This is a genomic window from Acetobacter thailandicus (assembly GCF_011516655.1).
In the GTDB taxonomy this organism is placed as follows: domain Bacteria; phylum Pseudomonadota; class Alphaproteobacteria; order Acetobacterales; family Acetobacteraceae; genus Acetobacter; species Acetobacter thailandicus.
Genome location: NZ_WOSV01000001.1, coordinates 228,803 through 286,473 on the forward strand (window position 1 = coordinate 228,803; position 57,671 = coordinate 286,473).

The 57,671-nt window shown below is 50.3% G+C and carries 49 protein-coding genes, 2 tRNA genes and 1 pseudogene (2 of these 52 running past the window's edge); 22 read left to right on the forward strand and 30 right to left on the reverse strand.

Going from position 1 to position 57,671, the window contains the following annotated elements:
* On the forward strand, positions 1-1,026 hold the 3' portion of the coding sequence (gene lnt, locus GOB58_RS01085) for an apolipoprotein N-acyltransferase (RefSeq protein WP_173559094.1). It extends 606 nt beyond the left edge of the window; the window shows 1,026 of its 1,632 coding nt (coding positions 607-1,632); its start codon lies off the left edge, out of view; its stop codon occupies positions 1,024-1,026.
* Between the two features lie 78 nt (positions 1,027-1,104).
* Positions 1,105-1,593 (forward strand): helix-turn-helix domain-containing protein, encoded by a 489-nt coding sequence (locus GOB58_RS01090; RefSeq protein ID WP_086554274.1) that lies wholly within the window; start codon positions 1,105-1,107, stop codon positions 1,591-1,593.
* A gap of 65 nt (positions 1,594-1,658) precedes the next feature.
* Here the strand turns inward: GOB58_RS01090 and GOB58_RS01095 are convergent, their stop codons facing one another.
* Positions 1,659-2,459, reverse strand: coding sequence for a DUF2076 domain-containing protein (locus GOB58_RS01095; protein ID WP_173559095.1), 801 nt, complete (start codon positions 2,457-2,459; stop codon positions 1,659-1,661).
* A 276-nt stretch (positions 2,460-2,735) separates the two neighbouring features.
* Here GOB58_RS01095 and GOB58_RS01100 point away from each other — a divergent pair, with 276 nt between their 5' ends.
* Together GOB58_RS01100 and glyS are read left to right on the forward strand one after the other, a co-directional pair.
* A complete protein-coding gene (locus tag GOB58_RS01100) occupies positions 2,736-3,620 on the forward strand; it encodes a glycine--tRNA ligase subunit alpha (RefSeq protein ID WP_086554321.1) in 885 nt (294 codons plus the stop codon).
* Between the two features lie 2 nt (positions 3,621-3,622).
* On the forward strand, positions 3,623-5,683 hold the full coding sequence (gene glyS, locus GOB58_RS01105) for a glycine--tRNA ligase subunit beta (RefSeq protein WP_173559096.1): 2,061 nt from the start codon (positions 3,623-3,625) through the stop codon (positions 5,681-5,683).
* 53 nt (positions 5,684-5,736) lie between these two features.
* Here glyS and GOB58_RS01110 read toward each other — a convergent pair whose 3' ends face one another.
* The 14 genes and pseudogenes from GOB58_RS01110 to GOB58_RS01175 form a co-directional block, all read right to left on the reverse strand.
* Positions 5,737-7,365 (reverse strand): carbohydrate porin, encoded by a 1,629-nt coding sequence (locus GOB58_RS01110; RefSeq protein ID WP_173559097.1) that lies wholly within the window; start codon positions 7,363-7,365, stop codon positions 5,737-5,739.
* A 229-nt stretch (positions 7,366-7,594) separates the two neighbouring features.
* Positions 7,595-8,923, reverse strand: a complete 1,329-nt coding sequence (locus GOB58_RS01115) for an MFS transporter (protein ID WP_173559098.1) — start codon at positions 8,921-8,923, stop codon at positions 7,595-7,597.
* A gap of 965 nt (positions 8,924-9,888) precedes the next feature.
* The gene (locus GOB58_RS01120) at positions 9,889-10,377 is read right to left on the reverse strand and encodes a hypothetical protein (protein WP_173559099.1); all 489 of its coding nucleotides are present in this window, start codon (positions 10,375-10,377) and stop codon (positions 9,889-9,891) included.
* Positions 10,378-10,416: 39 nt separating this feature from the next.
* A protein-coding gene (locus GOB58_RS01125) for an IS5 family transposase (protein ID WP_173559100.1) occupies positions 10,417-11,180 on the reverse strand; the annotation gives its coding sequence in 2 pieces (ribosomal slippage) (positions 10,417-10,847 and positions 10,847-11,180; 765 coding nt in all).
* Positions 11,181-11,512: 332 nt separating this feature from the next.
* Positions 11,513-12,004, reverse strand: coding sequence for a hypothetical protein (locus GOB58_RS01130; RefSeq protein WP_173559101.1), 492 nt, complete (start codon positions 12,002-12,004; stop codon positions 11,513-11,515).
* 149 nt (positions 12,005-12,153) lie between these two features.
* A complete protein-coding gene (locus tag GOB58_RS01135) occupies positions 12,154-12,429 on the reverse strand; it encodes a hypothetical protein (protein ID WP_173559102.1) in 276 nt (91 codons plus the stop codon).
* Positions 12,430-12,560: 131 nt separating this feature from the next.
* Positions 12,561-12,788 (reverse strand): annotated as a pseudogene (locus GOB58_RS01140) (IS5/IS1182 family transposase); the annotation flags it as partial.
* Positions 12,789-13,355: 567 nt separating this feature from the next.
* Complete coding sequence (locus tag GOB58_RS01145) at positions 13,356-15,908, reverse strand: TonB-dependent receptor plug domain-containing protein (RefSeq protein WP_242005178.1); 2,553 nt, start codon at positions 15,906-15,908, stop codon at positions 13,356-13,358.
* Positions 15,909-16,086: 178 nt separating this feature from the next.
* Positions 16,087-17,103, reverse strand: a complete 1,017-nt coding sequence (gene holA / locus GOB58_RS01150) for a DNA polymerase III subunit delta (protein WP_086635186.1) — start codon at positions 17,101-17,103, stop codon at positions 16,087-16,089.
* 43 nt (positions 17,104-17,146) lie between these two features.
* Positions 17,147-17,791, reverse strand: a complete 645-nt coding sequence (locus GOB58_RS01155; RefSeq protein ID WP_233127608.1) for an LPS assembly lipoprotein LptE — start codon at positions 17,789-17,791, stop codon at positions 17,147-17,149.
* Positions 17,792-17,835: 44 nt separating this feature from the next.
* On the reverse strand, positions 17,836-20,475 hold the full coding sequence (gene leuS, locus GOB58_RS01160) for a leucine--tRNA ligase (protein WP_173559103.1): 2,640 nt from the start codon (positions 20,473-20,475) through the stop codon (positions 17,836-17,838).
* A gap of 48 nt (positions 20,476-20,523) precedes the next feature.
* Positions 20,524-21,069: a DUF3576 domain-containing protein gene (locus GOB58_RS01165; RefSeq protein ID WP_086554284.1), complete on the reverse strand. Its 546-nt coding sequence runs from the start codon at positions 21,067-21,069 to the stop codon at positions 20,524-20,526.
* A 174-nt stretch (positions 21,070-21,243) separates the two neighbouring features.
* Positions 21,244-22,293: a lytic transglycosylase domain-containing protein gene (locus GOB58_RS01170; protein ID WP_173559104.1), complete on the reverse strand. Its 1,050-nt coding sequence runs from the start codon at positions 22,291-22,293 to the stop codon at positions 21,244-21,246.
* 8 nt (positions 22,294-22,301) lie between these two features.
* On the reverse strand, positions 22,302-22,838 hold the full coding sequence (locus GOB58_RS01175) for a DciA family protein (protein WP_173559105.1): 537 nt from the start codon (positions 22,836-22,838) through the stop codon (positions 22,302-22,304).
* A 10-nt stretch (positions 22,839-22,848) separates the two neighbouring features.
* Here GOB58_RS01175 and mutY point away from each other — a divergent pair, with 10 nt between their 5' ends.
* A complete protein-coding gene (gene mutY / locus GOB58_RS01180; protein WP_173559106.1) occupies positions 22,849-23,913 on the forward strand; it encodes an A/G-specific adenine glycosylase in 1,065 nt (354 codons plus the stop codon).
* A gap of 59 nt (positions 23,914-23,972) precedes the next feature.
* Positions 23,973-25,010: a ferrochelatase gene (gene hemH, locus GOB58_RS01185; RefSeq protein ID WP_173559107.1), complete on the forward strand. Its 1,038-nt coding sequence runs from the start codon at positions 23,973-23,975 to the stop codon at positions 25,008-25,010.
* 100 nt (positions 25,011-25,110) lie between these two features.
* On the opposite strand, the gene nth is transcribed toward hemH, so the two are convergent.
* Positions 25,111-25,803, reverse strand: a complete 693-nt coding sequence (gene nth / locus GOB58_RS01190) for an endonuclease III (protein WP_369822919.1) — start codon at positions 25,801-25,803, stop codon at positions 25,111-25,113.
* Between the two features lie 219 nt (positions 25,804-26,022).
* Here nth and GOB58_RS01195 point away from each other — a divergent pair, with 219 nt between their 5' ends.
* Entirely contained in the window at positions 26,023-27,831 is a 1,809-nt protein-coding gene (locus tag GOB58_RS01195; protein ID WP_173559108.1) for an ABC transporter ATP-binding protein, read from the forward strand.
* A gap of 55 nt (positions 27,832-27,886) precedes the next feature.
* On the opposite strand, the gene pgm is transcribed toward GOB58_RS01195, so the two are convergent.
* The 4 genes from pgm to GOB58_RS01215 form a co-directional block, all read right to left on the reverse strand.
* Entirely contained in the window at positions 27,887-29,533 is a 1,647-nt protein-coding gene (gene pgm, locus GOB58_RS01200) for a phosphoglucomutase (alpha-D-glucose-1,6-bisphosphate-dependent) (RefSeq protein ID WP_173559109.1), read from the reverse strand.
* A 175-nt stretch (positions 29,534-29,708) separates the two neighbouring features.
* Positions 29,709-32,084 carry a TonB-dependent receptor gene (locus tag GOB58_RS01205; RefSeq protein WP_233127612.1) on the reverse strand — a complete coding sequence of 792 codons (2,376 nt, stop codon included), beginning with the start codon at positions 32,082-32,084 and terminating at the stop codon, positions 29,709-29,711.
* Positions 32,085-32,275: 191 nt separating this feature from the next.
* On the reverse strand, positions 32,276-32,695 hold the full coding sequence (locus GOB58_RS01210; protein WP_086554292.1) for an ArsR/SmtB family transcription factor: 420 nt from the start codon (positions 32,693-32,695) through the stop codon (positions 32,276-32,278).
* Positions 32,692-33,351: a peroxiredoxin gene (locus tag GOB58_RS01215; RefSeq protein ID WP_086635207.1), complete on the reverse strand. Its 660-nt coding sequence runs from the start codon at positions 33,349-33,351 to the stop codon at positions 32,692-32,694. The genes GOB58_RS01210 and GOB58_RS01215 overlap by 4 nt, the downstream gene beginning before the upstream one ends.
* 196 nt (positions 33,352-33,547) lie before the next feature.
* Between GOB58_RS01215 and GOB58_RS01220 the strand changes: the two genes are divergently transcribed.
* The 8 genes from GOB58_RS01220 to arsC all read left to right on the forward strand — a co-directional run bounded on the left by GOB58_RS01220 (position 33,548) and on the right by arsC (position 42,438).
* Positions 33,548-34,474: an MBL fold metallo-hydrolase gene (locus GOB58_RS01220; protein WP_173559110.1), complete on the forward strand. Its 927-nt coding sequence runs from the start codon at positions 33,548-33,550 to the stop codon at positions 34,472-34,474.
* Positions 34,475-34,498: 24 nt separating this feature from the next.
* Positions 34,499-35,287 (forward strand): sulfite exporter TauE/SafE family protein, encoded by a 789-nt coding sequence (locus GOB58_RS01225; RefSeq protein ID WP_086554294.1) that lies wholly within the window; start codon positions 34,499-34,501, stop codon positions 35,285-35,287.
* Positions 35,288-35,520: 233 nt separating this feature from the next.
* Complete coding sequence (gene cydD / locus GOB58_RS01230; protein ID WP_173559111.1) at positions 35,521-37,212, forward strand: thiol reductant ABC exporter subunit CydD; 1,692 nt, start codon at positions 35,521-35,523, stop codon at positions 37,210-37,212.
* Entirely contained in the window at positions 37,209-38,894 is a 1,686-nt protein-coding gene (cydC, locus tag GOB58_RS01235) for a thiol reductant ABC exporter subunit CydC (protein WP_173559112.1), read from the forward strand. Before cydD ends, cydC begins: the two co-directional genes overlap by 4 nt.
* Before the next feature lie 49 nt (positions 38,895-38,943).
* Positions 38,944-40,542 (forward strand): cytochrome ubiquinol oxidase subunit I, encoded by a 1,599-nt coding sequence (locus GOB58_RS01240; RefSeq protein ID WP_086554297.1) that lies wholly within the window; start codon positions 38,944-38,946, stop codon positions 40,540-40,542.
* A gap of 28 nt (positions 40,543-40,570) precedes the next feature.
* Positions 40,571-41,710, forward strand: a complete 1,140-nt coding sequence (cydB, locus tag GOB58_RS01245) for a cytochrome d ubiquinol oxidase subunit II (protein ID WP_173559113.1) — start codon at positions 40,571-40,573, stop codon at positions 41,708-41,710.
* Between the two features lie 11 nt (positions 41,711-41,721).
* On the forward strand, positions 41,722-41,913 hold the full coding sequence (locus tag GOB58_RS01250; protein WP_086554299.1) for a hypothetical protein: 192 nt from the start codon (positions 41,722-41,724) through the stop codon (positions 41,911-41,913).
* 162 nt (positions 41,914-42,075) lie between these two features.
* Positions 42,076-42,438, forward strand: a complete 363-nt coding sequence (gene arsC / locus GOB58_RS01255; RefSeq protein ID WP_086554300.1) for an arsenate reductase (glutaredoxin) — start codon at positions 42,076-42,078, stop codon at positions 42,436-42,438.
* 72 nt (positions 42,439-42,510) lie between these two features.
* On the opposite strand, the gene GOB58_RS01260 is transcribed toward arsC, so the two are convergent.
* Entirely contained in the window at positions 42,511-43,626 is a 1,116-nt protein-coding gene (locus GOB58_RS01260; protein WP_086554301.1) for an S-(hydroxymethyl)glutathione dehydrogenase/class III alcohol dehydrogenase, read from the reverse strand.
* A 218-nt stretch (positions 43,627-43,844) separates the two neighbouring features.
* Here GOB58_RS01260 and GOB58_RS01265 point away from each other — a divergent pair, with 218 nt between their 5' ends.
* Positions 43,845-44,447, forward strand: coding sequence for a GcrA family cell cycle regulator (locus GOB58_RS01265; RefSeq protein ID WP_173559114.1), 603 nt, complete (start codon positions 43,845-43,847; stop codon positions 44,445-44,447).
* A gap of 58 nt (positions 44,448-44,505) precedes the next feature.
* Here GOB58_RS01265 and GOB58_RS01270 read toward each other — a convergent pair whose 3' ends face one another.
* Positions 44,506-45,210 carry a bactofilin family protein gene (locus GOB58_RS01270; protein WP_173559115.1) on the reverse strand — a complete coding sequence of 235 codons (705 nt, stop codon included), beginning with the start codon at positions 45,208-45,210 and terminating at the stop codon, positions 44,506-44,508.
* A 200-nt stretch (positions 45,211-45,410) separates the two neighbouring features.
* Here GOB58_RS01270 and GOB58_RS01275 point away from each other — a divergent pair, with 200 nt between their 5' ends.
* Complete coding sequence (locus GOB58_RS01275; RefSeq protein ID WP_086554303.1) at positions 45,411-46,409, forward strand: adenosine kinase; 999 nt, start codon at positions 45,411-45,413, stop codon at positions 46,407-46,409.
* Between the two features lie 32 nt (positions 46,410-46,441).
* Here GOB58_RS01275 and rnd read toward each other — a convergent pair whose 3' ends face one another.
* Positions 46,442-47,641, reverse strand: a complete 1,200-nt coding sequence (gene rnd, locus GOB58_RS01280) for a ribonuclease D (protein WP_173559116.1) — start codon at positions 47,639-47,641, stop codon at positions 46,442-46,444.
* 125 nt (positions 47,642-47,766) lie between these two features.
* Between rnd and queF the strand changes: the two genes are divergently transcribed.
* On the forward strand, positions 47,767-48,237 hold the full coding sequence (queF, locus tag GOB58_RS01285; protein ID WP_086635202.1) for a preQ(1) synthase: 471 nt from the start codon (positions 47,767-47,769) through the stop codon (positions 48,235-48,237).
* 70 nt (positions 48,238-48,307) lie between these two features.
* On the opposite strand, the gene atpC is transcribed toward queF, so the two are convergent.
* The 6 genes from atpC to GOB58_RS01315 all read right to left on the reverse strand — a co-directional run bounded on the left by atpC (position 48,308) and on the right by GOB58_RS01315 (position 53,684).
* Positions 48,308-48,721, reverse strand: a complete 414-nt coding sequence (atpC, locus tag GOB58_RS01290) for an ATP synthase F1 subunit epsilon (protein WP_086554305.1) — start codon at positions 48,719-48,721, stop codon at positions 48,308-48,310.
* Between the two features lie 27 nt (positions 48,722-48,748).
* Positions 48,749-50,221, reverse strand: a complete 1,473-nt coding sequence (atpD, locus tag GOB58_RS01295) for a F0F1 ATP synthase subunit beta (RefSeq protein ID WP_086554306.1) — start codon at positions 50,219-50,221, stop codon at positions 48,749-48,751.
* 32 nt (positions 50,222-50,253) lie between these two features.
* Positions 50,254-51,141, reverse strand: coding sequence for a F0F1 ATP synthase subunit gamma (locus tag GOB58_RS01300; RefSeq protein WP_086554307.1), 888 nt, complete (start codon positions 51,139-51,141; stop codon positions 50,254-50,256).
* Between the two features lie 13 nt (positions 51,142-51,154).
* Positions 51,155-52,690, reverse strand: coding sequence for a F0F1 ATP synthase subunit alpha (gene atpA / locus GOB58_RS01305; protein ID WP_086554308.1), 1,536 nt, complete (start codon positions 52,688-52,690; stop codon positions 51,155-51,157).
* Positions 52,690-53,310: a F0F1 ATP synthase subunit delta gene (locus tag GOB58_RS01310; protein ID WP_086554309.1), complete on the reverse strand. Its 621-nt coding sequence runs from the start codon at positions 53,308-53,310 to the stop codon at positions 52,690-52,692. The genes atpA and GOB58_RS01310 overlap by 1 nt, the downstream gene beginning before the upstream one ends.
* A 300-nt stretch (positions 53,311-53,610) precedes the next feature.
* Positions 53,611-53,684: transfer RNA gene (locus GOB58_RS01315), tRNA-Gly, on the reverse strand.
* A 224-nt stretch (positions 53,685-53,908) separates the two neighbouring features.
* Between GOB58_RS01315 and GOB58_RS01320 the strand changes: the two genes are divergently transcribed.
* The 3 genes from GOB58_RS01320 (at position 53,909) to nusG (ending at position 54,847) form a co-directional block, all read left to right on the forward strand.
* Positions 53,909-53,985: transfer RNA gene (locus GOB58_RS01320), tRNA-Trp, on the forward strand.
* Between the two features lie 127 nt (positions 53,986-54,112).
* The gene (gene secE, locus GOB58_RS01325) at positions 54,113-54,307 is read left to right on the forward strand and encodes a preprotein translocase subunit SecE (protein WP_086554310.1); all 195 of its coding nucleotides are present in this window, start codon (positions 54,113-54,115) and stop codon (positions 54,305-54,307) included.
* Between the two features lie 9 nt (positions 54,308-54,316).
* The gene (nusG, locus tag GOB58_RS01330) at positions 54,317-54,847 is read left to right on the forward strand and encodes a transcription termination/antitermination protein NusG (protein WP_086554311.1); all 531 of its coding nucleotides are present in this window, start codon (positions 54,317-54,319) and stop codon (positions 54,845-54,847) included.
* Positions 54,848-54,944: 97 nt separating this feature from the next.
* Here nusG and GOB58_RS01335 read toward each other — a convergent pair whose 3' ends face one another.
* Complete coding sequence (locus GOB58_RS01335) at positions 54,945-56,936, reverse strand: S9 family peptidase (protein ID WP_242005179.1); 1,992 nt, start codon at positions 56,934-56,936, stop codon at positions 54,945-54,947.
* 175 nt (positions 56,937-57,111) lie between these two features.
* On the opposite strand from GOB58_RS01335, the gene GOB58_RS01340 reads away from it, so the two are divergent.
* On the forward strand, positions 57,112-57,671 hold the 5' portion of the coding sequence (locus tag GOB58_RS01340; RefSeq protein WP_086554313.1) for a DedA family protein. Its footprint extends 103 nt past the window's final position; 560 of the gene's 663 nt are visible here — the first part of the coding sequence; its start codon is at positions 57,112-57,114; the stop codon falls past the right edge of the window.

Below are 57,671 nucleotides of genomic sequence, written 5' to 3' on the forward strand. Positions count from 1 at the left end.
CGCCACAACAAAAGCATTTTGCTGCAACAGGCAAAAACCAGATACCGAACTTTACTCGCTGGCAGTCTGTTTATCATAACCTGGGTAAGCGCCGGCTTTCTCAGACTTCATACTGTGCACCCTCAGGGAGTAAACGGTCCGATAGCCGTTATTGTACAGGGCAATATTCCCGAATCAGAAAAAGTGGAAAATCTGAGCCCCCAGAGTATTTTTGAACGCTACCTGACACTAACCCGTCAGGGTGTGCAGCAAGCACTGATGCAGCAGAAATCAGACCCTGGCGCGACAAAAGATCCGGTAGTTTTTTTATGGCCTGAAACATCATTCCCTGGCTACACCCTGCTACAGGACAGTCCCCGTGCCCGTCAGATTATTATGGCCTGGGCAGAGGGTGCTCAGGCAGGCCTGATCGGTGCGCTGCGCGAAGACCAAAACGGGCAGTACCGCAACTCAGTCATGGCCCTGTCACCTGATGGAGCTATTGAAGCAACCTACGATAAGGCAAAACTTGTACCTTTTGGTGAGTACCAGCCCGCCTTTATCCCTCTTCAGATTGTGCCCGGTGGCGGTATAGCTCCCGGCCCTGGGCCACAAACCTGGCACCTGGACAATGTTCCTGCCACAGGTCCTCTCATTTGCTATGAAGTCATTTTCTCAGGTGATGTTGTTAACCAGCATGATCGCCCCCGCTGGCTGGCGAACGTGACGAACGATGCCTGGTTTGGCAACAGTGCCGGCCCGCGTCAGCACCTCTCCTCCGTCAGGCTACGCGCCACCGAAGAAGGTCTGCCTGTTGCCCGCGCTGCCAATACAGGAATTTCTATAGCCTATGATGGCTATGGCCGTGAAATAAAACACCTGGGATGGGATAAGACCGGTTTTCTGGTTGTTAATATTCCGCCAGCACTTCCTTCAACACTTTTTTCAAAAGCAGGAAGAATTTCATATTTTTCATTGATTTTATTGATTTTCATTAGCTGTTTAATTATTTCTAAAATAGATAATAAAAATAAACATCTTAACTAATTTATTACCAAAATATTTTTTATATGCCATTAGATAAATAATAATATATTTTATCTAATCTAAGCACTGGGTATAATTGTGACAAATTCTAAAAAAGCTCCCTGCGTTCAGGACGAAGTACGTTCTACTGTCTCTCGTGCAACTTCTACCGATGCACATGTTGGTAAACGTATTCGCCTGCGTCGTACATTACTTGGGTTCTCACAGGAAAAACTCGGTGAGCTTATAGGCATTACATTTCAGCAAATTCAAAAATATGAGCGAGGCACCAACCGCGTCGGTGCCTCACGCCTCTATGACATTGCCAGAGCACTGGAAGTCCCGATTACTTTCTTCTTTGAAGACCTTACCCCACCTCAACATGCAACATCTTCAGCCCGGACATTTGGCTTTAGTGAGACACGATCACCTTTTCACAGAGAATATGCCAATGCTTCACCGAACAGAGGGGCTCCGGACCTTTTATCAAGCAAAGAAACGACTGATCTTATCAGGGCTTACTACAGTATTACGGATATAAAAGTTCGAAAAAACGTTCTCGAACTTATCCGCTCAATGAACAACTAACCGACATAAAAAAAGCGGGGCACATTATTATGCCCCGCCATAATCTTCAGCCTCAGAAGCACAGATCAGAAAGAACTGTCACCCCAGTCACCGCCACCAAAATCATCACCACCGCCGGCATCCCAGCCGCCATCATCCGCCGGGCCGACATCAAAATTCGAATCGGCTGCTGTACCAGCACCAGCAAACGGGTCAGAATTATCTCCGTAGTAGTTATTGATAGTCTCGCTTTGTGGCATACCTGCACCAAACCCGGCACCACCCGCATCATGATGACCACTAAACAAACTGGTCAGAGCATTAGCCGCCAGCATACCACCAGCCACACCGGTTGCCGTTGTCAGGGCTGAACCAAGAAAACCTGTACCACTGCGCTGGAACATGCCAGGCTGCATACCATAAGGCATCTGCTGATACTGCGGGGGGGCAGCCTGATATTGTGGCGCGCCCCCAGCCGGGCGGCTGCCACCCCAGCCCGGAGGCGGAGCCCCCTGTGGCTGCTGCTGTTGCTGAGCACCACGGCCACCGCCGAACAAGCCCCCCAGGAAACCACCACCTGATGATGGCTGCGATGACTGCTGCTGCGCCTGCTGTAAAGCCTGCTGGGCCTGCTGAAGCTGAAACTGAAGCTGCTGAATACGATTTTGCGCCTGAACCAGAGCCGCTTCCTGCACAACTGCCATCTGCGTGATGCGATAACGGGCTTCAGGATATTGCTGAAACTGCTGCCCGATAAACTGGTCTGCCTCAGGGTCAATAGCAGGCAGGGCGGGCTGTGTGTTTGGCACACTGCCAAAACCACCCTGCCCCTGGCCGCCTACCCGCGCGACAAATTTCGAAATCAGATCGCGTTCTTCGTTGTTCATTGCCTGCCTTCCTGCTTCTGATTACTTCGCCTGGCCCGAAGCGCCGTTACCTGACGCTTCATCTACTGCTTCTCCAGACGGTAAACATACTTTCTGACCAAGATGTGGCGTACCACCCGAGCTCTTACAAGAAGTAACACACACACCAGACAAGTTAATTTCCTGCCCTTCCTGTCAGGTCCATACCGCTGTATGGTGCAGCGCATATGCACAGGGGTTCTGCTTCTGCTGCTTTTTTCTGTTCTGACCTTATTTATTGCGGAGTTTCAGTCTGATATGGACCCGGTGTCTTCCCGGCCAGCTGAGCGGCCACTTTCTTTTCAGGATCTCATCCTGACTCTTCACCAGTTCTGGTCTCAGCAGGGATGCGCCATACTCCAGCCTTATGACCAGGAAATTGGTGCCGGCACACTCTCCCCGCACACGACTCTGCGGGCATTAGGCAACACACCATGGAAAGCAGCTTATGTGCAGCCATGCCGCCGCCCTTCTGACGGCCGCTATGGTGAAAACCCAAACCGGCTTCAGCATTACTACCAGTACCAGGTGCTGCTCAAACCCACACCTGAAGAAAGCCAGAAACTGCTGCTCGACAGCTACCGCGCTATTGGTATTGACCCGGACCTGCACGACATCCGCTTTGTTGAGGATGACTGGGAAAATCCGACCATCGGGGCATGGGGTCTGGGCTGGGAAGTCTGGTGTGACGGAATGGAAGTCACGCAATTCACTTATTTTCAGCAGGTCGGCGGTATTCCGGTTACGGTCCCCTCAACTGAACTGACATATGGCCTTGAGCGTCTGGCTATGTATGTGCAGGGTATCGAGAACGTCTATGACCTCGATTATAACGGCACAGGCCTGACCTATGGCGATGTATTTTTGCGTGCTGAACGCGATTATTCACGTCACAATTTCGAGCTGGCTGATACTGACCTGCTTTTTCTTCACTTCGCTAATGCAGAAAAAGAAAGCGCAGCCCTGGCTGAAGCCGGCGTGGCCCAGCCTGCCTATGACCAGTGCCTGAAAGCCAGTCACCTGTTTAACCTGCTCGATGCACGCGGTGTTATCAGCGTAAGCGAGCGTGCCTCTTACATTGGTCGCGTAAGAACTCTGGCAAAACTCTGCTGTGAAACATGGCTGGCCGGAGAGGATAAATAATTATGCCTGAATTACTGACAGAACTGTTTTCTGAAGAAATTCCAGCCCGTATGCAGGGGCAGGCCGGCGAAGCCTTTCACCGCCTGATGAGCGATATGCTCGCTCCGCTCACACCACAGGACATAAAAATCTTCACCGGCCCGCGCCGTATTGCCCTGAGCTGCCAGATTAACACTCAGGTTCCTGGCCGGGTTATCTCCGAACGTGGCCCGCGCGAAACAGCACCGGGAAAAGCCCTCGAGGGCTTCACCCGCAAACATGGTGTCACCAAAGACCAGCTGACCCTGCAAAATGGTTTCTGGGTGCTTGAGCGCAACGAACCCCCGGTTGATGCTGCCACTCATATTGCAGCACAGCTACCCGACCTGTTGCGCCGCTTCCCCTGGCCACGCTCGATGCGCTGGGGCTCTGGCAGCAGCTTTACCTGGATCCGCCCTCTGCGCCGCCTGCTTTGCGTATTTGATGGCAAAGTCGTACCCTTCTCTCTGGCACAGGACAATGACAACGGTCATCACCTGAGCAGTGATGCCATTACCGAAGGCCACCGCTTTATGGCCCCGGGCCCGGTAAGCGTCAGCAACACGGCAGAATGGCTTGATGCGCTGCGCAGCCGCTTTGTTATTCCTGAAGCCTCTGAGCGCCGCACACTCATCAGTGAAGGGCTTGAGCGCCTCGCCACTGAAAAAAACCTGACCCTGGTGCCTGATGCCGGTCTGGTCGATGAAGTCTCAGGCCTGGTGGAATGGCCGGTGCCTTTTCTGGGGCAGATCGACGACCAGTTTATGAACCTGCCCGCTGAGGTGATGCAGGTGTCAATGCGCATCAACCAGCGCTATTTCGCCCTGAGAGGCACTGACGGCAAAGCCGCTCCCTGGTTTGGCTTTATTGCTAACATTGCCCCCACCGATGATGGCTCACTGGTAGTTGCCGGTAATGAGCGCGTCCTGCGGGCCCGCTTTGCCGATGCGCGTCATTTCTGGGATCTGGACCGCAGGAAAACCCTCGCAAGCCGACTGCCTGCACTGGATAACATTACCTTCCACGCAAAGCTTGGTTCACAGGGTGAACGCACACAGCGTATGATGCGTCTGGCCGGGCTGATTGCTGACATGACCGGGGCAGACAAATCTGCCGCCATACGTGCCGCAGAGCTGAGCAAAACAGACCTGACAACGGGCATGGTTGGCGAGTTCCCCGAACTTCAGGGCATTATGGGGGGGTATTATGCTCGCCATGACGGCGAAAATGATGCTGTCGCCCAGGCCATAACCGAGCAGTATCAGCCACGTGGCCCAGGCGACGATGTACCGACAGCACCAGTGTCTGTTGTTGCTGGCCTGGCAGATCGTTTTGACATGCTGACGGCCTTTTTTGCAGCTGGCGAAAAACCATCAGGCTCGGGCGATCCGTTTGGTCTGCGTCGTGCAGCGCTGGGCATTATCCGCCTGATTCGTGAAAACGGGCTGCGTCTCGACCTGGTGAAGATCTTCACCCTCGCCGCTGAAGCCCTGCCCGCTGATCTGCAAAATGCACCTGACCTCGATTTGCTGCCGCAATTTATTGCTGAGCGTCTGCGCGTACAGCTACGCTCTGAAGGGGCACGTTACGACTGCCTGGCGGCGATTTCGACCGGTAACACCGACACGGATATTGTGCGCCTTCTGATGCGTGCACAAGCCCTGCAGGACATGCTGGAAACAGAAGATGGTAAAAACCTGCTGGCTGCCACACGTCGCGCTGCCAATATTCTGCGCATTGAAAACAAAAAAGACGGTCCGCACGAAAAAACACCGCAGACCACGCTTTATGCTCAGGCTGAAGAACGCGCACTGGCAGACGCACTGGATAAAGTTGAACCCGCAGTTGAGGCTGCCTTTGCCAGGGAACATTTTGCCGATGCGATGAAAGAAGCAGCCAGCCTGCGTGGCCCGCTCGACAGTTTCTTTGAAGAGGTCACGGTCAACGCACCTGAACCAGACTTAAGGCTGAACCGCCTTTATCTACTGGCACGTCTGGAGCGTATGATGCGTCTTATTGCTGACTTCAGTCAGATCGAAGGGTAGCTCCTTCACGATGCTGGCCTGTTACACACGTAACAGGCCAGCATAACGCCACATTATAAGGTGGCCATAACTTTCAGACCCAATAACGCTGCATCGGGAATTCTGGATGTTTCGCCCGGGCGAAACATATATTCAAACACAGGCTGAGCTACGAGACCCGGTATAACCGGAATACCGTAATAGACCTCAAGTGTTGCAGTATGGGTCTGCGGGCCATTTACAAAAGCTCCCATAGACATACCCGCATCACGACGCAGTCTCTGCCCTTCTGACAATCTGTTACTCAGTTTATAGTAAGAATACATCACACCAAAGCGATCAAATGGCCGGTAAGGAATAATACCGAGCAAAGATGCACCCACATAAACCTGGTCAGAAAACACCGAAACGCTGGGTGTATTATGAATATACCCGGCCATCAGATAGCCACCGGCCATCTGATGATTACCCTGTTTACGGTAAATCATCTGATCAGCTTCAATATAAAACGTATCGCGCGGCCTCGGTTTTAACACTTTCATACTGTTACGCAGCGCAGGTGGAAGAGTGCCAATCAGATCAGCATAAGGGCTGGTGTCGTGCGCAAAGCCAACCTTATAATGGCCGGGTAGTTTTCTGCGCCCAAAAAACGGCTGCCAGGTCAGCTCGACTGGCAGCATAACGCCCGTACCGTGCTCTGCCCCCCAGGCCCAGCCACTGGGATTCTCCGCAAGAGGAGAAGACTGATACACGCCGGTAATCAGCACCAGGTCACGCGCTGGCCTGACACGAACAGTGCCACCCCAGGTCGCTTTTGGGTAAACACTCCAGCCCTGTTGTGACTTAATACCAACAGGGGCAGAGCACTGAATAATAAAGGTGCACAGCAACACAGATGTTGCATAAGTATGCGTAAGCGTTATACGGCCGGCGTGAACATTCACCCGATTATGAAAAAACGTTTTCTCAAGATACATATCGGCCAGATGCGCGGCAACACTGCCTGAAAGACTATACACCTCAGACAGCAAAATACGATGTTCGCCGACATAGTCATAAGAAACCTGACGGCCTGCCCGCTCAAGCATAACGGCATTAAAATACCAGCCACTCAGGTCAAGCAGCTTACCCAAATCAAGCCGGGTAATCAGCGTAATTTCATGTGCATAATCCATACCACGGCGCACCCCGCCGGCAACATTGGCTATTCCCTCCCCTTTATAAGAAAGCTGGAGAGAGATGCCTTTATTCTCAAGCCATTTTCGTGGCCCATCGAGCTGTGGCACAAGATGACCAAAAGTCTGTGCCGGCACATAATATCCCGCCGAGACATCACTGACACGCAACGCATCGACTGAGCTGTTCAGAAGTGCCGAAATACTCTCAGTCTTAAACAGGCTTTCAAGCGTTGGCGATGTCACCTGCACAGATGTGACTTTAGCCTTATTTGCAGGTGAGTGTCCCGGATCAACACGAGCCTGCTCAGTTAACGGCTGCGCAATATGTGAAGAAGCAGGAGTATCCTGGGCACAGGCTGGGTACGCTGCCACACAACACACTGCACTCACGACAAACCACACCAGACAACACCTGCCTCTGATAACAACAGTCCGGGCTGATATAATGAGGAACGATACGACGAAACAAAGCAACAGGCGCAGCCCCTCGGGAACCGCGACCGTAAGGTGCAGGTTATAAGTCATAAGAAAGATCCGTCTGCTTTATAGATTTTTTATTTTTGAGTCAGAACGAAAAAATCTTTTATTATAATTCAAAGCATTAGGCCAGTCACAAGAGCGTATTCCGGTTTCAAAAATACAAACTGCTCCTGAGGTCATAAAAAAAGGCCGCCTCTCCTGCTGGAGAAACGGCCGTAAAAAACGTCTGCTCTGAAAGCGCACAGGGAAGCACCCTGGCGCTCAGATGAGGTTTTTAGTGCGAAAGCACCATATCTGCATTTTCGCTCTCTTTGCGATTACGCGCTTCGAGCATTTGCGTATGGCGGTGCGCTTCAGGAGAAATGCTAAGGCACAGTGTCAGCACTGCTGCAATGAAATACAGACCAACAAAAGTCCAGATCACACCTTCAAGACCCATGCCAAACGTTGCTTCACATATAGCCACGACTGCAGGACCGAACCATGTGCTGGCACCAGCACCCAGACCCAGAATAGACAGAGCGGCAGCTTTCTCTTTCGGGCAGATCAGCGGCATCAGGCCAGACATCGGGACGAACGCAGCAACCGTACCGCCATAGATAAAGCCTGCCAGCATAGCCAGCGGGAAGTTACCCGGATACCAGATGGGAACATAGTAAAACATCGGAATGGTAAGGCAGCAGCCCAGACCGCCACCAACAGCCACAACGAAGCGATGCCCCAGACGGTCAGCGATCATACCAGCAACAAGGTTGAAAAGGATGTTGCCCAGGAAGATCACAGACAAAAGGTCAAGCCACTGCCCCTGTGAGAAATGGAGTTCATCAACAAAGAAGGCCGGCATAATAGCCAGAAACGCATATTCTGAAGACGTGTTAATAGTACGGATAACACCAGCAACAAGCGTTTTTGGCTCACGCCACATGATGCTGATTGAGCCAAAGAAAATAGCTTTTTTATCAGCATGTGCCGGTGCCAGACGTTTGCTGCCTGTTGGCTCACGCACAAAGAGCAGAGCAACCAGACCACCCAGAATAACCAGCCCGAGAGAACACCAGAATGTTGCCAGCTCACCAATCGCAGGGATGGTATAGCGCGCAAACTGCGAACCAAGAGTAGGCAGACCGGCAGAGAACGAGAACCAGAACCAGCCGGCAGCCGAACCCAGCATACGTGCGGGCGTTGCAGCAGCGATCCAGACCAGGAAGCCATAAGCAAACAACGGATAAGCAAAACCACGCAGCGTATAAAACAGCAGCGTCATAGTCAGATTATCAGGACCAAGGCCAAATGTAAGGAAACCGACCTCCAGCACAGCCCACAGCAGCAAACCAGCCCACATTGTGCGGCGTGGCCCGAACAGGTCAGATAATGGCCCTGACAACCAGGCAGAGATCATAACAGTCACACCATAGGTGGTGAACATCAGGTTCACATCACCCTGGGTATGACCATGGTGGAGCATATATGTATCAAGATACCCTGCTTCTACACCGTCACCGACCATAAAAAGCAGCAGGCCCACAAAGCCAAAGAAAAGAGGCTGAGGAATACCGAGAAGGCCAGCAAGCCCGCGCCGCTGACCGGAGGACGTCTCTGACAAGACACAATCTCCCTAACATCTGGACAGCAGCCCACAGAGCATAAAAAACCCTGAAAAAACGGGATAAGGACTGCGTCATGCATGATCCCTACGAGAGCGCTTGGGATCATTTGGACAGGCGCGCGAACGAGGCTTCGCACGCAACGAAAATATAGACATATATAAGGTGATGCCTGACACAGTACTACCAGAGAATTGCCATATTTTCAACCGTATATTTTTTCATTTTGTCAATATTGATTTACAAATAAAAATAAAATATTCAGATCATATTCTCATATTTTACTTTTATTTTAAAAAAACATACAAAATAATTCATAAGAAAAATCAAATTTTTTCAGAAAATGTTATTTTTTTATAAAGATATATTTATTTTGTTTTTTTTATTATTTTATAAGAGGGTATCTTTTGCCCTCCTTTCAACCGGCTGTATCCCGCAGTATTCTGCGCTTTTAAAATAATCAGGCTAACAAAAATCTGCCTGCCGCTTTTTACCTGCAGCCAAACACATAAAGCATTTTCATTTTAAAACAGAAAAGTGACAGAATACCTGATTCTGCATGCTCTATTAAAAACAGAGTCCCGCCTGAATTACAGCACATATACTGACCGTATTTTATAGTTTCTGCAGACGTAATTATAAAATTATCTGCATGGCTTTTTCCTGGACCAGTTTTCTCAGTCTGTATCCGATCAAAACTTTAAGGGAAAAGGTATGTCCGCAATCCACATCGCAGCAAGCTTCATCTTCTATATCAAAAGAATGAGTCCTGAGCCTAGCACTACAGTTGCAATTCGCTTTGTTCTCTAATTGTTCATGATTCCAATGCGTTCCGGACGGCTCGAATTTCAGGCAGTCTACGTCGAGACAGCCCCTGAATTCTTCATCTTTCCGACCCGGAAAACGAATTGCAACTGTAGTGCCAGGGACAGATTGCAAAGGTAAAGCTTACCGCCGAATAAATTTAAGATTCTAGGGAAACAGACCATTCATTTCTATAACTTATGATATCAGCAACACTTTCCCAAAAATCTTTCACTTTCAAAACGTCAGAAGAATCGGGTTTTTGCAATATAGATATAAGATGATCAATTTTAGCTATGTATTTCTCAGTTTTTTTCTTTTCCTCTGGATTAAGAGTTATCTCCATTTCTCTCGCTTTTTGGGCCTGATCTACCAGATTTGCATAAAGTTTATCCTTTGCGTCTTTTATTGATGAGTGACCTTGAGTAATTGCCTCAATGTAAAACCCAACCAATGCATCCAAACTATTGGCCGATTGTATAAACGTACTTACCTGTTTGTCACGCTTATCTTGGCCATCATCGTACCATTTAAAAAAACGATCAGTCCCTACTGATATACCAAGCGAAAGAACCGCTGAGATTGCTAGAAAACCAACGGTGTTAGGTATTCTATCATTCTTGCAGAAATTTTTAATTCCTTGAATCATTTTGCGGCCTCTTAACATGGGGACTGCTAGGCTCAGGACTCATTCTTTGAGATAGAAGATGAAGCTTGCAGCGATGTGGATTGCGGACATGAAGGTATGAGCGCAGCGGTCGTATCGTGTTGCCACACGTCGCCAGTCTTTGAGCTTTGCGAACATGTTTTCGATCAGGTGACGCTTTTTATACAGATGCCAGTCGTAAGGTGGCTTTGATTTCCGGTTCTTTTTCGGCGGAATACAGGCTGTGATAGTGCGTTCTGCAAGCCATAACCTGATCCTGTTGCTGTCATAGCCCCTGTCCCCGATGATTTCTTCTGTCTTGTCGGGGAGATCTGCCAGCAGCACGTCTGCACCTTTGAAGTCACTGACCTGTCCTGCAGTCAGATGCAGGCGGACAGGCCGCCCCTGATCATCGCACATGGCATGCAGTTTTGAATTCAGACCGCCTTTTGTGCGTCCGGTATGGCGGGGAAAAGCCCTTTTTTAAGCAGAGAGGCTGCCGTTCTGTGCGCTTTAAGGTGCGTCGCATCGATCATCAGGCGTTTTGAACGGCCCCCCTGTTCTGCCAGGGCTGTAAAGATCCTGTCAAAGACACCCAGGCGGCTCCACCGGATGAAGCGATTATATAAAGTCTTGTGCGGGCCATACGCTTTGGGAGCATCTTTCCACTGAAGCCCGTTGCGGATCACATAAACGATCCCGCTCAGAACACGCCGGTCATCCACGCGGGGCACGCCGTGCGCCAGAGGAAAAAACGGCTCAATCCGCTTCATCTGGCTCTCAGACAGTAAAAATACGTCACTCACAGGCTCATCCTCCATCGGTAAGCCTGTGAATCACAATCTCTCGCTCAGTTCAATAAATTAACAGGTCCTGAGCCTAGTCATTTTAGTGTTATTTTTCAGAATTTTAGCCTTCTCACATGCGTCCTTCCAAACAGGAAAATTCATTCGGTTGATTGCTTTTTGTACCCCAACATTAACATGGACTAAGCAGGGATCGTCCTCAATTTTCTGAGGCTGCAAATTAGCCGAGTTTTGAACAGTCACATTTCCCGGAGTAGGCTGAGCATTTGCCTCCGCAGTCCAAAGCAAGGAGATAATCGCAGCGACAACAAAAGGAACGGGGATGCCTGCTTTTAGTTCCAAAAACCCGGGGGAATGAATAGAACAAGAAATAGATGCTTCATAATCAGCTGGCAGAAAAAAAAAGCCAACTCTAAAAATGTGTCATTATTTTGTGTAGAATCGTCATCTGCATCTAGCAATAACTTAGAAATCGCACGCGTTAATGCGTTAAAATATAAATTATCATTAGTCGTGAAATCTTGAGATTTAGTATAAAATCTTGAGCAAAATTCATTCTCTGTATAGTATGTTTTGTATACCTCATCAAATACTCTTTTATATTCTTCTTTTTCTAAAAGAGACATCGGATTTGGAAGCCTTAATTTTTCAGTAAGAGTTTTAGGCAAACTCCCTTCATCAATAGGTGGATACCATTTAACTGGTCTGGCCAATAACGGTTCATCGCCATATCTATCCATCTTGATTTCCACTTTGAAATCAACATCTCTTAAAAATTCACCAACATGAACTTTTCTCTTTCCATACTTATCAGGAACTATCACAAGGTCTCCGGCTTTTGCCTCTTTGAACAAAGCATTAACGGAACCAATATCGCTTCCTGATATTTTAGAAGCAACCTCTTTATATTCATTTATATTTTTACTAGGATCTTTTATACTAAATATTCTAACAGCAGGGTCAGTTAGGTTAACTAGATATTCTTCCGGAATATTTTCACTTTTTTACCATTTTCTATTTGTAAAATATTTGGATCTGTCTTTACTGCATATTGAGCGCGGGAACGATCCAATTTGCGCATTATACGAAACCATTCTTGATGGGTACGCGCCATCGCAATTCGTTCTCGTAACTGAGGAATAGGACCCTTTCCTGATGTTTCTAAGGGTAATTCTAATGCTGGCAAATCTAAATGTTTTCTAAAAAAGTAGGCAATGCAATGTAAGATTTTCCGGGGAACAACCTCCAAATCTTAACTGCTTCTGGGACAAATTTTGCATTTAAATCAATAACATATTTACTCATAAGGATAACTCTATCTGATAAATTTTCTATCGAATGCTATAAATATTTTTACACGTCAAATATTACGGCGTGTCGTCAGTTAAGCAGAATGATGATTGAGGCGAACTGAACGGCTGCGAGGAGCGTTGATTTCATCTTGTCGTAGCGCGTTGCAATAGCGCGGAACTGTTTGAGTTTATTAAAGAACCGCTCGACAAGGTTACACCCCCTGTGAAGAGCGAAGCTGGTTTCCTGTCGTGTATTTCTGTTGCATTCAGGCGGGATAACCGGGGTAATCCCGCGCCATGTCAGTTTGTCGATGAGCCTGTAAGTGATGTATTTTTACTGTCTGAACGTCAGATGGAGCGAATTGAGCCGTTTTTTCCTCTGGCGTAATGCTGAGGGTGAGTGAAGCATCAGGAGTGAAAAACTTTTGTCGGTTTTGTAAAATGTAAAACCCGAACTGTAAAACCATCTTTAAAAACGTGAGAAAACTGCCGTTTTTACATCAAAGGTATGTCCGCGGCGGGATTCGAACCCACGGCCCCAGGATTCATACCACTTCGGTTTTCACCGCCACCTGCAGCGCAGATGTTCGTGGTCTGGACTGTCCCTTTGCCCTGGGTATGGCTACCTTTAGGCACCGCCCATCCAGTCTCTACACCTTCCGCTCTCCATACAGAGAACGGCTTGGCTCGGGATTGGCACGGTCGTAGCAGACCGGAGCGTTCCCCGAATTTGAGCGGATACACCATGCAGTTTCCCGACATGGCGCCCAATTGCATTAGGAATCCTGTGCTCTATCCTGCTGAGCTACGCGGACATACTAGCCCTCTTTTATACTGCAACACTCACACAGAGCAAGTGCAGAAATTGAAGAGAAACAACACCTCAGAATGTAATATCCCCACGCAGATAGTAAAAGCCACCATTAATACCAAGCTGAGATGTGCTCATATAATACTGCGGCACACCCAGGTAACGATTACCGTCAGGAACACGGCGCGGCATGACATTAAAGAGGTTGTTTCCACCAATCGTCAAAGCCAGATGCGGCGTTGCACGATAGGTAACTTCCATATTCGTAATAAACTTTGGTGTGTTCTGAAACTGTTTGTACACAGTATTCGACAGCGAGTTTGTGTACCCTGCACCACCATAATACGTAACCTGCGACGTAACCTGCCCATAACGTATTTCATGCAGGCCGACCGTCCATTTACCGCTGGTCAGGCGTCCGCCGAAAATAATCTTACTTCTGGGATAAGCTGTGGTCATATACGCTACACTCTGCGCATTAAGCAAAGGCAGGCTATTAGCCCCCATTGTCTGATGCGAAAGGCGGGTACGGTTAAGATTCATCGCCACATCCCAGTCAATACGACCAATGTCACCAAGACGGGTCATATACGTCGCTGTCAGGTCAAGGCCCTGCGTGCGGGTGCTTGCAACGTTTGCAAACCAGTTGGCAGAAATAGAATGCTCAGACCATGAATGATAATCTGACGGCAGGGTAAAACCATTCATCTGCAATGCGCTGGCAGCCTGCGCCCCATACACCTGGCCGCCTGGCATGATCTGATCGCGCAGATTGATCTGATACACATCCACCGTCACATGCAGCCTGCGTACAGGCTCAAGCAAAATACCAGCGCTGATATTTGTTGAACGCTCAGGTTTCAGCTGGCTGGCACCATTAGCCAGAGCCCCAGGTGAGCTTGATGCAATCAGACCACGTGCCGCAGTCGGAGAAACGGGCAGTGAGCTATAGTGCATCTGCGCCAGGGTAGGCGCATGAAAACCATTAGAAATTGTTGCTCTGAAGGACAGACGTGACGATACATCATAGCGCATGGCAACTTTACCCGTCTGGGTATCACCCACATCAGTGTAATGTTCATAACGCCCGGCAAGATCGACCTGCCAGTGCTTTGTAAGGTGGGTAGAAATATCAAGGTAACCAGCCACAACATCACGACTGTAATTGCCGGCATTACCCTTATTGGTGCCAGAAAGTGCATCTGACCCGCTGCCTGCTGTTGAATCAGGCGAGCCGGTGCCAATCGAATAACTCTCATAACGATAGGCCGTGCCAGCCGCTACGTTAACGGAATGTGGCCAGCCAGAGAAACGAAACTGACGCGAAATATCGAAGCTACTGCTCCACTGAGAGTCATTAAAACCCTGAACCTGATTAAACTTCGTGGGGGTGCGCCCCTCTGTTTTCTCAAGGTAGGTATTAGCTGAATTTTTCAGTCCGATATTATCGTAATCGCGCCCGTAAACGGTTGAGAGATCCCAGTTCCAGCCATAAAAAACGCCTTTAACGCCGGCTGTCAGCCCGAAGTCATTTTCATCAAGCGTTTCAAGGGGTGAATATCCCCATGGATAAATAGCCTGATACCCCGGATACCCGCTGAGCGATGAAGGCAGGCGGTAATTCTGATATGATTCAGCGTGCCTGTGCGCATAGGTCGCTGTAGCATACGCCTGTATGGTGTCCGTAATATTATAACCGGCATTTACCGCTATACTGCCACGGGTCTGCTCTGGCTGACCAAGCACATGATTGATCTTACGACCAACACGGGCATCCGGGGCACTGCGATATGTATGATCTGTATGAAAATAATCACCGCTCAGATGCACGAAGCCCCGCGAACCGAGCTTCATGCCGCCATCCATATAAACGCCTTGCTGAAACCCGTCACCCGCAGCCGTAATGCCGGTTATAGACTGCGCGTGAAAACCATGATCCTGTTTTTTGAGAATGATATTCACCACACCGGCTACAGCATCTGACCCATACTGTGCTGAAGCACCGTCACGCAGCACCTCGACATGATCAATCGCCGCCATGGGAATCATATCAATGTCGACCGGGGTTGAGCCTTGCTGTGGCCCCGGATTAGCATAAATATTAGCCGTTGTGTGGCGGCGCTTACCATCAACCAGCACCAGCGTCTCATTTGGGTTTAACCCGCGCAGACTGATCGAATCTGTCAGTGCACCCGTATCAAACCCTGCTGTAGGCACAGTCAGTGACGGAAGAAGCTGTGCCAGAGCATCACGCAAAGTCGGCTGCCCCGTCTGACTCAGCTGTTTAGCTGTTACCACATCGATGGGTGATAAACTCTGGCGGGCTTTGCGCCCTGTTTCACGGGTGCCAGTAACAATAACACTCTCTTCGCTCGTGCTTTCTGTTTCAGCCTGATACGGCGCTGCCACTGAAGCAGATTTGACTGTTACACCCTTAACAGGCGGATGTGATGTTTTCTTTTTTACAGTGTGTGCCGCACCTGCCGCAGCATGCCTGACATTGACAGACTGCGCCTGTGCAAAACCTGCCTCAGAACAAAAAACAAGCGCCAGAGAAGCAAGACTAAAATGCACTTTCTTATTTTGTACTAATTTAGTTTTACCATAAAAATCAATGTTTCTCATATGAACGCCCAATAAAAACAGCCAACACATGTGAAATAATGACAGATATCGTTCAAAAAAGAACGCATGGTTTTTGTACAACATGCATGTTTCGTCACACTGTTGTACGAATAACGCAATCGTACAATCGTTACGATACCAATACAATCTATTTTTTAGCTAAAAAAGACCCGTGTTCTCAGCGACGTCTGGCGGCCTGAGCCGCCCTCGCGGCCAGTGTAGCGACATAACGCTTACACAGCAGCTGGTCAGGTGCTCCGGTCTGCTTACAGGCAAGTTCAAGAGCCTGCGTCTCTCTCAAAGCCTCAGCCAGAGCTGGCAATGACCAGACATCAAGCGAACGGTTGAAGTCAGCAGTACGTTTAAAAAATACCGGCGGGCGCAGCAGCTTTAATGCATCAGCCCGGTTTGCACCCTCTCTGATTGCCGCCTGTACACGCTGCAGACGATGTAGATGACTTAAAAAAGCCCTTGCCAGAGAAACACAGTTTGTCCCCTCAGCCAGAGCCCGCTCTGTCGCAAGGTCGGCTTCTGCACGCCGTCCTGTTGTCGCAGCAAAAGCAGCATCCTCAGCCGATACGCTGGCTGCATCACCAATACAGGCCTGAATATCATGCAGGGTAAGCTTACCTGTATCAGCTGCATAAAGCGCGAGTTTTTCAACTTCGCTGCGTGCCGCTACACGGTCAGCACTCAACTGCCCTGTCAGCCAGTGCAGGGCATCACGGTCAATGTTGATTTTATGCTGCGCCAGAATACGCGTAATAGTTGCCTCAAGCGAACGCCCCTCCTCAGGGTAACAGCCAAGGCTCGCACAGTCAGGGTGCTTTTCAATAAGAGCTCTGAGACGCGAACGTGAAGGCAGGCCTGGTGCCTCCAGAACAACCAGCGTGTCAGTTTTCATCTCAAGCAGGGCCGTCACAGCCTTCAGTAACGTGTCACCGGCTTCACGCACGCGAACAACCCGCCGTCCCCCCATAAGAGAGAGCGCAGCAGCCTCTTCCTCCAGCCTGTCATGCACAGATTTATCAAGCACAGCAACCAGAAACGGATCATCAACACTACCGGCAACCTGGCGTGTGGCATTCTGCGCATGTTCATAAATCATACCGGTATCTTCACCGTGCAGCAAAATCACACGCCATGCGCCTGGATTTTGCGTAACACGGGAGAGAGAACGTGCATCAATCTTCAAACTGAACGTCTTTCCGGTACAATAACACTCTCAGATATCATAGTTACTGGCTGTTGCCATTGGTTGGTGAACGCCCTGTTGCCATGTTCGGGATAGCATCAGCACCTGCCTCCTCCTGCGGGTCGCCCTGATCCGAATTATTAGGCATTGTATTGACCAGAGGATAATAGGTTTTTGGTCCCTGCTGAGAAGCACCCTGAGCAGGCTTTGTCTGCGTACGAAACCATATTGCAACCTGCTGGGTAATCTGATCACCCAGAGCCTGCGCTACGCGTCCCAGGGCTGTTTCATTATTCATGGTCTGAGCAAAATACTGCTCATAAACAGTGGTATAACCATCGAGTGATGTCGCATCACCCTGAGCCAGCAAAACCGGATGCTCAGCAACCGTCATAAGCTGCCAGTGCGCATGCGCGTTGATACGCGTGCGCCCTGAGGTATTATCCGCATGGATATCAATCGCCTCCTCTCCGAAATATGGCGAAACATACAGCGTATAACCATCAGGGGCCTCAGGGCCGGCTCCTGCCATATTCTGCTGCAGGGCCAGACGAAGCTGCTGACCCGTACGCTCAGGAATATTCGCAACGTAAACACGCTTCAGCTCAGCGCTGACATCTGCCGCCCCTTTCTGGCTTTGCTCCCCATACAACGGCTGAAAACCACACCCGTTAAGGGAAAAAGTCATGCCGGACAGAGCCAGCGCGGAGCAAAAGAGACGGAGATTACGCATTAGCCTGCCGTTACAAAATTGACGATACGATTAGGAACATGCACCCGCTTAACAATACGCTTGCCCTCAAGCAGACGAGCCACATTAGGCTCTGCTTCAGCACGGGCAATCACATCATCTTTATTTTCATCAGGAGCAGCCTCAATCGTGCCACGCAGTTTGCCCATAATCTGCACGGCAATAGTCACCTGCTTTGCTGTCAGCAGCTCCGGGTCGGCTTCCGGCCAGGGCTGAGTTGCCACAACCGGACTGCCAGGCTCAAGCTGAGCAAACATTTCTTCTGCAAGATGCGGCATCATAGGTGCAGACAGGAAACACAGCACACGAGCAGCTTCGCGACGGGCATAGACCATACCAGGCATATCAGCGGCTTTTTCAGCATCAGCCAGAGCTGACGTCAGCTCATGAATACGCGCCACAGCGACGTTAATCACGAATCCTTCAAGCGCTTCTGTTACCGCCGCAACCGTACGGTGTGTCACACGGCGCAGATCATCAGCCTGTGCAGCAATTTCAGCCGGAATATCAGCCTGTACCGGAACAGTCTGCGCCACTGTGCTGACAATGCGGAAAAGACGCTGAGCAAAGCGTGCAGCCCCGGCCACACCGGCTTCAGTCCATTCCATATCCCGCTCAGGCGGGCTGTCAGACAGCACAAACCAGCGTGCCGTATCTGCCCCAAAGCGCTCAATAATGGCTGAAGGAGCCACGGTATTACGCTTTGATTTTGACATCTTCTCAACACGGCCAACCGTTACAGGCTCACCGGTCTCGCGTTTCACTGCACCCTGCCCTGTGATCTCAACCTCTTCAGGATAGAGCCAGTGACCTGAAGCATCCTTATAACTTGCATGACTGACCATGCCCTGAGTGAACAGCCCTGCAAAAGGTTCGCTCAGATTCAGATGCCCTGTTTCTTTCATGGCACGCGTAAAGAAGCGGGCATAAAGCAGATGCAGAATAGCATGCTCAATGCCACCAATATACTGATCAACTGCCAGCCAGCCATCTGCTGCACTGCGCACAGTCGGGGCCTCAGCATGAGGGGCTGTAAAGCGGGCAAAATACCACGAACTGTCTACAAATGTATCGAACGTATCCGTCTCGCGCGTGGCAGGGCTACCGCAGTGCGGGCAGTCAACATGCTTCCATGTCGGGTGATGATCCAGCGGGTTGCCAGGCTTATCAAAGGAGACATCCTCAGGCAGTCTGACCGGCAGCTGAGCATCTGGCACAGGTACAGCACCACAGCTTTCACAATGAATAACAGGTATAGGGCAGCCCCAGTAACGCTGACGGGAGATACCCCAGTCGCGCAGGCGCCAGTTCACCACACCTTTACCAACGCCCATACCTTCAAGGCGGGCTATCGCTTCACGGCGGGCATCCTGTGTGCTCAGCCCGTCAAGAAAGCCTGAATTAATCATTGTGCCATCGCCGGTAAAGGCATGAGCCGCAATACTAAAATCAGCCTGGTCTTTACCTGCTGGCAGCACAACGGGCACAACAGGCAGGTTATATTTATGAGCAAAGTCAAGGTCGCGCTGATCGCCTGACGGACAGCCAAACAACGCACCGGTGCCATAATCGGTCAGTACAAAGTTGGCGATCCAGACCGGAAAATCTTTATCCAGAAACGGGTGTTTAACCCGCAGACCCGTATCAATACCGCGTTTTTCAGCTGTTTCAACAGCTTCTGCTGATGTCCCAAGGCTATGACATTCGGCAATAAAGGCCGCAGCATCCGTATTACTCTGTGCCACCCATGTGGCCAGCGGATGATCGGGCGCAATCGCAAGGAAAGACATCCCAAACAATGTGTCAGGCCGGGTTGTGAATACCTCAACTGCATTCAGGTTGGTGTCGAGACCGGCAGGAGGCGCATGCAAAGCAAACGTCACACGCGCGCCCTCCGAACGACCAATCCAGCGCTCCTGCATAGTGCGCACACGCTCAGGCCAGCGATCAAGAGTTTGCAGCTCGCTAAGCAGGTCATCGGCAAAATCAGTAATTTTAAGGAACCACTGTGACAGCTGTTTTTTCTCAACAGGAGCACCTGAACGCCAGCCCTTGCCATCAACCACCTGCTCATTTGCCAGAACAGTCTGATCAATCGGGTCCCAGTTCACCCAGCTTTCGCGACGGTCAACCAGGCCAGCTTTCATAAAATCAAGAAACAGCTTCTGCTGCTTCCCGTAATATTCAGGCAGGCAGGTCGCAATTTCCCGGTCCCAGTTCAGCGAAAAGCCAAGACGCTGAAGAGTCGTGCGCATAGTCGCAATATTTTTCAGCGTCCATTCCTGCGGGTGTACACCGCGCTCACGCGCTGCATTTTCAGCCGGCAGACCAAAAGCATCCCAGCCCATAGGGTGCAAAACAGCATATCCTCTGGCGCGTTTATAGCGTGCCACCACATCGCCAAGAGCGTAATTGCGCACATGCCCCATATGGAGCTGCCCTGACGGATAAGGAAACATCTCCAGAACATAATATTTAGGTTTATCGGCCGGAGGGGTATCCGGCACGCTGAAAACATCACCGCTGTTCCAGACCTGTTGCCAGTGTGGTTCAACCGTTTCAAAATTATAGGAGATGGCAGAAGAAGCCTGAAGGTCAGATTTGCTGGCGGACTGTGTCATGGAACTCGTACAGATTATCAGAGAAAGAAAAGAGAACGACCTGAGCCGTTAGTTATCGTTATTACCGTTATTTGCGCGCAGTTTACGGGCACGCGCGAGAATACGCGCAGCAATATCTGACGCTGTATTGCCGGCAGCAGGTGTATCAACCCACTGACCATCCTGCTTAATCTGTCGGAAAACTGACAAACGCAGCGCATCAGAGCGAAGGCGGCGATCAAGAATAAACGCCGTAATTTTAAAACGCTCATCCTGAGTTGCAGGCGGCGTGTACCAGTCTGTCAGAATAAGACCACCCTGTGCATCGGCCGTAGCAATAGGCATGAAAGAGAGCGTATCAAGTGAGGCGCGCCACAGATACGCATTCACACCGCCTGCCCTGAGCGTATCTTCCCCCCCCGATGCACCACGGTCTTCCATCGCTAGGTGACTGCGTGGTGACGCAAGGTCACTGGCATTTTTAGGTGAATCTGAGCAGGCCGGCAATGTAGCCAGAGCCAGAAAAGAGGATGCGAGCACCCATGATGAGGCTCTGCGCGGGCTCAGAAAAGCACGACCTGAAACAAGTGAACTGGGCATGAGACGACGGGGCATTGTGTTAATACGGCTCCTTCGGCGCGAGGCGTCGATAGTTCAGGGCCTGCCCTGTAAAATGAAGCAGGCACCGGTTTATGATCACAAGCATAGGCTCATAATGCCTTTCTTACCGTGTCGGAGCAGTCCCGCCAAGCATATGATGCAGTAAGACTGGCCAGGAACAGGATTTTTTCACGGCTGAGAGACAGGTATACACGCTATGCTACGGCGATGCAGAGCCGCACAGACTGAACTAATCTGCGCTTCTGGCACACCAACAAAACGCACACGCCACACAGCAGAGCCGGAGAGACGCTCAATGCGCGTAGCGCTGCCTGCAAGAGCGGGGGCACAGCGACGCGCAAGGTTACTCACAGCCACAGCCCGCTCCTGCGTTGAAAAAGCACCTGCCTGCACAATGCCTGACTCTGAGCTGACAGCAGCCCAGCTGGCCGAAGACGATACAGCCTGGGTCACTGCGACCGGAACTTCAGCTGACGTATACCCGCCTTTAACCGGAGCGGGTGGTGGTAGTGTATCATCTGGCAATGCCGGCGCTACGCCGTAGGCACTCTGAGACGAAGTGCGGGCTGATGCTGTATCTGACACCACCTGCACCGGCATAACCGGCGCCGCAGGAAAAGACAGCGAGGCAGGCTTTAACATAGCCGGGATAGGGTCATTCAGATGAGGTTTAATGGATGCCATGTAGTGCCGGGCATAATCAGGCAGCGAGCTGCCCCGTGACCGGTGATTCTCTGCACATTGTGGCCCGCAGTTATAAGCCGCCAGAAAAAGCGGAGAACCAAACCGGTCTGATAATTCACGAATATAGCCGCTGCCTGCCATAATATTATCATGCGGGTCGTACGGGTCAGAGCCAAGGTGATAACGCCGTGCCAGCTCATGATAGGTATCAGGCTTGATCTGCATCAGTCCCACAGCACCATGCACTGAGCGAATTTTACGCCCGTGCAGATACTGATGACCACCCGACTCCTGCTGCATAACAGCTCTTATCCATGATGGAGGAACAGAGAATCGCTGTGACGCATCAAGAATATACCCGTTCCAGTGATCAACTGCAGACCCGGCTGAGGAACCAGAGGAAGTATTATACGCTGATGTCGTACTGCGATGCCCCGCACAGGCCGAGAGTAAAGCCAGCGACACAAAGCATAGCAGCCGGGATATACCTTTTTTACTACAAAAAAAATCCGGCAGGTGTGGAGGAGCTGGCATGCAGAGTTTCAGCGCCCGTTATCCTGCAATACGCGTGCTCCAAGCGCTTCAAGTGCTGTACGCAAAGGCCCCTCCTCCATATCCGGCAGTTCATAGCGTGGCGGCGGCCGCAGGGAAAATTCAGGGAGCGCCGCAGAACGAGGCTTTTCTGGCTGGGTATCCTGCACAAAACGCAAACGCGATACCAGTGACTGCCCACACCAGGTATTAATACGCGATATCAGACTATCACTCATATACTGTAACTCCATCGCAACAGGCCCTGCGCAGGAAATAAACAGTGTACCTGCCGTAAGACGCTGCGGCCTGGTACGTGCAGCATATGCCGGACCAATAATTTCAGCCCAGTCCGTTATCAGACGCATATTTAAAGAAGAATGACGACGCAAAACAGGCTCTGTCACTGCGGGCAAAAGCGCTGCAAGGCTACGCGCTTTAAATGCCCGCCTTACAGGCTGATCAGCTTTTGGCTCGGCATACCGGCGCGAAGACGTTTTTGTAAAACGTACGGCTTTGGTCTTGTCGGCAGAACTGTCCTTCGTCATAACACTCTCCGTGCAAATACCATCCGCTTATGCCCTCCTTGACTGGTACGACCGTCACCGGCGCACCCTCCCCTGGCGTTCTGACCCTGGTCAGAGTGCTGACCCTTATCATGTCTGGCTGAGCGAGATTATGCTGCAACAGACAACCGTCAAGGCGGTTATACCCTATTACCTGCGTTTTCTCGAAAAATTTCCTACTGTTGAAGCCCTGGCCGCAGCGGAGCGTGATGATGTGCTGGCCGCCTGGGCCGGACTTGGCTATTACTCACGTGCCCGCAACCTGCATGCCTGTGCCGCTGCTGTTGTAGCGCTCGGGGGTTTCCCAGACACCACTGAGGAGCTGCTGAAACTGCCCGGGGTGGGATCCTATACCGCGGCAGCCATAGCAGCCATAGCATTTAATGTGCCGGTAGTACCGGTAGACGGAAATGTTGAACGCATAACCTCCCGTCTGTTCGCTGTAGAATCCCCCCTGCCAGGAGCGAGAAAAGAGCTCACCCACCTGGCACGCGAACTCAACAATGCACAGGAAGCGCAGCAACGCCCCTCTGATTTTGCACAGGCCTTGTTTGACCTCGGTGCCTCTCTGTGCTCACCCCGCTCACCAGCCTGTGGCCTGTGCCCCTGGCAACCGCACTGCGAGGGACAGCGTACAGGCCTGGCTCCGTCCCTGCCCCGGCGTGCTGCCAAAAAAGACAAACCTGTGCGCTATGGTGTGCATTTTCTCGTGCTCGATAATGCTGGCAATATATTACTACGCAAACGCCCTGAGACCGGATTACTTGCCGCAATGACCGAGCTGCCTGGCACAGACTGGCTGGCAACCCCCTGGACATGGCCTGAAGCTGCCAGACATGCCCCCCTGAATACCGGGTGGAAAAAAAGTGATGACGTACAACATGTTTTCACACACTTCACGCTACATCTTCATGTTTATGCCGCACATATAGACAAATTTTCCAACTCGTCCTTAAAGTCAGGGTTTCTGGCACAAAAAAATATGCTCGCTGATGTATCATTGCCATCTGTGATGATGAAATGTATCAGATCCGGGTTAAAAGTTCTCTCACCATAAGTGACATCAGATAACAACCGACACGCGATGTGTCATGCCGTCACAGTCAGGAGGGTTTTATGGTTTTTCACTATATTCCATCACGCCGCACGCATGACCATGCAGACGCGTCTCCCCGGAAACCAGGAATTTTGCTCCTCAACCTGGGAACACCCGAAGATACAGATTATCGATCTGTACGCCGTTATCTTTCAGAATTCCTCTCTGACCGCAGAGTTATTGAAGCCTCTCCTGTCGTATGGAAGCCCATTTTGCAGGGTGTAGTACTGACTGTACGACCAGGAAAAAGCGGTAAAGCCTATAAACGCATATGGGATAAAGAAACCAATGAAAGCCCGCTGCGCCGCTATACGCGCGATCAGGCTGAGGCTCTTGCCAGACGTTTTGAGGCCGATAATGTGCCGGTAGTGTGGGCTATGCGTTATGGCACACCGTCTGTCGCTCAGGGGTTAAAAACCCTGCTTGAGCAAGGGTGTGATCGTATTCTGGCTGTGCCGCTTTATCCACAATACAGTGCAACCACGACAGCCACCGCGAACGATCAGTTTTTTCGTGCACTTATGCGCCTGCGCAATCAGCCTGCGATAAGAACGCTGCCCGCCTTCGCAGACCACCCGACCTATATAAAAGCCCTGGCTGACTCTGTGCGGGATACAATAAGCAAACAGACTGAAGCCCCGCAAATGGTTGTGGCGTCTTTTCATGGTCTGCCCAAAGCCTATATCAACAAAGGCGACAGCTATCTGACTGACTGCATACGCACAATGACAGCCCTGCGCGAAGAACTGGGTATGACCGAAGACATGCTGCCAATGACGTTTCAGTCACGCTTTGGGCCGGCCAAATGGCTGGAACCTGCCACGGCCAGTTTTATTGAGGAACTTCCTGCCAGAGGTATTAAAAATATTGCTGTTATTACACCAGGTTTCATAACTGACTGCATCGAAACCCTGGATGAAATTGGCAATGAAGTATGTGAAGAATTTATAGCTAAAGGTGGAGAGCAGTTTACGCTCATCCCCTGTCTCAACGATAGTCCTGCCTGCATTACCTTACTTGAAGAACTTACCAGGCAGGAGCTGCAAGGCTGGCTTTAAAATACTTTCACACTATTTGGACAAAAACAGCCTGCCTTTTTCAGGCAGGCTAAATCAGACAAACGTGAAACTCTTATACATTATCAAAAAAGATTAATAACTATATTTCCGGCCTGTCAGTTTTATCAGGATAAAGACAGTCATTCGCCGCAACGCAACGCCAGCATTCCGGCTTGCGTGCTTTACACACATAACGCCCCTGCAAAATAAGCCAGTGATGAGAGTCACGAATCATCCGGGTCGGAATAACTTTTTCAAGCTTCTTCTCAACAGCCTCTACGGTTTTGCCACGCCCAAGCCCTGTACGGTTAGCCAGACGAAAAACGTGAGTATCAACCGGCACAGTTGGCTGATGAAATAAAACACTCAGAATAACATTAGCTGTTTTGCGGCCTACACCGGCAAGAGCCTCAAGGTCATCACGCGTGTCAGGCACCTCTCCCCCATGGCGCTCAACCAGCTGACGTGAAAGCTCAACAATATTCCTGGCCTTATTACGCCACAGCCCGATAGTGCGAATATAAGCTCCGGCTTCCTCTTCACTCAGCTGCATCATCACCTGCGGGGTCGGGGCAGCTGCAAACAAGGCAGGAGTCACTTTATTAACGGAAGCATCGGTTGCCTGAGCGGAAAGAACCACTGCGACCAGCAAAGTAAAGGGAGTAGTATAATGAAGCTCAGTCTGCGCATCTGGCCAGGCCCCCTCCAGGTCTTTTAAAAAAACCAGTCGCTCCTCAGCCGTCATATCACGCGGAGCCTGCCCGGCCTGTGGTTTGCTTTTTACCACTTTCATTTTACGGGCACTCACAGCAGAAATTTCCTTATTCGCAGAAACTGCACGCTTACGGGGAGAGGAAGGAGATCGGGCCATACCCTCTTTCTATCGTGCTCTGTCACAAAGTGCCATCATGTGTTGCTTTGTTTGCTAAAAATACTTTTTCTGGTTAGAATTTATATTCATTATGCTCTGACACGCCCCTGCTGTGCGTAACCATTACCTCGGAATTTTGTCATGAATACCCCCTCTTCTGCGGATAATAAAACCGCAGGGAAGCAAAGTCTGTTTGTCGATGTCCTGAAATTTGTCATGCGGCGCTGGCTGGATTTTCCCTGGCCACTCTGGGTCACTGTCATCGGCATTATGTTTGCAACTGTACTTGATGTGCTGATGCCCGTTCTTGCCGGACGCCTGGTCTCTGACGTCGCGCAGCCTGCGGCACAATCCTCCCTCACCCATGATGCTTTATGGATGCTGGTTGCTATGGCAGGTTGCGGCATAGGTAATGTGCTGGGCAAACGTGCGGCCTATCTGGGCATTACCCACCTGACAACACGCGTTATGCAGAAAATTGTTATTGAAGCCTTTGCGCATGTGCAGAGGCTTTCAACCGAGTGGCATGCTAACAGCTTTGCAGGTTCGACTGTCAGAAAACTGACACGCGGCATGTGGGCCGTGGATATGCTGAATGACACGCTGCTGCTTATGCTTATTCCTGAAGCTGTACTGCTGATCATGACAACACTCGTGCTTGCCTGGCACTGGCTGTTTATGGGTATTGTGCTGGGAGTGATTGCCGCCCTTTTTATTGCTTCATCGTGCCTGCTGACACTCAATTATGTTGCCCCCTCTGCCCGTACAGCCAACCAGTGTGACAGTCGCGTGGGTGCTGCTCTGGCAGATGCCATGACCTGCAATGCTGTTGTTAAAGCCTTTGGCGCAGAAACACGTGAGGAAACACGCCTGGAGACAGCTGTTGCAGAATGGAAAAACGCCACATGCCAGACATGGGTACGTGGTACAAACAGCGCCGGCATTCAGAATCTTCTTGTCACCTTAATGCGTATTGCACTGGCAGGCGCCTCTGTCTGGCTATGGCTGACAGGCCGGGCCGGGCCGGGTGACGTAGCTTATATTCTGACCATGACGTTTCTGGTGCAGGGCTATCTGCGCGATATCGGGCAACAGGTTTCCGTTGTTCAGCGTTCAGTCAATGAGATGGAAGAACTGCTTATGCTGTGGCGTATGCCGCCTTCGGTGCAGGACGCCCCACACGCTCTGCCCTTTAAAGCAAAGGCTGGTAAAATTGAATTTGAGCACGTCAGATTTCTTTATGCGGCACAGAAAAAAGAAATTTTTTCTGATCTCTCCGTCACGATTGCGGCCGGAAGTCGTGTCGGGCTTGTTGGCCCGTCCGGCTCTGGCAAGTCAACTTTTACCCGTTTGCTGCAAAGGCTATACGAACCCGATAGCGGACGTATTCTGATTGATGGAATTGATATTACCACAGTGCAGCAATCAACCCTGCGCGCAGAAATTGCGATTGTTCCGCAGGAGCCTATGCTGTTTCACCGCACTCTGGCAGAAAATATTGCCTATGGCCGCCCTGATGCAACACAGGCTGAAATTGAAGAAGCAGCCCGCCTGGCCAATGCCTCTGACTTCATTGCCCGCCTGCCTGATGGTTATAATACTCTTGTTGGGGAGCGTGGTGTTAAACTCTCAGGCGGCGAACGCCAGCGTGTCGCCATTGCCAGGGCTTTTCTGGTCAATACACCTGTGCTGATTATGGATGAAGCCACAGCCAGCCTTGATTCCCGCTCTGAAGTTCTGGTGCAGGAGGCCATGCACAGGCTTATGCAGGGGCGCACTGTTGTGGTCATTGCACACCGCCTCTCTACCGTTGTGGATCTGGATCGTATTCTGGTGTTTGAGCATGGTCATATCGTTGAAGATGGCAGCCACGCTCAGCTAATTCAGCAGGAAAACGGGCTATACCGCCGCCTGTATGAACTCCAGTCCCTGGAAGTGGACCAGCAATAACAAAAACGATAAAATACTGACGGTGCCACCAGTGAACACCGTCAGTTTTATATAATCAGGCTGACAGAACCTTTGTAATGACAGTCTGAGCCTCTTCCTGAATTTCTTTTAAATGTTCAGGACTTTTAAAGCTTTCAGCATAAATTTTATAAACATCTTCTGTGCCGGAAGGACGTGCCGCAAACCAGCCATCAGCTGTTGTTACTTTCAGGCCACCAATCGCGGCACCATTACCTGGTGCTCTGGTCATTCTGGCAGTAATCGCTTCACCTGCGAGGGTCTCACCCGGATATTGCTCTGGCGAAAGTTTAGACAGCCGCACTTTCTGATCGGGTGTCGCTGGCGCATCAATACGCTGATAGTACGGCATGCCAAGGCGCGCGGTCAGCTCATGGTAATGCTGCACCGGGTTTTTGCCGGTTTTTGCGGTAATCTCCGCAGCCAGAAGGCTAAGGATGATCCCATCTTTATCGGTTGTCCAGACCTTACCGTCACGCCGCAGGAAGGTCGCTCCTGCACTTTCTTCCCCTCCGAACCCCAGAGAGCCATCCATCAGACCGGGCACAAACCACTTCAGCCCAACCGGCACCTCAACAAGTTTACGGCCCAGCTCAGCGGCAACACGATCAATCAGACTACTGCTGACCAGTGTTTTACCAATACCCAGTTTCGGGCTCCACTCAGGCCGGTTCTGATAAAGGTATGAAATCGCTACAGCCAGATAATGATTAGGGTTCATCAGCCCATCAGGGCGGGCTACGATACCGTGGCGGTCAGCATCGGTGTCGTTTGCAAAAGCCACATCAAACTTCTCACCCATAGCAATAAGACGCGCCATAGCATAAGGCGACGAGCAGTCCATACGAATCTGCCCATCCCAGTCGGCTGTCATAAAGCCAAACTGCGGGTCTACCTCATTGCTGACAATCGTCGCGTTCAGAGCATATGCATCGACAATGCGCTGCCAGTAGCCAACAGCAGCCCCCCCAAGCGGATCGATGCCAATTTTGATACCTGATTTGCTGATTGCCTGCATATCGATAACAGATTCAAGGTCAGCAACATAAGGTGTGACAAAATCATAACGTGTGACACAGGGCTGCTTTACGGCCTCATCATAAGGCAGGCGTTTAACCTCTTTGAGGTCATTTTCCAGAAAACTGTTAGCCATATCCTGAATGGCTTTTGTAATAGCTGTATCAGCCGGGCCACCATGTGTCGGATTATATTTAAAGCCGCCATCAGCCGGTGGATTATGCGAAGGTGTGATAACAATACCATCAGCCAGACCAGTTGTGCGGTCCTTATTATAAGTCAGAATAGCGTGGGATATAACGGGTGTTGGCGTATAGCCATCATCCTTATCAATGTGAACTCTGATCCCGTGAGCGGCCAGCACCTCAAGCGCTGTGCGCTGTGCCGGTGCTGAAACGGCGTGGCTGTCGATGCCCAGAAATAACGGGCCATCAATACCCTCAGCCTTACGATGACGAGCAATTGCCTCGCACATAGCCAGAATATGATTTTCATTGAAACTGCTGTGCAGCGCACTGCCCCGATGGCCTGATGTTCCGAAAGCAACACGCTGTGTTGCCACTGACGGGTCAGGTTTGCGGTCATAATAAGCCGCAAGCAGAGCTGAAATATCTGTCAGATCTGACGAAGGAAGACACTTTCCTGCCTGTGAACTGATCATGACCATGGGTGTTATAATCCTTAACTCAGAGTAGAATAACCTGAGTGTGATAGAAACACCCCGCAGCCCGGCGGTCTACCCCTCTTTGCACACAATTTTACAGTAATAAAAACGAAACAAAGCAAACAGCAGGTTTTGTATGAGAGGTTTACAATCCCCTCATACAAAATAACAGACTGTTTTAGTAAGTAAAACTCACCTCTCCAAGGAACATACGCCCGGCTGACGGCGTAGCCCTGTTCGAGAACAGGCTCTGATAGTTCAGTCTGTTTGCGAGGTTATACCCGTTCATTGAAATCTTCCAGTGACGGTCAAAGCGGTGAGAGATCATCGCACTGAAATCAAGGTTAGCCGGCACTTTTGCCGTGTTCGTGTTATTCAGCCAGACATGCTGACGCCAGGTTACACCACCGCCGATCATGATATTATAAGGCTTATTAGCGAACGCGTTATACGCCGTCCACAATGTTGCCTGGTTATGGGGCACATATTGCAGATTTTTACCGACTGAAGCAGCCGTAGCAGATGACATAACCTTACTGTCATACAGGGCATATGTTGCTGAAATATTCCAGCCTGGCAGAATAATACCACCCACAGACAGCTCCATCCCCTGGTTTCTCAGACGGTCTGATGAGCCACTGACATTACCAGTCACCGGGTCTGTATAATACGCATTGCCTTTATCAAGACGGAACAGAGAAACCGAAGCGCCGAGCCTGTCATGCAGCAGGCTGTACTTTGCACCTACTTCATAGAGCTGCGCTTTTTCAGGTGCTGCAAAAGAGCTGGTGCCCGGACGAATAGGCACAGACCCGTTTGTTACATACATACCTGTAGGAGTGGTCGAATTTGCCCAGGTGAAATAGTAGGTCTGATGTGCATCAGGCGTAATAATCAGGCTCGCGTTAGGGTTAAAGACCCCTTCAACACTACGCATGTGCTTATCGGGATATTTAGCCGTATCACCACCTGTCAGACTGTACGCCGTCTGCCAGCGGTCCCAGCGGAAGCCGCCTTTAACAGACAGCCAGTCTGTAAACCATATCTGGTCATATAAAAACAGACCCGTATCAAAACCATAACCATTACTATGTGGTTTTGCGCCCAGACCATTAAGGTTTACAAGCCCGCCAGGGTTTGACTCACCGGGTACAAGCCCAAGGTTACCAACATAAGGGTTAGGGTTAACCAGGCTGGCATAGGGCTTTGCTTTTGTATAGGTCGATTGTGAGCGCACATCGTTCACACGCTCAATATCAACACCCGCAACAACCTGATGCCTTAAGAAGCCCGTATGAAAATTGGCGAGCATAGAAGCGACGTTCTGCACAGACCAGCTTCTCTGCTCATAAGGCAATGGCGCGTAAAATGTACCGGCACCCAGGCCGGCACCGGCTCCCGTCGGGCCTGAACGCGCAACAAGAGCGGCCGCCGGGTCACCATTGAAATAATTATTCACACAGGTTGTATCGCAGGTCGCTTTAGACGCTGCGAATGTACGATAATACTGACCACCACGCAGATCGTCATAAAAAGTAATATGACGATTAAGCTTATAGGTAAAACGTGCTGTTTCCATATTATCATTGGTCGCATTCTGATCGTTATCAGTGCCATACCAGTTCGTGCGTCTTATACCGTATTCAGTAATCGGCTTAGCAACAGATGTTCCCGGTTTTGTAACAACAGGAACACCAAAGTCAGGAATAGAATTTTCCTGCTGGTGCATATACTGCAAAATCAGCGTTGCGCGCTTACCAAGACCAAATGCTATTGATGGCGCAACACCCCAGCGATGTGAATAAATGAAGTCACGCCCGACAACATTATTTTCGCTGCCCATACCCGTGATACGGATGGCTGTAGAATCATCAAGCTTCTGGTTAAAGTCGAGCGTGCCACGGTAAAAACTGCCTGAACCGCCTGTAAACTCTGCTGCGTAACGGTTATCAAGGCCTGGGGTTTTAGTGGTCATGTTAATAGCACCACCTGTCGTGCCATTACCAAACACTTCAGAAGACGGCCCCTTAATCACCGACACCGATTCATAATCAAATGAATCACGTGAATACACACCGAAATCTCTCAGACCATCTTCATAAATATCATTCTGAGCCTGGAAACCTCTGATCAGAAACTGGTCGCCATTCATGCCACCCGCACCCTCACCGATAGAAGCTGTAACGCCGGGTACATTACGCAGGGCTTCAGTCAGTGATTTAACGTTTTGCTGACGCATCAGCACCTGAGGCACCACGTTAATGTTTTGTGGTGTGTGCATCACATCCTGCGGAAGACGGGACATCCCGAGAGACTGATGCATCGTATTAAAGCCGTGCCCTGTGACAGTCAGCCTTTCTTCTTCACCGGCAATACCTTCTTCCTGCGGGGCAGCTACATTTTTTTTTGCAACTTTGTGAGCATGGGCGCGTTTAACATCACGCTTTTTATCAATTTTTGCAGCATCATTGCTGGCAGCTACAGCCTGCACAGAAAACAAAAGGGCACCAATACACGATACTGGTGCCAGATAACCCCGTTTTATCTCACTCATCCTACCCGCCTCAGAAAGCAAACACATCTCTAATTTCTGATGCAGGCCTTAGCAAATAATGATAATCATTTGCAACTAGCGAAGTTGAGAGTTTTTCGCAGAGACTAAACTTCCGCCACAATCCGTTGCAAAATTAACACGGCTATCACTGACCTGGCAGATTTATCTGAATATCAGCAGAAACTGACAATTCATTTTTTAGAAGGAGAGCAAATATATGCAAACTGCGCCCCTCCTCCGCCATTTTTATGAACTGACTGAGTGGCCGGCATCGCAGGAGAAGTTGCCGGCTGAACCTGCGGCAAAACCGTATCCTGATCAGCTCGTAAAAGACCAATCAGGGCGCGCGCCCTCCGCTCTTCCTCTCTGCTGGCCAGACTATAATAAATAGCCCTGGACTCACGACGCGGCACTATAATGTCCGCCCGACGCAATGTACCCAGCTGCTGGCTTAGCGTCGGCTGGCCTATACCAGTGCGTACTTCAAGTTCACTTACAGCAAGGGGACCTCCTCTAAGCAGCACATCGACAATAATGAGGCGCTGTGGCTGAGCAAACAATTTAAGACGCTCGACAACAAGCCTGGCTTCTTCCAGCAGCAGCGGTGTCATTTTTTCTGTTCCCCTTCCATTTTCATAAACCATTCCGGGCCAATAGCTGTGATTTCCTGCTGCACCTGAACCTGCGGCTGCAAAACATCATCTCCGGGCTGCCAGCCTTCAGGTGTCAGAGCATCCCCCCCGGCGACTCTCTGCAAAGCCTGCAAAAGCCGCAGCATCTCCTGCACACAGCGCCCTACGGCATAAGGGTACCATGTCATAGCCTGCACAACGCCATCAGGATCAATCATATAAACCGCCCTGACCGTAACACTATTCTGTGATGAGCTATCAAGCATGCCATACGCGCGGGCAATCGCCATTGAAGGATCTTCAATGATAGGAAATGGAATCTCCACCCCAAAACGTTCTCTGATCGATTCGACCCACGCAATATGCGAAGGAAGACTATCAACAGAAACACCAAGTAATACACAGTTAAGAGCAGAGAACTGCGGCGTCATACGCGCCAGAGTAATAAACTCGCTTGTGCAGACAGGGGTAAAATCAGCCGGATGCGCAAAAAGCATCACCCATTTCCCACGCAATGCACTTAGCGTAAGCTGGCCATGATTGGTTCTGGCAACAAAATCCGGTGCCAGCTCACCTATTCTGAGAGACGAGCCTGAATGATAAAGAGGGCATGTGTCCTGTAAACTGTCATTCATACGGCGTCCTTCGTTCATCTTAAACTTAATATCTTTTAGCTTTTACTCAGGAAGTGTACCATCACAAGAGATTTTCTGTATATTGCTACAGGAGATTTTCTTAACCACCATAACATCTCCTTGACGGAGCATGTTTTACTCTTTAAAAACACTAAAATACATACTTAATTTAATTCTTTAACTAAGGATGCTTCTGATGACAGATACCTCTCTGAATTTAGCAGCCAGCCAGATTCTTAATGCACTTGCAAACAATGAGCTGCGCCCGGTTGTCAGAACATTCTTTGACCAGGCAACATTTACAGCCAGCCACGTTGTGCACGACCCGTCAACAAAATCTGCAGCCATCATTGACAGCGTACTCGACTATGACCCCGCTTCGGGGCGCACCAGTTTCAGTTCAGCACAGAATATTGTCAGCTACGTCAAAGAAAATGACCTGCACATTGAATGGCAGCTCGAAACCCATGCCCACGCAGACCACCTTTCAGCAGCCCCCTGGCTGCAGGAGCAGCTTGGCGGAGAACTGGGAATAGGCGCTCAGATCATCACCGTTCAGGAAGTATTTGGTAAAATCTTTAATGCTGATACGCGCTTTGCACGCGACGGCTCTCAGTTTGATAAACTATTTCATGATGGCAATCAGTTCAGAATTGGCAATCTGAATGTTACCGTTCTGCACGTTCCGGGTCATACACCAGCAGATATGGCCTTTGTTATTGGCGATGCCGCTTTTATTGGCGACACTCTGTTTATGCCTGATTATGGCACTGCCCGCGCAGATTTTCCCGGAGGCAACGCGACGACTTTGTTCCGCTCCATCCGCCGCCTGCTCTCTCTGCCCGGTAAAACCCGTGTTTTTCTATGCCATGATTATAAAGCTGAAGGCCGTGATCAGTTTGCCTGGGAAACAACAATTGAGGCAGAACGGGCACACAACATCCATGTGCACGACGGCATTACGGAAGAAAATTTCGTTAAAATGCGTACTAACCGCGATGCTACACTCAACCTGCCAACCCTCATCATGCCCTCAGTCCAGGTGAATATACGCGGCGGTCATATGCCTGAACCAGATGATAACGGCACCAGCTATATCAAAATTCCTGTTAATAAACTTTAATTTCAAGAACTATATACCGTTAGCATGACCGCCCCCTTCTTCCATATTCTTCTTGAAATTTTTTCAGGAACACTCGTTGGATTCACCCTGGGACTCATCGGCGGAGGCGGCTCAATTCTGGCTGTCCCGTTAATGGTTTACCTTGTCGGGGTCTCAAACCCGCACGTTGCCCTGGGCACCAGCGCGCTTGCCGTAGCGCTCAACGCTCTGGTTGGCCTCGCACAGCATGCAAAACAGGGCACCGTAAAATGGCGCTGCGCTGCAATCTACGCATCATGCGGCATCCTTGGTGCTTTTGCAGGAGCAGCGGCAGGAAAAGCCGTTAACGGGCAACACCTTCTGCTCTGCTTTGCAATACTTATGGTGATCGTTGGCGGCATCATGCTGCACGGCAGACGCAAAACCGGCACCCCGGGAGCAAGCTGCAACCGCCATAATATCGGGAAAGTTGCCGGATTTGGTATTGGCACAGGCATACTGTCTGGCTTTTTTGGTATTGGCGGCGGCTTTCTGATTGTTCCTGGCCTGGTGGCCTCAACAAATATGCCTATTCTTAACGCTGTTGGCACATCTCTTGTCGCGGTGGCTGCATTTGGGCTTACAACCGCTGTCAGCTACATGCTCTCAGGCTATATAGACTGGCAACTTGCAGCACTCTTTGTTCTGGGGGGTGCACTTGGCAGCGTTGGCGGAATGCGCCTTGCCAGACGCATGGCCGGCAAAAGCGGGCAACTGACAACATTATTTGCCTGTATTATTTTTATGGTTGCTGCCTACATGATCTGGCAGGGTGTAAGTGCATTATCATTTTAATTAACAATATGTTACACTTTACCTTACTGCACTTTAAAAACAAAAATAGTACTTGCATGTAACCAAAAAACTTAACAAAATAATAAAAGTCGATTTTTTATCGAAACATTAGCCCCTGGCAACAGTTTATGACAGCGCCTGCCTGGCCGTTAATTTTTAATTATTTTATTTATTTATTTATTTATTTATTAAATTATAATACCATTATGGTCTGTTTTACAGGATGGCTCTCCATGCAAGCGACTCAGCAACAAACAGGATCATATCTCAAAGACCTGACACGCCGGGCCCGCACATGGCTGATGCTTTCTGCTGCAACCAGCAGCATTGCCTGTATACTCTTCATTTTACAGCTCTGCGCTCTTGCCGCTCTTGTCGATAATCTGACATTCAAAGGGCAGCCTCTCGACACATCAGTTACAGACTGCATCATCATTCTTGCTCTCTCTGTCAGCAGTTTTATTTTTCAGTGGCTGGCAGATATGACCGGCAAAGAAGGAGGGCTGCACATCAGCGCTTCCGTTCAGCGCGATGCCCTCATTCATCTGACCAAAGCCGGCCCTGCAGGGTGCGCCAAACAACCAGCCGGGCAGCTTATCACCACCATGACAGAAGCTGCCGAAGCGCTTGAGCCTTATTTTTCACAATATATTCCACGCGCGGTCATGATGGTCGTGCTCCCCATAGTGATTCTTGGCATTGTGTTTCACTTTGATATCTGGAGCTTTGTAATTCTGGCCTGCACCGGGCCTCTTATTCCTTTTTTTATGGTTCTGGTCGGCTACAGCGCACAAAGCATAATGGACCGCCAGTGGACACAGCTTGTGCTGATGGGGTCATCCTTCCTTGACTCTTTGCGGGGGCTCATGACCCTGCGCCTGAATGGACAGACAACGAACAGTATCACCCGTCTTGAACGTCAGACCGAAGCACACCGCCATGCAACATTTTCTGTCATGCGCGTCGCTTTTCTGACATCTGCAACTCTCGAATTTTTTGCCAGCCTTTCTGTCGCGATGGTTGCAGTTATCTTTGGCTCTCGCCTGCTGGCCGGCACTGCTGATTTTCGTTCAGCCTTTATTGTTCTGGTCCTGGCACCTGAATATTTCATTCCTCTGCGCAATTTCTCATCCAGCTATCACGCCAGACAAAATGCTATGGCCGCAGCAAAACAACTCCAGACCCTTTTTACTCTGCCTGAATATGCGGTCGCGCGTCAAAGCGCCTCAGAACCTGTGTCATCAGCAGCACCTGTTACGATGCTAAAGCTTAATGATATTTCTGCATCTTATGAAAAAGCACTTATCCTGAAGCAGATCAGTGCAGAAATAAGAAAAGGACAGCTCACTGCAGTGAGTGGCGAAAGTGGCAGCGGTAAAACCACATTACTCTATACTTTAATGGGTTTTTTACCTCTCCGTTCAGGTTCTGTTGCAGCATACGATGCTGGAGGGGCACAACACCCCCTGACAGAAGAAAACATAGCATGGGTTCCCCAGCGCCCGCTTATGGCCTTTGGCAGCATTGCTGACAACCTGCGCCTGGGCGCACCGGAAGCCACTGATGATGACCTGAAAAATGCCACGCGGCAGGCTGGGATTTTCGATTTCATCATGACACTGCCAGAAGGCTTTAATACTCAGGCCGGTGAACGGGGCGCCCGTCTTTCCGGCGGGCAGATCAGACGCCTCAGCCTGGCCCGGGCCCTGTTGCGTAACCCCGATATACTCTGCCTGGATGAACCAACAGCGAACCTTGATCCCGATACTGCTGACACCATTATTGAGATGCTGAAAAGCTGTGCGAAAACGCGCATCGTTCTTGTCGCTACACATGATCAAAAACTCATTTCTGCAGCGCAACAGGTTTTACATATCAACGAAAATGGCAGTCTCTCCGCACTTACTGAGAAGGCAGTCGCATGATCCCCCTGCGTCGTCTGCCTTCACTCACAAAATCCGTCCGGCTTTACATGATATTTGGCATAGCGCTGGCGTGTCTTGCCGCACTGGCAAGCTTTGGGTTGCTCTTTTTATCAGGGTGGTTGCTGGCCGGAGCTGCTGTAGCAGGCATAAGCGGAGTTGCTGCACAACAGGCTTTTAATATTTTGCTACCCGCGACAGGTGTGCGCTTCTTTGCAATGCTGCGCATTCTCTCGCGCTATGGTGAGAAACTTATCACTCATGATGGTGCCTTGAGAGTTATGGGCCAGCTGCGTAGCTGGTGCTACCACTGCCTGGCACCACAGGCGCCTGCAGGGCTGCATAACCGCCGGGGAGGTGACCTGCTTTCACGCTTTGTAACTGACACCGACCTGATAGGGCAGCATTATACCAGCACTTTGTTGCCTTATATCAGAGCAGTCGTCTGCGGCAGCCTGTTCGTGCTCATAATGGCTATTTTTTCTCCACAGGCAGCGTTGTGCCTTGCAACGGGACTACTCTTCAGTGGCCTGATCCTGCCTTATATTACCGGCCTGATTGCTGACCGGCTGGCAGTCACCCTGACTACCCTCCACAGTCAGAACCGTACCGACCTGGCCGACCTGATTGCTGCAACAGGTGAATATCTGGCGCCTGCCGCCACCCGCCATCTGCACATACAGTTTACTGAAAAGCAGCTCAAACTTAATCGTTCACATCGCCTTATGGCCGCCACCGAAAGTGCCGCCCGCGGGTTAACGACACTATGCACCACGGTGACAAGCCTTGCTGTTCTTCTTGTCGCAACAAATTCTTTTCATAAAAACTACCTGTCATTACCAGAAGTGCCCATGCTGGTTCTGGGGTGTCTTACCGCATTTGACATCATCACTCCTCTGCCTGCGGCCAGGCAACTGCTAAGCCGCACAAAGCTCGCAGCACAACGACTATATGATGCCTGTATGACCCCCCCTCTTGTGGCAGCTCCCATTCACCCGGTTCATCCTGACAATGCCGATTTTCTGGAAATTTCTAATCTTTCATTCCGCTACCCCGGGTCAGAACAGTGGATCTTTCGGCATGCCAGCCTGAATATCCAAAAAGGAGAACGTGTTGCACTGATCGGCCCCTCTGGCACCGGGAAAAGTTCTCTCATTCAAATTCTTTTTCGCTTCTACCCTTTTGAAGCAGGCAGCTGTCATTTAGGTGAGCATGATATCTGCGATATGCAAAGCGAAACACTGGCTGAAAAAATCAGTGTTGCTCCACAGAATTTTCACCTTTTTAATGGCACGGTTCGTGACAACATGCTTCTGGCAAGCCCACAGGCAACTGAAGCCGACATAATGCAGGCGCTGCAAACTGCAGGCCTGACAGACTGGCTTAACAATACACCACATGGACTGGAAACTGCCGTTGGTAACGAAGGTTTTCAGATATCAGGAGGTCAGGCGAGAAGGCTCTGCCTCGCACAGATACTACTGCGCAAAACCCCATGGCTCATTCTCGATGAGCCTACAGAAGGGCTTGATGCAGAAACGGAAAAGACTGTTCTGACAAACCTCATACAGGCAAGGCCGGATATGACACTGATCTGCATAACTCACAGACGATCAGTTCTGCCGTTTATGACCAGAGCGATTCAGATCAGAAACGGTCAGTTTCATCCGGCAGAGGAGATATAATCATGCCTTAAAAAATATTGTTTTTTATGATTTTTAAAGGATTTTTTAAATGGATATGATCGACCCAACCGTTGTAGAGCTTTCACGGTTTCAGTTTGCACTTACAGCTCTCTATCACTTTATGTTTGTTCCTCTGACACTGGGACTGACATTTATGCTTGCTGCCATGGAAACTGTTTATGTCGTAACCGGCCGCAAAATTTACAAAGACATGGCAATGTTCTGGGGAAAGCTCTTTGGTATCAATTTCGCACTTGGCGTTGCTACCGGCATCACCATGGAGTTCGAATTCGGCACCAACTGGTCCATGTATTCACGATATTTTGGCGACATGTTTGGTACACCACTTGCCATTGAAGGTCTGATGGCCTTTTTTATGGAGTCTACCTTTGTCGGCATGATGTTTTTTGGATGGGACCGCCTGAGTAAACCAGCTCACCTTGCCATAACATATCTGGTTGCTTTGGGATCAAACCTCTCAGCTTTGTGGATTCTGATTGCCAATGCGAGCATGAACGTCCCTGAAGGCACGCACTTTGATCCTGAAACAATGCGTTTGCAATTCGACAGTTTTGTAAAAGTTGTTTTCAACCCTGACGCGCAGGCTAAATTTGTTCATACGTCAGTTGCTGGTTACGTATGTGCCTCCTTATTCGTCATGGGTATCAGCTCTTTTTATCTTTTACGTAAACAACACAGACAATTCGCTGCCCGGTCTTTTCGTATGGCTGCCTTGTTTGGCATTATTTCAACTGTAGCTGTAATCACTCTGGGTGATGTTCTTGGCCGCATGGATTACGAAAAACAGCCGACAAAAATTGCCGCTATTGAAGGGTTGTGGGAAACCAGCCAGCCACCTTATGCCCCCTGGCTTCTTTTTGCTTTACCTGATAATGAAAAGCAGACGAACTACCTTGAAATCGGTGTCCCCTACGTTCTGACACCACTGATTACACATGAGTTTGATAAGCCGATTACCGGCATGCATGAGCTACAAAATGAAGCCGAGCCTCATATTCGCTCTGGCATCGAAGCGCTCTCGGCTTTAAAACGCTATGGTCAGACACATGACCAGACTGATCTGGATGCTTTCCGTCAGCACAAAGAAGATCTTGGGTTTGGTTTCCTGGCCACACAATTTGCACCAGGTCAGGATGTCACCAACATCTCTCCGGATGAAGTAAATAAAGTCGTAGAAGCTACAAAACCTGCTATCCTGCCTAATGTTTTTGTTGTTTTCTGGTCTTTCAGACTTATGGTTTTTCTGGGGCTTTCCTTTTTTCTTTTGTTTGCTGTGTCTGCCTATCTCAGCCTCAAAAAACAACTCGAACGCAACCGCTGGATTTTACACCTGTGCATGTGGTCTATCCCTCTGCCTGTTCTGGCTACCGAGTTTGGATGGATTACGGCTGAAGCCGGCCGTCAGCCCTGGACAGTTTTTAACAGACTGCCAACCTTTCTGTCATCATCCACGCATAGCGTAACATATATGGCCATTTCACTGGCTGGCTTTGCCCTCCTTTACAGTATCTTCATCGCGGCTGAACTTTATCTGATGTTTAAATTTGCCCGCCTTGGACCAGATGAGCACGATACACACGGCACATCTGCTCTGTCACATAACGCCGCCGCTCCCGCAGCACACTGAAAAACGTGAGAAGGGAAAGGACTTTATTATGGATATTTATACCATTCTCAAGCTGATCTGGGGAGGCATTCTGTGCCTTCTCATGATTGGTCTCGCCCTTATGGTTGGGATGGATATGGGCGTTGGCACGCTTCTGCGCTTTGTGGGCAAAGATGATGCTGAACGCCGCACGATGCTGAACATTATTGGCCCACACTGGGACGGTAATCAGGTCTGGTTTGTTTTAGGTGGCGGCGCAATTTTTGCGGCATTTCCCACTCTTTACGCCACTTCTTTTTCAGTTTTTTATCTTGTTATGATTATGCTGTTATTCAGCATGATTCTTCGTCCTGTCGCATTTGAATATCGCTCAAAAGCAGATAGCACCCGCTGGCGGGCCAGCTGGGACTGGACCTTCCTGATCTCTGGTTTCTTACCAATGTTTATTTATGGTGCTGCCTTTGGCAACATCCTTAGTGGTGTTGGTTACCATTTCAGCTGGACAGGCCAATATTACCAGGACAGCTCTTTTATTTCTTATCTGCTCAACCCTTTTGTCATTCTGTGTGGTCTGCTCTCTGTTTCTCTGAGTGTTTACCAGGGTGGCGTTATGCTTATGCTGCGCAGTAACGACCCTATTTATAGCCGGGCCAGAAATTTCTCACGGATCGCAGGTGTACTGGCAGCATTTTTATTTGCCGCCGGTGGTGTATTTATCTGCTTTATGCAGGGTTTTATGCTTACAGAACCTGTGAATACCGCCATGCCTGCAAACCCGCTGCATGGACAGCATGTTGCAAGAGCAGCAGGAGCATGGCTGCTTAACTACTCAGCACACCCTGTCCTGTGGCTTCTGCCTGTTGCAGGGCTGGCCAGCATGATATGCGGCTCGGCTTTGGTTACACTCAAAAAAACCGTTCTGGCATGGTGGTGCGGCATGAGTGCCTGGATTGGCGTTATCGGCACTGTGGCTGCGGCAATGTTTCCGTTCCTCATGCCTTCCACAACAAAGCCTGATCAGAGTCTGACATTATGGAACAGCACCGGCAGCCTTTACGGGCTTACATGCATGTTAATTGTCAGCACCATTTTCATACCACTGATCATTACTTACACCTCATGGTGTTATTATGTCATGCGTGGCAAGGTCAGCACAGCTGAGATCGCCAACGATCCACACAGCTATTGAGGAGACATACTATGCAATTTTTACGCCTGGCAGGTCTTGCAGCTGTTCTGGTTGTTGCTCTGCTTTTTGCTGTTTTTGTAGGTGATCAGGGCCCCTGGTATTTTGCCTGGGTCATTGGCACTGTAATGATTATTCTCATCTCTGGTGCCGGCGCTATCCTGTTCGATGCTCAGGAAACCGCCTCAGATGATCAGGAGGTTTAGTAATGCTGACAGATCCTGAAAATGTTATTTTCTTTATTCCTTTTCTTTATCTTTCTTTTTACGGAATCGCCTATTTTATTATGCGACGTTTTTTCCGTTAACAGTCATTCGACTCTCTGAGAGTGCGTGATATGCTGCAATGATAAAGAAGGAAAATACCTTATGACTGTTACTCTTTATCACAACCCAGCCTGCAGCACGTCACGCACCGTTCTCAACATGATACGTGAAGCAGGTACAGAGCCTGAAATTATACTTTACCTGAAAACCCCGCCTACACGCGAACAGCTGAATACCATGCTGGCGACAAGCAACCAGCCGGCCCGTACATTTGTTCGCCCGAAAGGGGAGTTATATACCTCTCTGAACCTGGCAGACAAAAGCCTCTCTGATGAAAGTCTGCTCGATGCAATTGCACAACACCCTGAGCTATTGAACCGTCCTGTTGTGACAACCCCCTTAGGCACCCGTGTATGCCGCCCTAAAGAGTTACTTTTCGAAGTGCTTTCAAACGCTGAAAAATAATTTTTTCAGATATAAAAAAAGGAAGCCCTCTTTCGCGGGCTTCCTTTTTTCTAAACTCATGCTCGCTGCGGCTTAGTACTCAACAACGGTACGAATTGTTTCGCCTCGTGTCATCATATCAAAACCCTCGTTAATCTGCTCAAGAGGGATTTTATGGGTGATAAGATCGTCAATATTGATCCGGTTTTCCATATACCAGTCAACAATTTTCGGCACATCAGTACGCCCGCGTGCACCACCAAAAGCTGAGCCAATCCAGCGACGGCCTGTTACCAGCTGGAACGGACGGGTGCTGATTTCCTGCCCTGCACCGGCAACACCAATAACTGTTGAAACACCCCAGCCACGGTGTGCACATTCCAGAGCCTGACGCATCAGAGTTGTATTACCCACACACTCAAATGTATAATCAGCGCCCCCGCCTGTAATCTCGATAATATGTCCGACAAGATCACCACCAGGGCCAAGATCTGCCGGGTTTACAAACTCGGTCATACCGAATTTACGGGCAATCTCTTCGCGGGCAGGGTTAAGATCGACACCGATAATACGGTCGGCACCAACCATTTTTGCACCCTGAATAACATTCAGCCCGATACCACCCAGGCCAAACACAACGACGGTAGAACCCGCTTCAACCTGCGCTGTGAACAAAACGGCACCGATACCGGTTGTTACACCACACCCGATGTAACAAACTTTATCGAATGGTGCATCCGGGCGAATTTTAGCCAGTGCAATTTCCGGCAGCACTGTATAATTAGCAAATGTGGAACAGCCCATATAATGATGAACCGGTTGCCCCTTAAACGAAAAGCGTGATGTACCATCAGGCATCAGGCCTTTGCCCTGGGTAGACCGAATTGAAGTGCACAGATTTGTTTTACGCGACAGGCACGACTTACATTCGCGACACTCGGGCGTATAAAGCGGAATAACATGGTCACCAGGTTTGAGATGCCTGACACCTGGCCCGGTCTCCACAACAACACCTGCCCCTTCATGCCCCAGGATCGCCGGGAAAAGCCCTTCAGGGTCAGCCCCTGACAAAGTATATTTATCAGTGTGGCACAAACCGGTAGCCTTAATTTCAACCAGCACTTCACCCTCTCTGGGTGCACCAAGCTGCACGGTTTCAATTCTGAGTGGCTCTCCTGCCTTAAAGGCAACAGCAGCTTTTACGTCCATTATTCTACCCTTACATTCTGACAGTGTAACAAACAAAATAAACACATATTATGGCAGGTATTTTCAGCTTTGCCAGAAAACCATATATCTGTATTCTGATAACTGTCTGATGATTTTACGGCTTTCAGCTTGAAGAAAAAACCATTCTGACACTACTATGCGCTAAAGAGAAATATGTTTCTCTGTCTGGTAACACGACAATTTTAAGGTGAGCATAAATGGAGTGGACCGAGGAAACAATCTCCCGGTTGAAAGAACTTTGGACAGAGGGGCTCTCAACAGCCGAGATTGGCCGTCGTCTTTCCATCACAAAAAATGCTGTAGTTGGTAAAGCACACAGGCTTGGTCTGCCTGCTCGTCCTTCTCCCATTCGTCGCAGCGAGAAAAAACCCGTCTCTGCTTCGGCAGACGATTCAACAGCGGACAAAACAAAAACTGCTAAAGCAGCTGAACCTGCGGCTACTCAGCCCCGGCCTGAGCCAAAAGCAGCCCCCAGGCCAGCAGCGGCTGAACCAAAAGCCCCTAAAGAAATAAAACCTGCTTCCGTTGCAGCGCCTGTACAGGTCGCCGCACCTAAAGCTGTAAAGCCTGAGCCTGTACAACGTGCGCCAGTACGCCCGGCAGCAAAACCTGCGCTCAGCCGTATACCAGACCCGGATACGAAAAAACGCCGTGGTCCGTCATGCTGCTGGCCTATAGGTGACCCCGGCACCCCGGGTTTTCATTTTTGTGGTGCGACACCTTTACCTGGCAAGCCCTACTGCGGTGAGCATGCTCAGATCGCTTATGTCAAACTCCGCGACAGGCGCGATAGTCACTAATCGCCCTTCGGACATCACCTCTTTCCTTTAAAAGGAAAGAGGTGATGCAGTCGGAATATCAGCCTGCTGAGCTATTTTTATCAGCAGAGAATGAACTTTTGCTGCTGTCATCAGACAGCATTTCCAGCTGACCTGTAATCTGACCACCGTCTTCAACTTTCAGACGACGGCAGGCTGCTTTACCCAGTAAACGGCCGGTTGCACGCAGGCTCAGACTGCCACGTGCTGTTAATGTGCCATCAACTGTACCTGCGACTTCAGCACTTTCAACTTCTACGCTGCCGCGAAAAAGGCCACCAGGCATAACGATCAGCTCTTTCGCTGCGATCATGCTGGATTCAACTGTGCCTTCAACAACGAGGCGTTCAGCTTCCTGCACCGTGCCCTGAACGCTGATGCCACGACCGACAACCAGCGTACGCTGTTCAACAGGTTCTTTTTTAGGCTGCTGCATCTGGCCCTGTGGCTGAGGCATACGCGATGCACCCGGAATAGGAGGAACGGCAGCGCCAGGAGAGAGCGGAGAGCCAGGAGGAAGAGGAGCACGACCCATAGGGGGTTCCTTTACTTGTTTTGAAGTAGAATCTGACGTTCCATTGCCGCCAGGGGCGTACGGCTTTGACCCGCCAGAAGGAGAAAAAATAGTATCAAAAGACCCTTTAGGCCCGCCAGGTGCAGACTGATCAGTCTGCTTATCTGTACCAGCTGTCCCTGGCCTGGTTTCTTCTGGTTTGCGTCTTCTAAACAAAAACACCCCCGCCATACTGACTGCCCGTTATCAGACAGTTTATTTCAATAAAGCCCACCGTTCCCCTGCCTGCAGAGTAAAGATGAACCTTGCTCATTTGTTATACAGCCACATACTCAGGCGGCAAGAACAGCTTACGTCTTTCTGTTGCCCTTTTTGTGGCGGCAGGTATATCGATACAAACTTTCAGCTCTTTTTCGGGATATTAGCGTATAATGAACTCAGAACAGATTAAATACGATATCCTCGGGATCGGTAATGCGATCACGGATATTTTAGGTACTGTCTCACCTGCTTTCCTCGAACAGCAGAATCTCATCCCGGGCAGCATGACGCTGATTGATGCAGAACGAGCCGATAACCTCACTGCCAGCTTTAATGCAGAACGCACTATGGGCGGTGGCTCAGTTGCTAACAGCTGCGTTGTTGCGGCTCAGCTGGGCGCAAAAGTTGCTTATCTTGGCAAAGTAGCCGGCGATACAGCCGGTGTGCAGTTTGCTAAAGATCTGAGTGAAAATAATGTCGCTTTCCCTTCAGCTCCGCTTGATGGACGCACCAGCGAAAACCTGCCTACAGCACGATGCATTGTCATGGTTACACCCGACGGGCAGCGCACCATGGCAACTTACCTGGGGGCATGCACGCAATTTACAGCAGATGATGTATTGCCTGATGTCATCGCTGCTTCACGTATCGTTTATCTTGAAGGGTACCTGTTTGACCCCCCGCACGCGCAGGAAGCTTTTCGCCGGGCTGCTACCCTGGCCCATGAAAACAATCGTCAGGTTGCGCTTTCCCTGTCTGACCCGTTTTGCGTGAGCCGTCACAGAAAAGCTTTTCTCGAACTGGTACGTAACCATGTCGATATTCTTTTTGCCAACGAAGACGAAATCTGCTCACTTTACGAGACTGAGAACTTCGACGTTGCTGCACAGCATGTACTGAAGGATACAAAATTTGCCGCTCTGACACGCTCTGCTGAAGGCAGCGTGGTTATTCACGATGGCACTATCACCAAAGTGTCACCCGTCCCGACACAGGTGGTTGATACAACCGGTGCCGGTGATGCCTATGCGGCAGGTTTCCTGGCAGGTCTGACATCAGGCCGCACATTACCAGAGTGCGGACGCCTGGCCTCTGTCGCTGCTTCTGAAATCATTTCACATGTCGGGGCAAGGCCACTGGCCAATACCTGGCTTGATACAAGCATCTGAAGCAATCAGCCCTTTGTGATCCTTCCTTCTGTTCAGGATGAAGGATCACAGGGAATCTGAACAACTTTCCCTCCTTTAATTGCCAGGGCAACTTCACCCTGACAAAGAGAAAGAGCCGCCTCGCCAAAAATTTTACGGCGCCACCCCGCCAGTAACGGATTAGGCTGCAACGGGTCCAGTGCCAGTGCCTCCAGCTCATCAGCAGAAGCCACAAGGCGTGGTGCAACATCATGCTGCTCACATGCCGCAGCCAGAAGGACCTTCAGAAGAGCCATAAGTGCACCGGAAGGACGATTAGAATCTTTACCACGCCCTTTAGGCAAAGATGGCAGGTCAGCATCAGGCAGTTTTTGTGCCTGTTTAACAGCCTCAATTAGTGCAAGCCCGGTACGCCCTTCTGCCAGCCCGCGCGAAACACCTCTGACCCGCGTAAGTGCATCAGTTGCAAGAGGCTGCGTCGCTGCAATTTCGAGCAGGCTTTCATCTTTAAGAAGGCGCTGACGTGGCACATTAACACGTTGTGCCTCACGCTCGCGCAATGCAGCCACCGCACGTAACACGCCAAGCATACGACGGTTGCCGGTGCGGGCCCGCAAACGTTCCCACTGCTTTTCCGGGTCAGGACGAAACGTCTCAGGCAGAGCCAGCTCAGCCATTTCATCAGCAACCCAGTCAAGCCGGTCTTCATGCGTCAGTTTACTGATCAGTTTTTCATATACCAGTCGTAGCCAGGTCACATCGCCTGCGGCATAACTGAGCTGAGCATCAGAGAGAGGGCGCACTGACCAGTCTGTAAAACGGTGGCTTTTATCAATACCATACCCGGTTAGTGACCCCACAAGGCTGTCATACCCCACCTGGTCACCATACCCCGCGACCATGGCCGCCACCTGCGTATCAAATACCGGTACAGGCAGAGCATCAAACAAATGGAGAAAAATTTCCAGATCCTGACGGGCAGCGTGAAACACTTTAATCACTGATGTATCAGCAAACAGCTCTGCCAGAGGCGCAAGGTCTATGCCTTCAGCCAGAGCATCAATCAAAATAACTTCAGCGGCACCACCAATCTGAACAAGACATAGCTCAGGCCAGTAGGTGTTCTCACGCATAAATTCGGTATCAACCGTGAGAAAAGGCTCCTGACGCAGGCGGGCAACGGCTTCAGCCAGTTCGTCCGTCTCAGAAATCAGGCGAGGGGCAGGAAAATCAGAAACTGAAAACTTGTGCATAGCCTCTTTTCGCATAATTCATATAAAAAAAGAAGTTATGTAAGCCTCTCATTTTTCCCCGATCACGTGAAAGAGAGAGGCAATATGCGTCTTTCTGACTGAAGTAACAAAAAAGGAAATCAGTTATGTCAAACTCTGATGAAAATCACTCAGCACTGACACAGCTAGGCCGGCAGATACAGGCAGCGGCAAGCCCTGAGGAAGCTGTGCTTGAACGTGTTGCTGCACCCCACCCTGACAAGAACTATCTTGTGCGCTTTACGGCCCCTGAGTTCACTTCGCTTTGCCCCGTAACAGGGCAGCCTGACTTTGCACATATCGTTATCGACTATGTGCCGGACCAGTGGATTGTCGAAAGCAAATCACTCAAGCTCTTTCTGACCAGCTTTCGTAATCATGGTGCATTTCACGAAGCCTGCTCTGTTCAGATCGCAACAACTCTCGTTGACCTGCTTTCTCCTGTATGGCTGCGTATTGGTGCCTACTGGTACCCACGCGGCGGTATGCCTATTGATGTTTTCTGGCAAACAGGCACCCCACCTGAAGACGTGTGGATTCCCTCACAAAATGTCCCGACCTATCGCGGCCGCGGCTAAATATTTTCAGGAAGTTATAAAAAAAGCCACCTTACGGTGGCTTTTTTTAACAATACCAGAACGACAGAGCTCAGTGAGCAGCAGAAGCTGCATCAATTTCAGCACGGGCTGAAAGAATCTGCGCCTGAAGGGCGTCGATACTCTGTGGGTCATCGTGCTTATCAGAACGGCCCCACAATGTTGTCAGCTCTTCAAGACGGGCTGTTGCCTCATCCACTGAAATCTCTGAAACCGGGACTGCCCTGTCAGCCAGAACAGTGCAACGGTCAGCCGTAATGTCAGCAAAACCGCCTTCGACAAAAAAACGATCTGTCACAACACCGTTCTCATAAAGAGAAACTACACCGCCGCGCAGCAAAAGCATGACAGGAGCATGCTCTGGCATTGCTGCGATATCACCCTCTGCACCGGGGATGACAGCCATCTCAACTTCACGCGACACCAGAACTTTTTCAGGACTGATGATATCCAGCTGGACCGGCATGAGTGCGCTCCTTTCGAAGAACCGGTATTAAACCGATTCTTTCAGTTTTTCAGCCTTAGCAACGGCTTCCTCAATGGTACCAACCATGTAGAAAGCTGCTTCAGGAAGATGATCATACTCACCAGCACAAATCGCTTTGAACGAACGAACTGTGTCAGCAACGGCAACCAGTTTACCAGGAGCACCTGTAAAGACTTCAGCCACATGGAAAGGCTGTGACAGGAAGCGCTGAATACGACGGGCGCGTGCAACCAGACGTTTATCGTCTTCTGACAGCTCATCCATACCCAGAATAGCAATGATATCCTGCAGAGATTTATAAGTCTGCAGAATACGCTGCACTTCACGGGCAACAGCGTAATGCTCTTCACCTACGATTGAAGGATCGAGAGAACGCGATGTCGAATCGAGCGGGTCAACAGCAGGGTAGATGCCCATTTCAGCAATCGAACGGTTCAGAACGGTTGTTGCATCAAGGTGAGCAAAGGTTGCTGCAGGAGCCGGATCGGTAAGATCGTCAGCAGGAACATAAACAGCCTGAACGGATGTAATCGACCCTTTTTTGGTCGATGTAATACGTTCCTGCAGGGCACCCATCTCTGTTGCCAGAGTTGGCTGGTAACCCACAGCTGACGGAATACGACCCAGAAGCGCAGACACCTCTGAACCAGCCTGTGTGAAACGGAAGATGTTATCAACGAAGAACAGAACGTCCTGATTTTCTTCATCACGGAAATATTCCGCAAGAGTCAGGCCGGTCAGTGCAACGCGGGCACGGGCACCTGGTGGTTCGTTCATCTGACCGAACACAAGAGCCACTTTAGAGCCGTCTGTGTTGTTTTCTTCATCCAGTTTGATAACGCCGGCATCCTGCATTTCATAATACAGGTCGTTACCTTCACGGGTACGTTCACCAACACCGGCAAATACAGACACACCACCATGTGCCTTAGCAATGTTGTTGATCAGCTCCTGAATAATAACGGTTTTACCAACGCCGGCACCACCGAACAGACCGACCTTACCACCTTTGAGGTACGGGCAGAGAAGGTCAACAACCTTAATGCCGGTCATCAGAATTTCAGAAGCAGCAGCCTGCTCTTCAAAAGAAGGTGCGTCACGATGAATAGGGGCGCGACGTGTTGCTTTAACCGGGCCTTTTTCGTCAATTGGCTCACCGGTAACGTTCAGAATACGACCAAGTGTTTCAGGACCAACAGGCACAGAAATCTGCGCACCTGTGTTGATCACCTCTGCGCCACGTACCAGGCCATCTGTGGTGTCCATCGCGATGCAGCGTACTTCGTGCTCACCAATTTCCTGAGCAACTTCGAGCACAAGGGTCTGATCGCCAAGTTTAACATGAAGGGCATCGAGGATCTTTGGCAGATCACCTTCAAACTGCACGTCAACAACAGGACCTCTGATCTCGGTAACGCGGCCGGAAGCACTGTGTTCCTTGGCGGCAGAGGCCTGGGTCTGAGTTTTAGTATCCGACATAGGTCAGCTCCTGCGGGGCAAAATAAGCGGGCTCAGACAGCCTGTGCGCCCGAAATGATTTCAATCAGTTCGTTAGTAATATTGGCCTGGCGGGTCCGGTTATAAACCTGGCTCAGACTATCGATAGAGCGACCAGCGTTACGCGTCGCATTATCCATCGCAGTCATACGGGCACCGTTCTCACCTGCGGCTGTCTCCAGCAGCGCAGCATACAGCTGCACCTGAAGGTTTTTAGGGAGAAGCCGGAACAGAAGAGTTTCTTCATCCGGCTCAAAGTCATACAACGCCTTGTTCTCATCAGCGACAGCCGATGTCTCTGCAGCATCTTCCACAACCAGCGGCACCAGCTGCTGTTTTTGTGGAACCTGTGACATAGCATTGATGAACTTGTTGAACACGAGTTCACAGACATCAATTTCGCCGGCTTCAAGCAGAGCATTGATTTTTACGCCCAGGCCTTCAGCGACAGAAAACGGAACATCTCCGGGAATACCCATGATCTTATCAACGATAAGATCAGAATACTCACGAGAGAAATAACTGATCGCACGACGGCCAACAGGCAGAAGTTTAACCGTTTTACCTTCAGACTGAAGACGGCGGATCAACCGCTCTGTCAGGCGATGTACGCTGGCGTTAAAACCACCACACAGGCCACGATCACTGGTCAACGGAACGAGAAGGTGAATTTTATCCTTCCCTGTTCCTGTCAGCAGTAATGGACCACCTTCTTCCCCGACGGTCGCTCCCGCCAGTTCAGCCATCATTCGACGCATAGCAGAAGCATAAGGTCTGGCAGATTCAGCACGGGCCTGAGCACGGCGCAGCTTTGCAGCTGCCACCATTTTCATAGCGCTCGTGATCTTCTTCGTAGACTTGATACTTCCGATTCTGGCGCGAAGTTCCTTAAGGGAAGCCATAACTCCTCCTGCCTCAGGCGTTGAAGTTACGGTTAAAGGCAGTGAGATATTCTGTCAGACCAGCTTCAGTTTCTTTTGAAACCTGGCGATCGTTGCGAATAGCATTCAGAATATCTTTTCCGCTGCTCTGCAGTTCAACAAGAAGTCTCTGCTCCCACTCCACAACTTTTTTGGTGTCAATTGCATCAATAAAGCCACGTGTGCCGGCAAACAGAACAACAACCTGCTCTTCAACTGTCAGCGGTGAAGACTGAGGCTGTTTAAGCAGCTCAACCAGACGCGCACCACGTGACAGCTGTTTTTGTGTGATCGGATCAAGGTCAGATGCAAACTGCGAGAAGGCAGCCATTTCGCGATACTGAGCCAGCTCCAGTTTAATCTTACCGGCAACCTGTTTCATTGCCTTGATCTGTGCAGCAGAACCAACACGAGACACAGAACCACCAACGTTCACAGCCGGACGGATACCACGGTAGAAAAGGTCGGTTTCAAGGAAGATCTGACCATCGGTAATAGAAATTACGTTGGTCGGAATATAAGCAGCAACGTCACCAGCCTGAGTTTCAATAACCGGCAGAGCTGTCAGTGAACCACCGCCATGGCTGTCAGCCATTTTTGCAGCGCGCTCAAGCAGACGTGAGTGCAGATAGAACACGTCACCCGGATAAGCTTCACGACCTGGCGGACGACGCAGAAGCAGAGACATCTGACGATAAGCAACGGCCTGCTTAGACAGGTCATCGTAGCAGATCAGTGCGTGCATGCCGTTATCACGGAAATACTCACCCATTGCGCAGGCTGCGTAAGGTGCGAGATACTGCAGCGGAGCCGGATCAGAAGCCGTTGCGGCCACAACGATAGAATACTCCATCGCGCCTTTCTCTTCGAGAAGGCGAACCAGCTGCGCAACGGTAGAGCGTTTCTGACCTACAGCAACATAAATGCAGTAGAGAGATTTTTTGTCATCACCGAGATCATTAACGCTTTTCTGAGCGAGAATGGTATCAGTAAGAATTGTGGTTTTACCGGTCTGACGATCACCAATAACAAGCTCACGCTGACCACGGCCAATCGGCACCAGAGCGTCAATAGCTTTAATACCGGTCTGCATTGGCTCGCTGACAGACTGACGTGGCATAATACCAGGAGCTTTAACCTCTGCACGACGCATTTCTACGTCAGCCAGCGGGCCTTTACCGTCAATCGGGTTACCAAGACCATCAACAACGCGACCAAGGAGCGAACGACCTGTTGGTACTTCGACAACGCTACCTGTGCGGGTAACCGTATCACCTTCGCGAATGTCAACGCAGTCACCGAAGATAACGACACCAACACTGTCGCTCTCAAGGTTAAGGGCCATACCTTTCTGGCCAACGGACGGAAACTCAACAAGCTCACCGGCCATGACATTCTGCAGGCCGTAAACACGGGCAATACCATCACCTACGGATAGTACTGTACCGGCTTCTACAACCTCAGATTCTTTGTCAAATGACGCGATCTGCTGCTTGAGGATATCCGAAATCTCTGCGGGACGGATTTCCATCACGCGGCTCCCTTCATGGCGTAATGCAAATGGAACAGGCGGGTCTGAATACTGGCATCGTAAAGCCTTGCACCCACACGCACGACGAGACCGCCGAGCAGAGAGGGGTCAACACTTTCACGCACCACCACCTGGGCGTAACCGGCTTGCGCCAGACTGAGTTTAAGCTGATCACGCTGCGCGTCGGTCAGAGCCTGAGCTGAAACAACTTCAGCCACACTCTCACCGCGACGTGCGGCTGCCAGCTCACTAAATACCTCAAGAATGCGGCGCAGTATCGGAAGACGACGATTCGTCGTAACCACGCCTGCAAAATTCCTGATTGTCTCGCCAAACCCCTGGCTGGCAAGAACAGCGAAAATAGCTTTTTTCTGAACGGCTGTATCCAGCCTTGTGTCAGACAAAACCGTGCGCAGCGGCGCGCTCTCATCAATAAGGCGCGCAAGAGCGTCAGCCTCATCGAGCACTGTATCAAGCTGCTTCTGCTCTTCTGCAAGCTTATAAAGCGCTGTTGCGTAGCGGCCTTCCGGGCCGGTTGCAACATAAGCAGGAGAGTGTTCTGTCGTTACGCCTGAGGTCACCACGTCCTGGGGGTTCTTTCCATCTCTGCGCGCCGGCATTTCACGTTATGACTCCACTTTCGGGCCTGATGATTCAGACCATCAAGCATCTATCGGCGCGGCCTCTAGCATGAGACACCAACTCGTGCAACCAGCGTAACCCTCAGATCTTACACTTTTTACAGGCTTCACGCTCGAAATCACGTATCCGCTTCCCCTGAAAAGCTCTGTTTCTCTGGCTCAGCGGGCAGAACAAACTTAAAAGCCACACACAACAGCAGAAAACCCGACAATAAAGCCGCGGCGTTAAAAAACCCCATTTTTTAACAGATATGGGATTCGGCTAAATTTTGAGGATTCTGGAGCGGACGGAGGGAATCGAACCCTCCTCGGTAGCTTGGAAGGCTACAGCATTACCACTATGCTACGCCCGCGCTCCTGGAGCACTCCATACTCCCAAAATACACCTCTTAGCAACCCCCTGATCATTCTTTTTGCCGTTATAGCATGTATTAACAGCTGGCGTGATTTTTCCTCTTGACTTTATGTCGAGAAAATATTTTCTTCCGGCGTCCGCCAGACGTTAACGGCTCTGGTCATATAACCCGCTAGCGGTTATAGTGCTTAGGGTCGGACACGTTTGTTGCGGCCATTTTGCAGGGGTGTAGCTCAATTGGCTAGAGTGCCGGTCTCCAAAACCGGAGGTTGTGGGTTCGAGACCCTCCACCCCTGCCATTTCGTCCTGAACGAAAGCTGATCTGTCAGAGACAGCCTTTGGTCAGTGCAAAAGGTTCAGTTTTTAGGTTATCTGCTTTGTTCCCGTTTGTGAAACGGGCCGGATAACGTGAAGAGAGGAAGTAACGTGTCGGTCAGTCCCGGTAAGTTTCTGCGTGAAGTACGTGCCGAGGCCAAACGGATTACCTGGCCCACACGACGTGCTACTCTGGTTACAACAGGTGCGGTTCTGGCTATGGCCAGCCTGGCATCATTATTCTTTTTCGCCGTGGATCAGCTGATTGGTCTTGGTATGCGTCAATTATTCGGGCTGGGAGGCTGAGGAAGCGACATGGCCAAACGCTGGTATGTGGTCCACGTCTATTCGGGCTTCGAAAGAAAAATAGCTGAGCACATTCGTGAGCAGGCTGAGCAAAAAGGCCTGTCTGACCATATTGATGAAATTCTGGTCCCTTCAGAGGAAGTGATCGAAGTGCGTCGTGGTCAGAAAGTAAGCGCAGAACGTAAGTTCTTCCCTGGCTATGTGCTCGTTAAAATGGAAATGACCGACGAATCCTGGCATCTTGTTAAGGATACACCAAAGGTCACAGGCTTTCTGGGCAACAGAAACCGTCCTTCCCCTATCTCTGCCGCTGAAGCAGAACGGATTATCAACCAGACCAAAGAAGGCCTTGAGCACCCTCGCTCTGCTGTCACTTTTGAGGTTGGTGAGCAGATCCGCGTTGCTGATGGTCCCTTTACATCTTTCAATGGTGTTATTGAAGAAGTCGACGAAGAGAAAGCACGCCTCAAGGTCAGTGTTTCTATCTTTGGCCGCCTTACACCGGTTGATCTGGAATATAATCAGGTCGAAAAACTCTGAACCTGATCTGATCATTCTATCAGTTTCTCAAACCAGGAAGACATTTTGTCCTCCTGGTTTTTTTATGCTCACCTGATAGCTGACAAGGCCTGCCCTCTCAGGAATGAGAGGGAGGGGTGAAGCCAAAAATACGCCCGTAAAAAGCAACTTCTTCAGCCAGAGCGATCCGCAGCGTGCTCTCCTGACGAAAACCATGCCCCTCACCCGGAAACTCGTGAAGAAAACAGGGTGTACCAGCTTCTTTCAGTGCTGCTTCCATTGCATAAGCCTGTGCGGGCGGCACTACTTTATCCTCTGCTCCCTGCAACAACAGCACGGGACTACGAATTTTTGCTGCTACAGTCAGCGGTGAACGCTCGATATAAGCCGATTCGGCTTCAGGCCAGGGACCGATCAGACCATCAAGATAGCGTGCCTCAAATTTATGCGTTTCTGCCGCCAGAGCCCGTAAATCTGTCACTCCGTAAAGGCTGACTCCTCCGGCAAACAATGATGACGTCGCCAGCGCCACCAGCACAGTCATACCCCCGGCGCTTGAACCACGAATACTGATACGATCCGGGTCAATTTTGCCTGTCGTACACATAAACTGACATGCGGCAATGCAGTCTGCCACATCAACTACGCCCCATGCGCCCTTAAGGCGTTCACGCCAGGAGCGGCCAAACCCGGTTGATCCCCCATAATTCACGTCTAGCACGGCAAACCCGCGTGAGGTCCACCACTGAATTTTAAAAGAAAATCCCTCCTGCGCCCTGGCGGTTGGTCCGCCATGCACAAGCACAATCATAGGTGGGCGCTCCCCCTCAGGCACTGAGGCCTGACTGCTGGCAGGAGGATAGAAAAATGCATGCCCCACAGGCTCTCCACCGGCTTCGAGCGGAAAACGAACTGTTTGCGCGACTGAAATATCTTCGGGTGCCAGAGTAAGTGACGCCGCACACCGCAGCCTGTGCTGTACTCCCTTAGCAATAGTGCCCACAACTACAGCCGGCAATGCGTCAGAAGCCACCTCAAGCCAGGCATATCGTCCGTCACTCAGCATTAACGGGCACTGCTCGGGTGACGCACTGACAGTCCTGCTCTGACCATCAGGAGCTATGAAAACACAGCGCGAACTCCCGTTCTGCACTACCAGAGCGAGAACCCCTCCATCAGGCAGAAGCTGGTAGCTACGCTGGCCAAATACCCAGGCAGGCTGACCAATCTCCCCCTCAGGCACCGGGCATCTGGTCAGTAATGTTTGTGCGACTCGGGTTTCTGCCTCCCATAAAGTCCAGGCACCCTCTCTGTCAGAAAGAACGTATAAGCGGCCATCTTTTGTCCAGCATGGTTCAAGAAGCGACTCGGGGGCACCATTTCCTGCCAGGATTTTTTCGTCACCTAACCCTGTCACGTATCCATTTTCATCACGCAGCAGGCGTGCATGACAAAGTTGCGTGGTATCCCAGGGCATATCGGGGTGGTGCCACTCAATCCAGACGAGAAAACGTCCATCAGGTGAAAGAGAAGGCGATGAAAGAAAATCAGGCCCTTCCCGCAGCACAACCTCAACCGGAGGAGCGCTGTCAGGAGTAAAGTTATCAGGGACAGAGAAAGCAACCAGGGCTGCCTTTGGCTCACCCTCAGCGCGATGATCTTCTCTGACAGCAAACAACACTGTACCATCAGACGAGAAGCGCAGGTCAGCATAACGCAGCCCGTCACAACGACGCAGGCATATCGCTTCACCAACACACCCAGCGGGCTGTAACCAGAGAAAGTCTGTGCGCTTTTCAGAGAAAGCAATAACATTCTTACACACGGCATAGGGTGCGCCACCATATTCATGAACACGCGTGCCAACATCATAAGAAGCACCCAGTGCATCTGAAATACCCTGCTCATCCTGCCAGCAGCACAGAACTGTTCGTCCTTTTTCTGAAGGACGACGCTCAAGCCAGTAAACTGAAGTGCCATCGACACTAACCTCTGACAGTGCCAGAGCCTTGCCAGCAACCAGATCTACCGTAACCGGAGAGGGCCATGTGCCACACGGCAAAGGTTTCTGATGTGCCTTTTTAAGCAAGGCTTTCGGTAAATCAGACATTCCGTCTCCTCTCATGATACAAAAATCTGCTTAATTTATCACAGCCGGGTACCGTATTTCATAAGGAAACGTACTCTTTCTTACGCTCAGGCTTGACACTCAGCCAGCAAAACAGTTCCTGCTACCTCACCTTATATTAACAAATAATAACGGACCTCAGACCCTGTTACACTCTCTGCACTCTTTTTTCTCTGCTGAACATCTGAGCAGCCTTTTGTTACAGTATGGCTATGGTGCAATTGGCGTCGTTGTCATGCTTGAAAGCATGGGGTTACCTTTACCGGCAGAAACTCTGCTGATTGGTTCAGCTCTGTTTTGTGCAACCACACATAAACTCAGCATAGCCGGTGTCATGATTGCAGGAGTCACCGGCGCCATTATGGGTGACAATTTTGGTTATCTGATTGGCCGCCGGCTTGGGCTGAAACTTTTACAAAAACACGGCCCGAAAATCGGTCTGACCTCAGAGCGGCTTTTGCTGGGGCGTTACGTATTTTTTCAGTATGGCGGCCCGGTCGTATTTCTTGGGCGTTTTGTTGCTGTGCTGCGCATGTTTGTAGCTTTGCTGGCTGGTGCCAATCACATGCCATGGCATACCTTTCTTTGGTATAATGCGCTGGGTGGCGTATGCTGGGCAGGGGGATACACCCTTTGCACTTATCTTCTGGGTAACGAAATTTTCAAACTTTCCGGCCCTCTCGCTATTGTTGCGGGCTGTTGTGCCGTCATCGTAAT

What these genes read in the sequence shown, in the direction of transcription:
- GOB58_RS01250 (WP_086554299.1), top strand. Translation starts at nt 41,722, where the DNA reads ATGCAATTTTTACGCCTGGCAGGTCTTGCAGCTGTTCTGGTTGTTGCT.
- GOB58_RS01100 (WP_086554321.1), top strand. Translation starts at nt 2,736, where the DNA reads ATGGACCCGGTGTCTTCCCGGCCAGCTGAGCGGCCACTTTCTTTTCAG.
- GOB58_RS01240 (WP_086554297.1), top strand. Translation starts at nt 38,944, where the DNA reads ATGGATATGATCGACCCAACCGTTGTAGAGCTTTCACGGTTTCAGTTT.
- GOB58_RS01265 (WP_173559114.1), top strand. Translation starts at nt 43,845, where the DNA reads ATGGAGTGGACCGAGGAAACAATCTCCCGGTTGAAAGAACTTTGGACA.
- GOB58_RS01225 (WP_086554294.1), top strand. Translation starts at nt 34,499, where the DNA reads ATGACCGCCCCCTTCTTCCATATTCTTCTTGAAATTTTTTCAGGAACA.
- atpD (WP_086554306.1), bottom strand. Translation starts at nt 50,221, where the DNA reads ATGTCGGATACTAAAACTCAGACCCAGGCCTCTGCCGCCAAGGAACAC.
- arsC (WP_086554300.1), top strand. Translation starts at nt 42,076, where the DNA reads ATGACTGTTACTCTTTATCACAACCCAGCCTGCAGCACGTCACGCACC.
- GOB58_RS01300 (WP_086554307.1), bottom strand. Translation starts at nt 51,141, where the DNA reads ATGGCTTCCCTTAAGGAACTTCGCGCCAGAATCGGAAGTATCAAGTCT.
- GOB58_RS01310 (WP_086554309.1), bottom strand. Translation starts at nt 53,310, where the DNA reads ATGCCGGCGCGCAGAGATGGAAAGAACCCCCAGGACGTGGTGACCTCA.
- GOB58_RS01120 (WP_173559099.1), bottom strand. Translation starts at nt 10,377, where the DNA reads ATGATTCAAGGAATTAAAAATTTCTGCAAGAATGATAGAATACCTAAC.
- GOB58_RS01205 (WP_233127612.1), bottom strand. Translation starts at nt 32,084, where the DNA reads ATGAGTGAGATAAAACGGGGTTATCTGGCACCAGTATCGTGTATTGGT.
- GOB58_RS01175 (WP_173559105.1), bottom strand. Translation starts at nt 22,838, where the DNA reads ATGACGAAGGACAGTTCTGCCGACAAGACCAAAGCCGTACGTTTTACA.
- GOB58_RS01110 (WP_173559097.1), bottom strand. Translation starts at nt 7,365, where the DNA reads ATGACTTATAACCTGCACCTTACGGTCGCGGTTCCCGAGGGGCTGCGC.
- leuS (WP_173559103.1), bottom strand. Translation starts at nt 20,475, where the DNA reads ATGACACAGTCCGCCAGCAAATCTGACCTTCAGGCTTCTTCTGCCATC.
- GOB58_RS01215 (WP_086635207.1), bottom strand. Translation starts at nt 33,351, where the DNA reads ATGAATGACAGTTTACAGGACACATGCCCTCTTTATCATTCAGGCTCG.
- cydC (WP_173559112.1), top strand. Translation starts at nt 37,209, where the DNA reads ATGATCCCCCTGCGTCGTCTGCCTTCACTCACAAAATCCGTCCGGCTT.
- GOB58_RS01195 (WP_173559108.1), top strand. Translation starts at nt 26,023, where the DNA reads ATGAATACCCCCTCTTCTGCGGATAATAAAACCGCAGGGAAGCAAAGT.
- GOB58_RS01260 (WP_086554301.1), bottom strand. Translation starts at nt 43,626, where the DNA reads ATGGACGTAAAAGCTGCTGTTGCCTTTAAGGCAGGAGAGCCACTCAGA.
- pgm (WP_173559109.1), bottom strand. Translation starts at nt 29,533, where the DNA reads ATGGTCATGATCAGTTCACAGGCAGGAAAGTGTCTTCCTTCGTCAGAT.
- hemH (WP_173559107.1), top strand. Translation starts at nt 23,973, where the DNA reads ATGGTTTTTCACTATATTCCATCACGCCGCACGCATGACCATGCAGAC.
- cydD (WP_173559111.1), top strand. Translation starts at nt 35,521, where the DNA reads ATGCAAGCGACTCAGCAACAAACAGGATCATATCTCAAAGACCTGACA.
- GOB58_RS01095 (WP_173559095.1), bottom strand. Translation starts at nt 2,459, where the DNA reads ATGAACAACGAAGAACGCGATCTGATTTCGAAATTTGTCGCGCGGGTA.
- GOB58_RS01145 (WP_242005178.1), bottom strand. Translation starts at nt 15,908, where the DNA reads ATGAGAAACATTGATTTTTATGGTAAAACTAAATTAGTACAAAATAAG.
- atpA (WP_086554308.1), bottom strand. Translation starts at nt 52,690, where the DNA reads ATGGAAATCCGTCCCGCAGAGATTTCGGATATCCTCAAGCAGCAGATC.
- nusG (WP_086554311.1), top strand. Translation starts at nt 54,317, where the DNA reads ATGGCCAAACGCTGGTATGTGGTCCACGTCTATTCGGGCTTCGAAAGA.
- GOB58_RS01210 (WP_086554292.1), bottom strand. Translation starts at nt 32,695, where the DNA reads ATGACACCGCTGCTGCTGGAAGAAGCCAGGCTTGTTGTCGAGCGTCTT.
- GOB58_RS01335 (WP_242005179.1), bottom strand. Translation starts at nt 56,936, where the DNA reads ATGTCTGATTTACCGAAAGCCTTGCTTAAAAAGGCACATCAGAAACCT.
- queF (WP_086635202.1), top strand. Translation starts at nt 47,767, where the DNA reads ATGTCAAACTCTGATGAAAATCACTCAGCACTGACACAGCTAGGCCGG.
- glyS (WP_173559096.1), top strand. Translation starts at nt 3,623, where the DNA reads ATGCCTGAATTACTGACAGAACTGTTTTCTGAAGAAATTCCAGCCCGT.
- GOB58_RS01270 (WP_173559115.1), bottom strand. Translation starts at nt 45,210, where the DNA reads ATGGCGGGGGTGTTTTTGTTTAGAAGACGCAAACCAGAAGAAACCAGG.
- GOB58_RS01170 (WP_173559104.1), bottom strand. Translation starts at nt 22,293, where the DNA reads ATGCCAGCTCCTCCACACCTGCCGGATTTTTTTTGTAGTAAAAAAGGT.
- atpC (WP_086554305.1), bottom strand. Translation starts at nt 48,721, where the DNA reads ATGCCGGTCCAGCTGGATATCATCAGTCCTGAAAAAGTTCTGGTGTCG.
- GOB58_RS01275 (WP_086554303.1), top strand. Translation starts at nt 45,411, where the DNA reads ATGAACTCAGAACAGATTAAATACGATATCCTCGGGATCGGTAATGCG.
- cydB (WP_173559113.1), top strand. Translation starts at nt 40,571, where the DNA reads ATGGATATTTATACCATTCTCAAGCTGATCTGGGGAGGCATTCTGTGC.
- rnd (WP_173559116.1), bottom strand. Translation starts at nt 47,641, where the DNA reads ATGCACAAGTTTTCAGTTTCTGATTTTCCTGCCCCTCGCCTGATTTCT.
- GOB58_RS01165 (WP_086554284.1), bottom strand. Translation starts at nt 21,069, where the DNA reads ATGCCCCGTCGTCTCATGCCCAGTTCACTTGTTTCAGGTCGTGCTTTT.
- nth (WP_369822919.1), bottom strand. Translation starts at nt 25,803, where the DNA reads ATGAAAGTGGTAAAAAGCAAACCACAGGCCGGGCAGGCTCCGCGTGAT.
- GOB58_RS01155 (WP_233127608.1), bottom strand. Translation starts at nt 17,791, where the DNA reads ATGACTTTTTCCCTTAACGGGTGTGGTTTTCAGCCGTTGTATGGGGAG.
- GOB58_RS01220 (WP_173559110.1), top strand. Translation starts at nt 33,548, where the DNA reads ATGACAGATACCTCTCTGAATTTAGCAGCCAGCCAGATTCTTAATGCA.